The organism is Pseudomonas sp. NPDC096925, assembly GCF_044762545.1.
Taxonomy (GTDB): Bacteria; Pseudomonadota; Gammaproteobacteria; order Pseudomonadales; family Pseudomonadaceae; genus Aquipseudomonas.
Map to the genome: position 1 here is coordinate 931197 of NZ_JBIWEM010000001.1, position 55485 is coordinate 986681.

The following is a 55485-nucleotide window of genomic DNA, read 5'->3' on the forward strand; positions in this document are numbered from 1 at the left end:
AAGAGTTCACCCGAAGAGCCGAAAGTGGTCCAGCTGAAGGCTGATACGGCACCTTTGCCCAGAGAGCTGGGCTGGCCGGAAATCAGCCATACCACGGGAAGCGGGCAGCAGGTGGAACTGGACCCCAACAAGAAGCTGAACTACATGCGGGTGACTGTGCCAGCGGGGGCTGCGTTCCCTGGCGAGAAGGTCGAGGTGTCATGGGGAGCGCCGGGAGGGATCGGGAGCTACCTGGCGACAGAGGAGGCACCAGGCTTTCCCGGTCAGTACGATATCCCGCTGAACCTGATTGCACAGCACAGCGGTAAAGTGCTGACAGTAGCCTTTCATGTGACCGACAAAAATGGCAAGGTTCATCAGTCCGATGCCCGCCTGGTATCGTTTTTGCCGCTGACTCAAGGGTTTCCGACACCGGATATTCCCCCTCCTTCTGCCACCCATGGCACGGTCTATGTTTCCAATGTCCCGGCAGAGGGGATGGTCATTACCGTCAATGCCTGGCGCTATATCCATACGGACCACAGGGTAACGTTGGTCGTCGGCGGAGAGGATGCGCAGGGTAACGCCCAGAGCGAAGAAGTGCTGAAGGAGCATGCTGTGACCCCGGAGCAAGTAATGAGTGGCTTGGGTTTCGACGATATGGTCAAGGCGAGCAAGCCTTTTCTGTCACGGCTCAAGCGTGACAAGCTCTCTGTCCGGATCTCCATCAGCTTCGATCAAGGCCAGACATGGCCGTCATCGCCCGTCTTTCCACTGCTTGACATGTATCTGCGCGATTGAGCAGTTGGACTATATCGACGAAATGGGCAGTGGTTTTTCCATCAACCGGGTGCTGCCACCGTAGTCGTTGATCGTGGTGAAACGAACCTTCAGGCCGTCTGCAGCCCGGGTTGTCTTCAGTTCGAAGGACTGCTTTTGCATGGGCAATGCCATCAGAGCCGTGTCAATCTTTTCGCCGGTCCCTGTTTTGTAAACCTCCAGGCGGCTGAAGGTGAAGTGGTAAGGCGTGGGGTTGTGAACTTGCAGGTAGGTTTTGCCGTTTTTGCTCGCCAGTGACCACTGCAGACTATCCAGGTGCTGTTCGGGCACACCTTTCACCTGGCTGGGTCGATAGAACAGCTTGATGCGGGTGCGCAGGGCTATTTTCAGTACATTTTGCAGACCACTATCGACCTGGGGAATTTCCTGCACATTGAAGTAGAACAGCGATTCGCGATCGTTGGGCAGGTTGTTTGGCAGTGCGTTTATCTTGACCAGCTGCTCGCGTTTGGGGTCGAGCCGGAACAAGGTGGGGGATACGGCAAAAGGCACTGCGGTACTGGTGTCGTCGGCCTCGGTGTTTACCCAGGCCTGTACCGCGTAAGTGGCCTGGCTTGGGTTGGCGACAACCACCGAGCTGCTGTGTTTGTCGCTGGAGTGGACAACACGGGTGGCACTGATGGTCAAGGCCGCTTCACTGGTTGAGGAAAGCGTTGCCAGGCAGGCAAAGCTGAGTACGTACTTGCGCAGCGTGGTTATGGACATGGTGGGGCCGGCATGATAGGCGAAACGGATGAGTCCCCCTGGCAGCGCAGGGGGGGAGAATCAGCGGATGTCGACATTGAATGAGATGTTGCTGTCGATCTGCCCTTCGCTCACCTTCGCAGCGGTGGTGACAAGGCGTGCTGAAAAGACCATGTCGGTGTCGCCGGTGTCTTTCACCTCATAGGCCATCGATTCGGTATTGGGCTTGAGGCGTTTCGTGAGGTCGTTGATTGCCAGACCCAGGCCAGTGGTGTAGCCAAGGCCGTCCCTGAGGGCATAAAGATCGGCATTTGCCGGATCCGCACCGAGGCCCGCCTGGAAGGTGGCGTAGGCATTCTGGGTGCCAGTCACGCAGCTTGCCGGCACGCGCAACGCGAATTCTCTCTTGGTGGTTTCCTGGCCGATTGCATCGAAGTCGAACGTGTTGAAGTTACCCAGGAAGACCACTGGCAGGCTTGGACCGCCTGGGGTAACGACCTCGATAGGGCAGGTGCCAGGCGCACTGACAGAACCATCGAAGTTGATGATGGCTGCCATTGCCGCGCTGCTGCAAAGGCTCAGCGCAAGTACAGATAGTGTTTTTTTCATTGGATGATCCCTGTGTTGAATGGCTGCGAACTCATGTATCTCAGCGCGCAGACAGAGTACGCAGGGCAACACAGGTGGGCTGTAGGCGAAGGCTGCACAATGCGGGGGAAACAGGCTGATCGAAGGGGAGCCATGCCCCTTCGTCTGTGCAGCCCGGGATCAGTGGCGGGTATCGGCTGCCGTCGAAGCCAGCAACTGCTTTTGCTCAAGCCAGTCGAACGGTTCGCCACGCTGTTCGCATTCGTAGCGGCGCTCTTCCAGGGCCTGGTACAGGCTCAGCTCTTCATCCGGCATGAAGTGCAGGCAGTCGCCACCGAAGAACCACAGCAGGTCGCGTGGCACCAGGTGGGCGATTTGCGGGTAGCGCTGGATCACCTGGCAGATCAGGTCCTGGCCCAGGTACTGGCTTTGCAGGGGATCTTGCGGCAGCAGGGTCAGCAGTTCGTCGAAGCGTTCGAGAAACAGGACGTGGCTTTCCTCCGGTACCTGCTCGGCCTCACCCAGGGCTGCCAGGATGGTGCGCAGGTGATTCAGCAGTTGCAGGTGGTATTCCAGATGGGGGTTGGCCATGGGGTGGTCCTCGGGGTGGTTGAAACGGGGGCGGAGTATACGCCGGTTGGGGGCGGGTTGGGGAAGGTGGTGGCCGTACCGCCCCCTCAGGCTCCGTCCACCCGGCAGACGGGGCAACGGATCAGCGCACCTTGCCCTGTTCGGGCAGCAACTGCGCTTTGTCGAAGGCATCCACATCGATCACTGCCCGGCGTGCCTGTTCCGCGGCCTGCAGCCGTTGCCCTTCACCCGGCTGCAGTACACCACCCTCTACAGCCGCAGCAATCACCGACTGGCCGGGGGCTGGCCGTACCTTGCCCTCCTTTATCGCCTGATGAAGCGCCTTGTGCAGTGGCGCTGCGTCATCCAGCAACGCGCAAGCCCGTTGCAGTGCTGCCACCGGGTCGCCCTCGGCCTGCGGCCTGAAGCAACCCGCAAGCAACTCTTCCAGAGCCGGGTCGCCCTTGCTGCGGCCGATCAGCGCCGCGACTTCGGCATCCAGTTCATCGCTGGGCCCGGTATGGCGGCGGCCGAAGGGGAACACCAGGGCCCGTAGTGCGCAGCCGACAAAGCGGTTGGGGAAGTTCTCGAGCAGCCGGTCCAGGGCTGTTTCCGCCTGGCCCAGGCTCTCTTCCATCGCCCAGCGCAGCAAAGGCTGCATGTGTTCCGGTGAGCCCAGATCGTGATAGCGCTTGAGCGCGGCACTGGACAGGTACAGGTAACTCAGCACATCCCCGAGCCTTGCGCTCAGGCGTTCGCGGCGTTTCAGCGCGCCGCCCAGCAGCATCATCGACAGGTCTGCCAGCATGGCGAAGGCCGCCGCCTGACGGTTGAGGGCGCGGAAGTAGCCTTGGCTGAGGGCATCGCCCGGCACGTTTTCCAGGCGGCCCAGCCCCAGGTTGAACACTAGCGTGCTGGCCGCGTTACCGGCGGCGAACATGATGTGTTTCATCAGCAGATCGTCGAATTCCCGTAGCGCCTGCTCGCGGTCCTCGCGGCCAGCCAGGGCCATTTCCTTGAGCACGAACGGGTGGCAGCGGATGGCGCCCTGGCCGAAGATCATCAGGTTGCGCGAGAGGATGTTGGCGCCTTCGACGGTGATGAAGATCGGCGCGCCTTGCCAGTTGCGCCCCAGGTAATTGTTCGGGCCCATGATGATGGCCTTGCCACCGTGCACGTCCATGGCGTGCTGGATGCACTCGCGGCCGCGTTCGGTGAGGTGGTACTTGAGAATTGCCGACAGCACCGAAGGCTTCTCGCCCAGGTCCACGGCCCTGGCGGTCAGCAGGCGGGCGCTGTCCATCAGCCAGGCATTGCCACCGATGCGGGCCAGGGATTCCTGGATGCCTTCGAAAGCTGCCAAGGGCACATTGAACTGCTCACGGATATTGGCATATTGGCCAGTGACCAGGCTGGTGTACTTGGCGGCCCCGGTACCCACGGCCGGCAGGGAGATCGAGCGACCGACCGACAGGCAGTTCATCAGCATCATCCAGCCCTTGCCGAGCATGGCCTGGCCGCCGATGAGACAGTCCAGCGGCACGAACACGTTCTTGCCGCTGTTGGGGCCGTTCATGAAGGCGGCGCCCAGCGGCAGGTGGCGTTTGCCGATTTCCACGCCCGGGGTGTCGGTGGGGATCAGCGCCAGGCTGATGCCCAACTCTTCTTCCTCGCCCAGCAGGTGGTCCGGATCGTAGGCCTTGAACGCCAGGCCCAGCAGGGTAGCGACCGGGCCGAGGGTGATGTAGCGCTTTTCCCAGTTCAGGCGCAGGCCGATGACTTCCTCGCCTTGCCATTGTCCTTTGCAGACGACGCCAGTGTCCGGCATCGCGCCCGCGTCGGAGCCTGCCAGCGGGCCAGTGAGGGCGAAGCAGGGGATTTCCTCGCCGCGGGCCAGGCGTGGCAAGTAATGTCTGCGTTGTTTATCGGTGCCGTAGTGCAGCAATAGTTCGGCCGGGCCGAGGGAGTTGGGCACCATTACCGTGGAGGCCAGGTCGCCGCTGCGGGTGGCCAGCTTCATTGCCACCTGGGAGTGGGCGTAGGCCGAGAAGCCTTTGCCGCCGTATTCCTTGGGAATTATCAGGGCGAAGAAGCCATTCTGCTTGATATGTGCCCAGGCTTCGGGCGGCAGGTCCATGTCCTGGCCGATCTGCCAGTCACTGACCATGGCGCAGAGTGCTTCTGTCGGGCCATCGATGAAGGCCTGTTCTTCCTCGGTCAGCTTCGGCGCCGGGTAATCGAGCAGGATGCGCCAGTCGGGGCGGCCGCTGAACAGTTCGCCGTCCCACCACACGGTGCCAGCATCGATCGCCTCGCGTTCGGTTTGCGACATCGGCGGCAGAGTGCGCTGAAACCAATGGAACACCGGGCCGGTGAATACCTTGCGGCGCCAATCGGGCAAGGCCACCAGGGCGATTTTCAGCGCCAGCACGGCCCAGATCAGCGTCAGCAGCCAGCCGGGTGCATGGCTGAATATACCCATCAGCAGCACATAGGCCGCCATGATGCCCAGTATCTGCAAGGGTGCCAGGCGCCTGTGCGTGAGGTACGCCGCGCCGATCACCAACCCCGCCAACCACAACAGCCACATAGCCCTTCCTCCATGGAAACGGTGTTCGAAGCCTATGCCAAGAGCTTAGACGGCCGCTTGGCAAAGGCTTTACCTGAACAGTGACAAGGTGTGGCTGGAAGCGTTCGCTGCAAGGTATCGAGGGGCAGGCAATCAGGTCTTGTTCCATCTGGCCACGAAGGTCTCGGCCGTCATCAAGGGGACGGGCACGATGATGTAGGCCCAGTACCAGTTCGTCAGGTCCTCCATTACGCTCTGGATTACGGTGAAGCGGCTGGTCAGGCCGGGCGTAAAGATACCGGACTTATCAAGTTTTCCGTCACCTGCCATTACTTTCCATTTGGTCAGGTGGGCAGGGGCTTCGGTTTCCTTGCCATTGTTGCTGTAGAACAAGCGCAGCTTCAGACGGCCTTGATCAAGCTCGGCCTTGATGAAGAAATTAGGGGCGATGTTCAGAACCACGAAGGTCGATACAAGGGGAAGCAAGCCAAAACCTGTAAGTACCCGGTCTATTCGCAGCGGCTCTTCGAATGACGTCCTGGTTGCTGTTGGTGCCTCGGTCAGGCTGTTGTCAGCCAGGCGAATTTCCGGCTTGGCTGGTGCCGAGTAATCGCATTTATAGCCATTGGGCTTCAATGAGCCGTGGCCGCGTCCGTCCAATTCCCAGCGGGGTATAGCCGTACCTTGCGGCTGCAGTTCAATCGTGTGTGCAGTGCTGCCGGCGCTGACCGCTGCGACCAGAGGGTCGGCGTGGAAGCTCAGCGGTGCCTGGGGTTGTGCCTGCTCCGCATTGGCGCGCAGGAACCTGTAAGACATCTTGTGAACATGGTTTTGAACTACCTCAATTTTGTCACACAGCACATGGGACGGCGGTAGCAAGAGGAGGGCAAGGTCGGTGAAGTCATTGTAGTAGATCGGGTCTGGCATTTGGGCATGGGGCATATAGACGGCCAGTTGATCCACGGGGGTGTCGTCTTGCGTGGGGTACGTTCCTGTGTCGCTCTTCCCGTTCACGATATAGAGAACGTGAGCCCCTGAACTCGGGTGCTTGCGCAGGTAAAATCGCAATTCATCCAGCAGCCATCGACTTTGTGTGCTGGCTTCGACCTTGTAAGGCTGGAGGATGCGCTGCTCGTCCGGGAGGGCATTGAAACGTTGGCGAAAGATGTCTGCCAGCTCTACGTCAGGCTTAGCCGAGCCAGTGGCCTGTATATAGAAGCTTGAGTCGTTTTTAACTTTCAGCGTCAACGCAGCGCCAGGCCCTGCACAATGCCCGACAAACCCATCCAGGGGGAACTCCTGATAAAGGTATTGCGGTTCGTTCCTGGTAAATGCAACCACTCTTTCAAGGCTTGCCCTGGGTTTGCCACCGAATACCGGTGCGGACCAGATTAAGTTGGCAAAGGACATCATGCGTGAGCAGACCCGCACACGGTCCTGGAGATATTCCACGAAGGGTGTCGCAAGTTCGCAGATCACATGCTCGCTGGTTACACTCCTGAGCCGTTCGTAGTTAATCGTTTCGTGGAGCACGGGTGGCTTCGATCCGATCAATCGCTCGCGCGCGGCATTGATTTTGGCCGCATCGAAAACCACGTGCATGCGCCAGCCGCGCATATCGTGATCGGGTTGAATGGGGGGCATGAGTTTCCTGTTCCATGGTGTGGCCTCGCTGCGCTGGCAAGTGCACTGATTGCAACATCGGCACTGCATTCCAGCTACTGGCAGATTTAGCAGGTAGGCGCTGCCCGGTTGCGCAAGCGTGGTTTCGGCTGCAACCTGAAGGTTGTAGGGTTAGACTCTCCCTTCGTGTTCATTCAGGGATGTCGACATGCTGAAGATCTGGGGCCGCAAGAATTCGAGCAACGTACGCAAGGCGCTGTGGATCGCCCATGAACTGGGCCTGGACTTCGAGTCCATCGACGCTGGCGGCGCCTTCGGCGTGGTCAACGAGCCGCACTACCGCGCCCGCAATCCCAATGGCCTGGTACCGATGCTGGAAGACGGCGACCTGACCCTGTGGGAATCCAATACTATCGTCCGCTACTTGTGCGCCGAGTACGGCACCGAGCAGGGCTGGTACCTCGAAGACCCACGCCAGCGCGCCCTGGCCGACAAGTGGATGGACTGGACCACCTCGTCCTTCGCCGCTCCGTTCCGTCCGCTGTTCTGGGGCCTGTTGCGCACCCCGGAAGACCAGCGCGACTGGGTGGCGATCAACGCTGCGCACAAGCAATGCGCCCAGCTGCTGGCCATTGCCGACGAAGCCCTGGCCAAACAACCGTATCTTTCCGGTGACCAGATCGGCATGGGCGACATCCCACTGGGTAGCTTCATCTATGCCTGGTTCGAAATGCCCATCGAGCGCCCGGCCATGCGTCACCTGGAGGCCTGGTACGAACGCCTCAAGGCCCGTCCGGCCTATCAGGCCGCGGTGATGACCGCGCTGACCTGATCGAACACCACGGCTGTTTCGATAGTCACTATCAATACACATGACTGTACTTGTGCGGCCAGGCCAAGCACCATTGGCCGCACTCACTGCGCCAGTGACTTCGCCTGGCGTGTCCTGCACCTTTTTCTTCGGTAAGTGACCCGCTATGAGTTCCGCCCTGTCCATTCGACAGCTGACCAAGACCTACAGCAATGGCTTTCAGGCCCTCAAAGGCATCGACCTCGATGTTGCCGAAGGCGACTTCTTCGCCTTGCTCGGCCCCAACGGTGCCGGCAAGTCCACCACCATCGGTATTCTCTCCACGCTGGTGAACAAGACCAGCGGCACGGTCAACGTGTTTGGCCACGATCTGGATCGCGAGCCCTCGGCGCTCAAGCGCTGCCTGGGCGTGGTGCCGCAGGAATTCAACTTCAACCAGTTCGAGAAAACCTTCGACATCGTCGTGACCCAGGCCGGCTACTACGGCATTCCGCCCAAGGTGGCGAAGGAGCGCGCCGAGCAGTACCTGACCCAGCTCGGCCTGTGGGACAAGCGCGACGTGCAGTCGCGTTCGCTGTCCGGCGGCATGAAGCGCCGCCTGATGATTGCCCGCGCGCTGATCCACGAGCCGCGCCTGCTGATTCTCGACGAGCCTACCGCGGGTGTGGACATCGAGCTGCGCCGCTCGATGTGGAGCTTTCTCACCGAGCTGAACCAGAAAGGCATCACCATCATCCTCACCACCCACTACCTGGAAGAGGCCGAGCAGCTGTGCCGTAACATCGGCATCATCGACCACGGCACCATCGTCGAGAACACCAGCATGCGCCAGTTGCTGGGCAAGCTGCATGTCGAAACCTTTGTCCTCGACATCAAGCAGGACCTGGCCACTGCACCGACGTTGCAGGGCTACCCGTGCCGGCTGCTGACCCCGCACACCCTGGAAGTGCAGGTGGACAAGGACATCGGCATCACCGCGCTGTTCGGCCAGCTGGCGCTGCAGAACATCGAGGTGCAGAGCCTGCGCAACAAGACCAACCGACTCGAGGAGCTGTTCGTGTCCCTGGTGGAAAAAAACCTGTCGAAGGTGGCCGTATGAGTGTGGAACTGCGCACCAACTGGGTCGCCCTGAACACCATCGTCTACCGCGAAGTGCGGCGCTTCCTGCGCATCTGGCCGCAGACCCTGCTACCGCCGGCAATCACCATGGTCCTGTACTTCGTCATCTTCGGTAACCTCATCGGCCGGCAGATCGGCGACATGGGTGGCTTCACCTACATGGAGTACATCGTGCCAGGGCTGATCATGATGTCGGTGATCACCAACTCCTACGGCAATGTGGTGTCGAGCTTCTTCGGCAGCAAGTTCCAGCGCTCGATCGAGGAGCTGATGGTGTCGCCGGTATCGCCGCACACCATTCTCGTCGGCTATGTGCTGGGTGGCGTGTTGCGCGGCCTGGCGGTGGGCGTGATCGTGACCTTCCTGTCACTGTTCTTCACTCACCTGCAGGTGCACCACCTGGGCGTGACCGTAGCCGTGGTGCTGCTGACCGCTACCATCTTCTCGCTGCTGGGGTTCGTCAACGCGGTGTTCGCGCGCAACTTCGACGACATCTCGATCATCCCGACCTTCGTGCTGACGCCGCTGACCTACCTGGGCGGGGTGTTCTACTCGATCAATCTGCTGCCGCCGTTCTGGCAGACCGTGTCGCTGGCCAACCCGGTGCTGCACATGGTCAACTCGTTCCGCTACGGCATCCTAGGGGTGTCGGATATCAGCATTGGCACGGCGATTACCTTCATGCTGGTCGCCACCGCGGTGCTCTACCTGGTGTGCGTGCGCCTGCTGGTCAGCGGCCGCGGCATGCGTGCCTGAGGCCTTGCACCGGCATTGGCGGCGACGCCACTGCCGGCCTACCCACCAGCGCCAGTAGAACATGGTGGTGAAGTAGCCAAGTATGCCCAGCACCACGCCGCACACCACCGAGCCGAGCAGGAAGGGCTGCCACAACGTCGACAGCTGGTCGGTGATCCACTGGAACGTCAACTCGTCGGGCAGGGTGCGCGGCGGTACCTGCATCAGCCAGGCGCCGGTCATGTAGGTGACGAAGAACACCGGTGGCATGGTCAGCGGGTTGGTCAGCCATACCAGGCTGACCGCGATCGGCAGGTTGCCGCGCAGCGGAATGGCCAGCGCGGCGGCCAGCAGCATCTGCGCCGGCATCGGGATAAGCGCCGCGAACAGGCCGACGCCCATGGCCCTCGCCACCGAATGGCGATTCAGATGCCAGAGGTTCGGGTCGTGCAGCAACTTGCCGAAAAAGCGTAAGGACTTGTGTTCCCGAATACTGGTCGGGTCCGGCATGTAGCGTTTGAAAAGTCGGCGCGGCATGTAGGCTCCCGGAGCGTTTATCCCGGCAGTATGCCCTGATTCCCGCTCAGCCTCGTTTAGAGTTTGTGACAATTGTTGAGCAAGCATTGCCGCCAGTTGGGCTATGCCTCAGAAGGTGATTTCGCTTCTGGAGCTCTACTTCATGCGCACAGGGATGTTTGCGCTCGCGCTCGGGTTATTGTGCCTGGGCTTTCTCCCCGCATTGCCATCGGTCGGATGGCTGATATCGCTGGCTGTCTGCGCTGCCGTCAGCCTGTTTACCCGCGTTTGGCCGTTGGGCTGCTTGCTGCTGGGCTTGTGTTGGGCTTGCTGGTCTGCCCAGCAGGCAATTGATAATCGCCTGGCTGCTGGCCTGGATGGTCGCACCTTGTGGCTGGAGGGGCGGGTGGTCGGCTTGCCGACCAGCACTGCGCAAGGCGTGCGCTTCGAGTTGGAGGCGCCACGTTCACGGCGGGCCGAACTGCCGCAACGTCTGCAACTGAGCTGGTTTGACGGGCCACCACTGCGGGCGGGCGAGCAGTGGCGGCTGGCCGTGACCTTGCAGCGCCCGGCCGGGCTGCTCAACCCGCATGGGCCGGATCGTGAGGCGCAATTGCTGGCGCGGCGGGTCGGTGCCACCGGTACGGTCAAGGCCGGGCAGTTGCTGGCGCCGGTTGCCGGTGGTTGGCGCGACACGCTGCGCCAGCGTCTGCTGGCCGTCGAGGCCAATGACCGGCAGGCAGCGTTGGTGGCACTGGTGCTTGGTGACGGGGCGGGGTTGGCGCGGGAGGACTGGCAAACGTTGCAGGCCACCGGCACGGTGCACTTGCTGGTGATTTCTGGCCAGCACATCGGCCTGGTTGCCGGCTTGCTGTATGGCCTGGTCGCCGGGCTGGCGCGCTGGGGCCTGTGGCCGGCACGGTTGCCGTGGTTACCTTGGGCTTGCAGTCTGGCCATGGCCGCAGCGTTGGCCTACGGCTGGCTGGCCGGTGCAGGCGTGCCGGTGCAGCGGGCCTGCCTGATGCTGGCCGTGGTGTTGCTCTGGCGCCTGCGTTATCGCCACCTTGGTGCAACACTGCCGCTTTTGCTGGCGCTGATCGCGGTGCTGCTGGTCGAACCGTTGGCGGCGCTGTTGCCCGGGTTCTGGTTGTCGTTTACTGCAGTGGCCACGCTTGTCTATTGCTTCAGCGCCCGCTTGGGCGGCTGGCGGCCATGGCAGGCCTGGACGCGGGCGCAATGGGTGATGGCCATCGGTTTGCTGCCTGTGCTGTTGGCCACGGGCTTGCCAGTGAGCCTGAGTGCGCCGCTGGCCAACCTTGTGGCGGTGCCGTGGATCAGCCTGGCGGTGTTGCCTTTGGCGTTGCTGGGTACGTTACTGCTGCCGTTGGGTGGGTTAGGGGAGGCGGTGCTCTGGTTGGCAGGTGGCCTGCTGGATCTACTGTTCCAGCTGCTGGCGCTGGTGGCGCAGCAACGGCCTGCATGGGTACCGCCGGCCTTGCCATTGTGGGCCTGGCTGCTGGTCTGCCTGGGTGCGCTGCTGGTTTTGATGCCCCATGGCGTACCCCTGCGCGGGTTGGGGGGCGTGATGCTACTGGCGCTGTGGGTGCCCCGGGAGACGGTACCGTTCGGCCAGGTCGAGGTCTGGCAGCTGGACGTCGGCCAAGGCTTGGCGGTGCTGTTGCGTACCCGCCATCGCAACATGCTGTACGACGCCGGGCCGGCCAGAGGCGAGAGCGACCTGGGCGAGCGGGTGGTGTTGCCGACCTTGCGCAAGCTGGGCGTGGGTAGCCTGGATTTGATGCTGGTCAGTCATGCCCATGCCGATCATGCCGGTGGTGCTGGCGCAATCCAGCGTGGTCTGCCGGTCAACCGGGTGGTCGGTGGCGAAGTGCTGGAAGACATCCAACTGCAACCTTGTGCCAGTGGCGAGCAATGGACGTGGGATGGCGTGCGCTTTTCGCTGTGGCGCTGGGCTGATGGGCGCAGCAGCAATGACCGCTCTTGTGTGCTGTTGGTCGAGGCGCGGGGTGAGCGGTTGTTGCTGGCGGGGGATATGGAAGCCGGTGCCGAGCGGGCCTGGCTGGCGGCCCACGAAGTACCGCGTATCGACTGGTTGCAGTCGCCGCACCATGGCAGCCGCAGTTCGTCCAGCGAGGCCTTCATCCGCGCCACGGCACCGCGCGGGGTGCTGATTTCGCGGGGGCGCAACAATAGCTTCGGGCACCCGCATGCGCAGGTGGTCGAGCGTTATCGGCGGCATGGGATGGTGATACATGACACGGCCGAGCAAGGGGCGTTGCGGTTGGTGCTGGGGAGGCAGGGGGAAGTTGAGGGGGTGAGGGAGCAGCGGCGGTTTTGGCGGGTTCGGGCACCGTGAGGTGCATTGGCTTGCAGGTGCTTGCCATTACATTTCCAGCGCCTGTCGTGGCGAGCACCTGCCGGCCCTGATGCCAACCCAAGGCATACCCATCTGGCCTCCACCAATTCCCTGACCTCCGGCAGATGAGCCCCCGGCGCGCCTATGGTAGAGTGGCGGCCTTTTTCCGAAGGGGCGTTTACTGTGTGGGAATTGGTCAAGTCCGGTGGTTGGATGATGCTGCCGATCATTCTGAGCTCCATCGCTGCCATGGCTATCGTCGTCGAGCGCCTGTGGACCCTGCGCGTCAGCCGCGTCACCCCGCCGCACCTGCTCGGCCAGGTGTGGATATGGATCAAGGACAAGCAACTGACCAGTGACAAGCTCAAGGCGCTGCGCGCCGATTCGCCACTGGGCGAAATCCTCGCCGCCGGCCTGGCCAACTCACGCCATGGCCGCGAAATCATGAAGGAATGCATCGAGGAGGCCGCCTCGCGCGTCATCCACGAACTCGAACGCTACATCAGCACTCTCGGCACCATCGCCGCCATGGCCCCGCTGCTGGGCCTGCTGGGTACCGTGCTGGGCATGATCGACATCTTCAGCGCCTTCATGGGCTCGCAGATGACTGCCAACGCCGCCGTGCTGGCCGGTGGTATCTCCAAGGCCCTGGTCACCACCGCGGCCGGCCTGATGGTCGGTATCCCGGCGGTGTTCTTCCACCGTTTCCTGCTGCGCCGCATCGACGAGCTGGTGGTGGGCATGGAGCAGGAGGCGATCAAGCTGGTGGAAGTGATCCAGGGTGACCGTGAAGTGGAAGTGGCCGGAGGCAAGGCGTGAAGTTCCGGCGCAATCGCCAGCGGGAAAACGTCGACATCAACCTGGCGTCGCTGATTGACGTGGTGTTCGTCCTGCTGCTGTTCTTCGTGGTCACTACCACCTTCACCCGCGAGACCCAACTGCGCGTCGAGCTGCCCGAAGCCGCCAGCGCCGAGCAGGCGCCACCCGACCAGGGCAAGCTGGTGGAGATCACCATCAGCGCCGAAGGCGTGTACTCGGTGAACAACCACCTGCTGCCCAAGAGCGACCTGGCTACCCTGAGCGAAGCGATCGAGCGTGAGTCGGGCGGCGACAACAAGCTGCCGCTGGCCATCAGTGCCGACGGCAAGACCCCGCACCAGGCGGTGGTCACCGCGATGGATGCCGCCGGCAAGCTCGGTTTCAGCCAGTTGCGCATGACCACCGTCGAGGCGGCCCAGGGCACGCCTTGATGGCCTTCGCCGACCGTCTGCTCGCCGCCTGGTACGCCGGGCACCCGGCCTTGGCGCTGCTGCGCCCGCTGGAGGCGCTGTATCGCCGTGTGGTCACGCGCAAGCGGGCGCGTTTTCTCAGTGGCGAAAGTGCCAGCTACCGGGCCCCGGTGCCGGTCATCGTGGTGGGTAACATCACCGTGGGTGGTACCGGCAAGACGCCGATGATCCTTTGGCTGATCGAGCACTGCCGGCAGCAGGGGCTGAAGGTGGGCGTGGTCAGCCGTGGCTATGGCGCCAGGCCGCCGCAGCTACCCTGGCGCGTGCGGGCCGATCAGGCGGCCGGGCAGGCCGGCGACGAACCACTGCTGATCGTGCAGCGCACCGGCGTGCCGCTGATGATCGACCCCGACCGCTCCCGCGCCGTGCAGGCACTGCTGGCCAGCGAACCCCTCGACCTGATCCTGTGTGACGACGGCATGCAGCACTACCGCCTGGCACGCGACCTGGAGCTGGTGCTGATCGATGCCGCCCGTGGCCTGGGCAATGGCCGCTGCCTGCCGGCGGGGCCGTTGCGTGAGCCGGCCGAGCGCCTGCACGAGGCTGATGCGGTGCTGTTCAACGGCGCCAGCGCAGACCGCGCCGATGGCTTCGGCTTCCGCCTGCAGCCGTCCGCCCTGGTCAACCTGCGCAGTGGCGAGCGGCGCGCGCTTGACCACTTCCCCGCAGGCCAACGCCTGCACGCGGTGGCCGGTATCGGCAACCCGCAACGTTTCTTCAATACCCTGCTGGGGCTAAACTGGCAGCCGGTGCCGCATCCCTTTGCCGACCACGCGCAGTTCAGTGCCCAGAGCCTGGCCTTCAACCCGCCGCTGCCGTTGGTCATGACCGAGAAGGATGCGGTGAAATGCCGGGCCTTCGCCGCTGACGACTGGTGGTACCTGGCCGTCGAGGCGCAGCCTACGCCGGCTTTCAGCGCCTGGTTCGACAACCAGTTGCAACGCTTGCTGCGCAAGCCCTGAGCCCGTTTTCAATTTCCGGCCACCTGGCCTAAAGGAAGTCTCCAATGGACACCAAACTGCTCGATATCCTGGCCTGCCCGATCACCAAGGGCCCGCTCAAGCTCAGTGCCGACAAGACCGAGCTGATCAGCAAGGGCGCGGGCCTGGCCTACCCGATCCGCGATGGCATCCCGGTCATGCTGGAAAGCGAGGCACGTACCCTGACCGACGAAGAGCGTCTGGACAAATGAGCCTGGATTTCACCGTGGTGATCCCCGCCCGGCTGCGCTCCACGCGCCTGCCGGGCAAGCCATTGCTGCCGATCGCCGGCAAGCCGATGGTGCAGCATGTGTGGGAACAGGCGCGCAAGAGCGGTGCCAGCCGTGTGGTCATCGCCACCGACGATGCCAGCATCCTCGAAGCCTGCCAGGCCTTCGGCGCCGAAGTGCTGATGACCCGTGCCGACCATGAGTCCGGCACCGACCGTCTGGCCGAAGTGGCCGCACATCTGGGCCTGCCGGCCGATGCCATCGTGGTCAACGTGCAGGGCGACGAGCCGTTGATCCCGCCGGTGATCATCGACCAGGTGGCGGCCAATCTGGCGGCCCACCCGGAAGCCGGCATCGCCACCCTGGCCGAACCGGTCCATGAGCCGGAAACCGTATTCAACCCCAACGCGGTCAAGGTAGTCAGCGACAAGAACGGCCTGGCCCTGACTTTCAGCCGCGCGCCGCTGCCCTGGGCCCGCGATGCGTTTGCCAAGGACCGCAACGCGCTGCCAGAAGGCGTGCCGTATCGTCGGCACATCGGCATGTACGCTTACCGCGTCGGCTTCCTGCAGGACTTCGTCAGCTGGGGCCCGTGCTGGCTCGAACAGACCGAAGCGCTGGAGCAGCTGCGTGCCCTGTGGCATGGCGTGCGCATCCACGTCGAAGACGCCATCGAGGCGCCTGCCGTGGGTGTGGATACCCCTGAAGACCTGGAGCGCGTGCGGCGCTTGCTGGAGGCCTGATGCGCGTCCTGTTCGTCTGCCTTGGCAATATCTGCCGTTCGCCCACCGCCGAAGGCGTGCTGCGCCATCAATTGCAGGCTGCCGGGCTTGCCGACCGGGTACATGTGGCCTCGGCCGGCACCGGCGACTGGCACGTTGGCAAGGCGCCTGACAGCCGCACCTGCAAGGCGGCGCTGGCGCGCGGGTACGACCTGTCGCAGCAGCGCGCCCAGCAGGTCAAGGCGGCGCATTTTGCCGAGTACGACCTGATTCTGGCCATGGACGAGAGCAACCTCGGCCACTTGCGTGCGATGCGCCCGCACACGGCAGTGGCGGAGCTCGACCTGTTCCTGCGCCGCTATGGCGCAGCGCTGGATGAAGTACCAGACCCGTACTACGGCGGGGCCGACGGCTTCGAGCAGGTGCTCGACCTGGTTGAAGCGGCGTGCCAGGCGCTGGTGCTGGAAATCAAGGGGCGGCTATGACAGTGCAGTGGCAGGAGCAGGTATCGCTCAAGCCGTACAACACCTTTGGCATCGATGTGAAGGCGCGCTATTTCAGCCCGGCACACGATGACCAGGAGGTGCGCCAGGCATTGAGCCAGGCGCAGCAACGCGGCTTGCCGGTGCTGGTGATTGGCGGCGGTAGCAATTTGCTGCTGACCGGTGATATCGATGCGTTGGTGCTGCACATGGCCAGCCGTGGCCGGCGTGTGCTCAGCGACGATGGCGAACGTATCGTGGTCGAGGCCGAGGCTGGTGAGCCGTGGCACCCATTCGTGCAGTGGACTCTGGCGCAGGGATATTGCGGGCTGGAGAACCTCAGCCTGATCCCTGGCACCGTGGGCGCCGCGCCGATGCAGAACGTGGGCGCCTATGGGGTGGAAATCAAGGACGTGTTCGTCGGCCTGACCGCCCTGCACCGCGAGACCGGCGAGTTGCGTGACTTCGGCCTGGCGGAATGTGCCTTCGGGTATCGCGACAGCCTGTTCAAGCGCAACCCCGGGCGTTGGTTGATCCTGCGTGTGCGCTTTGCCTTGCATCGCACGTTGCAGGCCCGCCTGGACTACGGCCCGGTGCGCCAGCGCCTGGCAGAGCAAGGCGTGACCGAGCCGACCGCACAGGCGATCAGCGAGGCGATCTGCAGCATTCGCCGCGAGAAGCTGCCAGACCCGGCTGAGCTGGGTAATGCCGGGAGCTTCTTCAAGAACCCGGTGGTATCGGCTGAACAGGTCGAGCGTATTCGTGCGCAATACCCGGGGGTGGTGGCTTATCCCCAGGCCGATGGCCAGGTGAAGCTGGCGGCGGGCTGGTTGATCGAACAGGCTGGCTGGAAGGGCCATCGCGAGGGGGATGCCGGAGTGCATCGTTTGCAGTCGCTGGTGCTGGTCAACTATGGCCAGGCGAGCGGGGCGCAGATGCATGCGCTGGCACGGCGGATCCAGGCCGATATCCTCGAGCGATTCGGGGTCGAGCTGGAGATGGAGCCTAACCTCTACTGATTCATTGCCTGGGCTGGCCCTTTCGCGGCTAAAGCCGCTCCCACAGGGACCTCACAGGGCCTGAGGGTAGTGAGGTCCCTGTGGGAGCGGGTTTACCCGCGAAGAGGTCGGTACAGGCAAAACGCCTAGCCAAGAAAAAGCCCCGCCAGTTTGCACTGGCGGGGCTTTTTCATTCAGCCTTGGCTATCAACCGTGATGAGGCTTGTGCTCATCGGCGGCTTCCAGGGCTGGCTCCTCGGCGGCTGCAGCAGCTTCCTGCGCGGCTTTGGCGGCAGCCTCGGCCTCGCGCTTGCGGCGACGCACTTCACGCGGGTCGTTCGGCGCGCGGCCGTTGGCCAGCATGACAGTGGCAGGCTCCACCGCCGCAGGGGCTTCGACCGGTGCAGGCTCGACGACCACTGGGGCAGGCTCGGCCACCACTTCTGGCTGGGCTTCGACAACCGGGGCAGGTTGCTCGGCAACCGGAGCAGCTTCGACCACGGCCGGGGCCTGTTCGATTTCACCGGCCTCGACGGCAGGTGCTTCTACCGGTGCTTCGGCAACCACCGCCGGCTCGGCAGCAGGTGCCGCCTCAACCACCGGCTGTGGAACGACTTCGACCACCGGCTCGGCAGTTGCCTCGATCACGGCCACGGGCTCGCTGACCGGCTGCTCGACCACCGGGGCCACGGCCACTTCTTCAGCCTTGGCGGCAGCTTCGACCTGCTCGACCTTCTCAGCCTGCTCGACCGGCTGGGCGACTTCGGCGGTGGCAAGCTCGGCCTGCTGGTTGGCCTGGGCTTCGGCGTCGGCGCTGATGTTGCTGCTGGCGACAGCGGCAGTCACGGCCAGGCCTGCGGCCAGTTCTGCACCCAGCTCGGTGGCCTGGTGCGGTTGTGGCTGCTCTTCGCCGCCTTCTTCTTCGCTGCCGTCGATCAGTTCGCCATTGGCGTTGCGCTGACGCTCACGACGGTTGCTGCGACGACGCTGGCCACGGGAGCGGCGGCGCGGGCGCTCGCCATCGGTGCCCTCCTGTTCGTCCTGCAGCAGTTCTTCGTTCGGCAGTTGCTCTTCGGCCAGTTCGGCAGCCTGCTCGGCGGCTTCTTCGGCTACGCGTGGCTGACGCTCCTCGCGTGGTGGGCGTGGGGCGCGTTCTTCGCGTGGAGCACGCTCTTCACGAGGTGCACGTTCCTCACGAGGTGCGCGCTCTTCACGTGGGGCACGTTCTTCACGTGGAGCACGTTCTTCGCGAGGTGCGCGTTCTTCACGCGGTGCACGTTCTTCACGCGGTGCACGTTCTTCACGTGGTGCGCGTTCTTCGCGTGGAGCACGTTCTTCACGGGCTACACGTTCCTCGCGCGGCTGACGTTCTTCACGTTCGGCAGGGGTGGCGTCCAGTGGCTCGCGCAGTTCGCGCACGCGCTCTTCGCCACGGTTGCCGCGGCGGTCTTCGCGTGGCTGGCGTGGTGCACGCTCTTCGCGTGGCGCACGCTCTTCGCGCGGGGCACGTTCCTCACGTGGTTGGCGCTCTTCGCGCGGCGTGCGCTCGGCACGTTCTTCACGTGGCTTGCGCTCTTCGTCGCGGCGGCCGTTGCGGTTGCGGGTCTGTTGGCGGCCGTTGCGGCGTTCTTCGTTGCGTGGGCTGCGCTCGGTGGCCGGTTTCTCGGCGGCGGTGACAACCGGCGCGGCAGCAGGCTCTTCCTTGGCGGCGAACAGGCTTACCAGCGACTTCACCAGGCCCTTGAACAGGCTTGGCTCCGGAGCGGCCGGGGCAGGTGCGACCGGGGCAGGCTGCGGCTCTTCAACAGCGGCTGGTACCGGCGCGTTGGCGCGGGCCGGGGCGGTCTTGACCGCAGCTTCCTGGCGTACCAGCGTGCGGGTGGCGGTCGGCTGCGGCGCTTCTTCGGTTTCGGCGGCGGCGATCTCGTAGCTGGACTGGTTGCTCAGCACTTCCGGGTTGTCGTCGCGCAGGCGCTGGACTTCGAAGTGCGGGGTTTCCAGGTGATCGTTCGGCAGGATGATGATGCGCGCACGGGTACGCAGTTCGATCTTGGTGATCGAGTTGCGCTTCTCGTTGAGCAGGAAGGCAGCCACCGGGATTGGCACCTGGGCGCGAACTTCGGCGGTGCGGTCCTTCAGGGCTTCTTCTTCGATCAGGCGCAGGATGGCCAGCGACAGCGATTCGACGTCACGGATAATGCCGGTGCCGGAGCAGCGTGGGCAGACGATGCCGCTGCTTTCGCCCAGCGACGGGCGCAGGCGCTGGCGGGACATTTCCAGCAGGCCGAAGCGCGAGATGCGGCCGACCTGGACGCGGGCGCGGTCGGCTTCCAGGCACTCGCGAACACGTTCTTCAACGGCGCGCTGGTTTTTCGCCGGGGTCATGTCGATGAAGTCGATGACGATCAGGCCGCCGATGTCACGCAGGCGCAGTTGGCGGGCGATTTCCTCGGCCGCTTCCAGGTTGGTCTGCAGGGCGGTTTCTTCGATGTCGCTGCCTTTGGTGGCGCGCGCCGAGTTGATGTCGATGGACACCAGGGCTTCGGTCGGGTCGATCACGATCGAGCCGCCGGACGGCAGGTCGACCACGCGCTGGAAGGCGGTTTCGATCTGGCTTTCGATCTGGAAGCGGTTGAACAGCGGCACGCTGTCTTCGTACAGCTTGACCTTGCTGGCGTACTGCGGCATCACCTGGCGGATGAAGGTCAGGGCTTCTTCCTGGGCATCGATGCTGTCGATCAGCACTTCACCGATGTCCTGGCGCAGGTAGTCGCGGATGGCGCGGATGATGACGTTGCTTTCCTGGTAGATCAGGAATGGCGCGGCGCGGTCCTGGGACGCTTCCTTGATGGCGGTCCACAGTTGCAGCAGGTAGTCGAGGTCCCACTGCATTTCTTCGCTGCTGCGGCCAAGGCCGGCAGTGCGCACGATCAGGCCCATGTCGCCCGGTACGGTCAGGCCGTTCAGGGCTTCACGCAGTTCGTTGCGCTCTTCGCCTTCGATGCGGCGGGAGATGCCACCGGCGCGCGGATTGTTCGGCATCAGCACCAGGTAGCGGCCGGCCAGGCTGATGAACGTAGTGAGGGCGGCGCCTTTGTTGCCACGCTCTTCCTTCTCGACCTGGACGATGACTTCCTGGCCTTCGCTCAGTACTTCCTTGATGTTGACCCGCCCTTCGGGGGTTTTCTTGAAGTATTCGCGGGAGATTTCTTTCAGCGGCAGGAAGCCGTGACGTTCGGAGCCGAAGTCGACGAAGGCGGCTTCGAGGCTGGGTTCGATGCGGGTGATCTTGCCTTTGTAGATGTTGGCCTTTTTCTGCTCGCGCGCGCCGGACTCGATGTCCAGGTCGTAGAGACGTTGGCCGTCCACCAGGGCTACACGCAACTCTTCGGGTTGAGTCGCGTTAATCAGCATTCTTTTCATGTTGTACCGTCGGTTTCCGGGCTGCCGGAAACGGCGTTCGGCACACACGACGTCTCATGGTCGGTGCCAAGGTGCGCAAAGGGTGGCCGGGCCACCCCCGTGTCGAGCAACGTTCGGCACCAGCCGGTTGCCCAGCCTGCCGTTGTCGCGACGACGCGTCCTGTTTGCTGCGGTGCCAACAAGGCCCCGGTGGCTTCGAATTGGAATCCGAATCAACCAAGCGGGCCTTGTGCACTCAGTCAGGAGGAGGAATCAACCGTCAGCCGTGGACGCCCGGGGGCATCTGTTCAGGACCTTATCCGCTCGCCAGCCGTTCAGTGGGCTGGTGGGCCGGACGCGGTGCTACACGGTCCGAGGGCTGTGCATCTCCACCCTGCACGTATCCCTGATAATTCGGGTGCTGCCGCGCGCTGAATCCGCAACGGGTTGCATTTTTCGCCAGCGCAGGTTCTGCGCTGGCGCCATTCATGTCCAAGGCAGGTATTTCCGAAGCATTCGCCGGGCGTTGCGTGGAAGCGACGGGGCGGGCAGAGGTGCAGCGAAAAGAATCGGGTAAGCAGGTGAAACACCGCACTTGTCGTTTTTTTCGGTCTTCTCTACACAGCGCTGGTGGCGATTCCAGGCAATTCGGTAAACTGGCGAAAACCCCGTAGGACGGCCTCGCGTCCTGGAGAATTGCGTTGGTCAGGGGCCGGCTGGAAGCCTGGTGCCGCTGGCCTGCCGCTTTTGGCGGCGTTCGCGACTATAGCAGCAATGATTAAGTGCTTCAATTCCATAAAAAATTGTTATGATCCCGCCATGACGACCAATACCCCTCCGACTTCCGGCGTTCAGCTGATCGAAGTCGCGCCGGAACTTGCCGGCCAACGCATCGACAATTTCCTCATCACGGCCCTCAAGGGCGTGCCCAAGACCTTGGTCTACCGCATCCTGCGCAAGGGTGAAGTACGGGTCAACAAGGGGCGCGTCAAGCCAGAGTACAAGATCCAGGCCGGCGATATCGTGCGGGTACCGCCCGTCCGCCTGCCGGAACGTGACGAACCGGCACCGGTGGCCCAGGGCCTGCTGCAGCGCCTGGAGGCGGCCATCGTCTACGAAGACAAGGCGCTGATCGTGATGAACAAGCCGGCCGGCATCGCCGTGCATGGCGGCAGCGGCCTGAGTTTCGGCGTGATCGAGGCGCTGCGCCAGTTGCGCCCGGACGCCAAGGAGCTGGAGCTGGTGCATCGCCTGGACCGCGATACCTCCGGCCTGCTGATGATCGCCAAGAAGCGCAGCATGCTGCGCCACTTGCACGCCGCGCTGCGCGGTGATGGTGTCGACAAGCGCTACATGGCGCTGGTGCGCGGCCATTGGCCGACCTCGAAGAAGCAGGTCAGTGCGCCGTTGCTCAAGAGCAACCTGCGTTCCGGCGAGCGCATGGTCGAGGTGAACGACGAGGGCAAAGAGGCGCTGACCCTGTTCCGCGTGCTGCGCCGCTTCGGCGAGTTCGCCACCATTGTCGAGGCGCGCCCGATCACCGGTCGTACTCACCAGATCCGCGTGCACACCCTGCATGCCGGGCATATGATCGCTGGCGACAGCAAGTATGGCGACGAAGACTTCAGCCGCGAGATTCGCGACCTGGGCGGCAAGCGCCTGTTCCTGCATGCCTACGCGTTGACCGTGCCGCTGCCGGACGGTGGTGAGCTGAAGCTCGAAGCGCCGGTGGATGAAGTCTGGGCGAAAACCGTTGAGCGTCTGAGTGCGTCCTGACCTATGAAAAAAGGCTATGAGCTACTGATCTTCGACTGGGACGGCACCTTGGCCGACTCTATCGGGCGTATCGTCGAGGCCATGAACGCCGCCGCCGAGCGTGCCGGTGAGGCGCAAAGCAGCGAGGCTGCGGTCAAGGGCATCATCGGCCTGGCCCTGGGCGAGGCGATCCACACCCTGTACCCGCACCTGGCGCCGGCGCAGGTCGAAAGCTTCCGTCAGCACTATGCCGATATCTACATGGCTCTGGACCAGCAGCCGTCGCCGCTGTTCGAGGGTGTGGTCGAGTCGCTGGATGCCTTCCGTGCCGAGGGTTACCGCCTGGCGGTGGCCACCGGCAAGGCGCGTCGTGGGCTGGACCGGGTGCTCAAGGCCAATGGCTGGGAGCAGTTCTTCGACATCACCCGCGCTGCCGACGAGACCCGCGGCAAGCCGCATCCGCGGATGCTCGAGGAAATCCTCGGCCATTGCGCTGTCGAACCGGGGCGCGCGCTGATGGTTGGCGATTCGGCATTCGACCTGCAGATGGCCAGCAATGCCGGCATGCATTCGGTGGCCGTGGGCTATGGTGCCATGTCGTTGCAGGCGCTGGCCGAGTTTGGTCCGCAGGTGTGCATTGATCATTTCTCCCAGTTGCGTGAGTGGCTGGGTGGTTCCGCAATTCCATTTCCAAGGTAGGTAAGCATGGCAGACGAATGGAAAGCCCCCGAGGCCGAACCCGAGGAGCGCGAAGAGCGCAAGAGCTGGAAGCTGCTGGAAAAGACCCTGCTGGCAGGTGTTCAGGAGCAGCGACGGGCGCGACGCTGGGGGATCTTCTTCAAGTTGCTGACCTTCGTCTACCTGTTCGGCATCCTGGCCTTGTTCACGCCGCTGATGGACATGGACAAGACCGCGTCGCGCAGTGTCAGCCATACCGCGCTGGTCGAGGTGCGCGGGGTGATTGCCGACCAGGAGCCTGCCAGTGCCGACAATATCGTCAAGAGCCTGCGCGAGGCCTTCAAGGACAGCAAGACCAAGGCTGTGGTGATGCGTATCAACAGCCCGGGCGGCAGCCCGGTGCAGTCGGGTTACGTGTATGACGAAATCCGCCGCCTGCGTGCCGAATACCCGGCTATCAAGCTGTATGCGGTCATCACCGACCTTGGCGCTTCCGGCGCCTACTACATCGCCAGTGCGGCGGACGAGATCTATGCCGACAAGGCCAGTCTGGTGGGCTCGATTGGTGTGACAGCGGCTGGTTATGGCTTTGTCGGCACCATGGAGAAGCTAGGTGTGGAGCGGCGTACCTACACTGCGGGCGAGCACAAGGCCTTCCTCGATCCGTTCTCGCCGCAGAAGCCGGAAGAGACCGAGTTCTGGCAGGGCGTGCTGAACACCACGCACCAGCAGTTCATTGCCATGGTCAAGCAGGGGAGGGGTGATCGGCTCAAGGACAAGGAGCACCCGGAGCTGTTCAGTGGCCTGGTCTGGTCGGGTGAGCAGGCCAAGGAGCTGGGCCTGGTGGATGGGCTGGGCAGTGCCAGCTATGTGGCGCGTGAGATCGTGGGTGAGAAGGAGCTGGTGGACTTCACTGTGCAGGAATCGGCGCTCGATCGCTTCTCCAAGCGCGTGGGGGCCAGCGTGGCTGAGCGCCTGGCGATGTGGATGGGGTTCCAGGGGCCGCAGTTGCGCTGAGGGTTCGTCGCCCGTTTTGCTGTGTTTGTGAGATCGGGCGCCGCCCGCGCGGCGCATCGCGAGCGAAGCTCGCTCCTACATCTGTTTCGGGCCAATTATTCCTGAGGGTGCAGGCGTGCGGCCCCTTGGCTTCCGTCTCGATATCGTGTCGGGCAAACAGGGCGGTCGCGCGCGCTGGCGCAGGCGTTACTGGCCCGAAACAAATGTAGGAGCGAGCTTCGCTCGCGATGCGCCGCGCGGGCGGCGCTCGATCTCGCAGGCGCTAAAAATCTCAAGGCGGGTTACGGAATCACCACCCCTTCCTTGGTCAACATATCCACTAGCCGAATCAACGGCAGCCCAATCAGGCTGGTCGCATCGCACCCGTGTGTGCTCTGGAACAAACTCACCCCCAGCCCCTCCGCCTTGAAACTCCCGGCGCAGTCCAGCGGCTGTTCTGCCGCCACGTAGCGCTCCACCCGCTCCCGGTCCAGTTCGCGCAGGGTCACGGTAAACGGCACGCAGTCCACCTGGCAGTGCCCGGTGGCGCTGTTCAGCAATGCCAACCCGGTCAGGAAGCTCACCTGCTGCCCGCTGCACTCCAGCAGCTGCTCGCAGGCCCGCTCGAACGTATGTGGTTTGCCCAGTACCTGTTCGCCCAGTACCGCAACCTGGTCCGAGCCGATGATCAGGTGCTCGGGGTGGCTGCCCGCCAGGGCTTCGGCTTTTTGCCTGGCCAGCCGGCGCACCAGCTCCACCGCGGGTTCGTCATCCAGGCGCCGCTCGTCTATGTCGGGGCTTGCCCAGGTGAAGGGCAGGCGCAGGCGCGCGAGCAGTTCGCGGCGATAGGCAGAGCTGGAAGCCAGTAACAGAGGAAGCATGGTAGACTCCTGAATCAGTTGAACAAATTCTATCACGCACGATGCCGCCGAATTTCCTTTGACAGGGGCGGGGGGCATCCCTAGAATGCTGCGCCTATGTTGAATGACCCGATTCCACCTCACGTTGACCCGCGCAAATTAGCCGATCGTGGCGTAACCATTAACGGTTCGCTGCAACTCGCTGATTTGGAAAGACTCTGCGACCCGCTTTCCGACAATGTCGGTACGGTGCAGGCGAAGTTCGATTTTGAACGAGATGAACAGCACGTGGTGGTTATCCACAGCGAGCTGGACGTCGAAGTCAAGATGGTTTGCCAGCGTTGTCTTGAGCTGGTCACCCTGCCGATCCACAGCGAATGTACGTACGCCGTGGTGAAGGAGGGTGCGAATACCCAGTCGTTGCCGAAAGGCTATGACGTGCTGGAACTGGGCGAAGATCCTTTGGATCTGCAGGCATTGGTCGAGGAAGAGCTTTTGCTTGCCTTGCCAATCGTGCCTGCTCACCATCCGGAAGAATGCCAGCAGCCGGCGGGCGCAGACGAGCCCGAATCGAGCAAGGACGAGGTATCGCGGTCCAACCCGTTCAGTGTTTTGGCGCAGTTAAAGCGTGACCCAAACGTTTAGGAGTTAATCAATTATGGCTGTTCAGCAGAACAAAAAATCCCGCTCTGCCCGTGACATGCGCCGTTCGCACGACGCTCTGTCGGAAAACGCGCTGTCGGTAGAGAAAACCACCGGTGAAGTTCACCTGCGTCACCACGTTTCGCCAGAAGGCGTATACCGTGGTCGCAAAGTGGTCGACAAGGGCGCTGACGAGTAATCCTTGTCCGCTCAGATCATCGCGATCGACGCAATGGGCGGGGACTTCGGTCCCCGCAGCATTGTCCAGGCTAGCATTGCCTGCCTTTCGGCTACCCCCTCGCTGCACCTGACCCTCGTCGGTCAACCCTCCCTCCTAGAAGATCTTGTCAGCGGCCTTGCGGCTGCGGATCGCGCGCGCCTGCAGATCGTGGCCGCAAGCGAGGTGGTCGGCATGGACGAACGGCCATCCCAGGCGCTGCGCGGCAAGCCGGACTCGTCGATGCGCATCGCCCTCGAACTGGTGCGCGACGGCAAGGCCCAGGCCTGCGTCAGTGCCGGCAACACCGGGGCGCTGATGGCGCTGTCGCGTTTCGTGCTCAAGACGCTGCCGGGTATCGACCGGCCGGCGATGGTGGCGGCGATCCCGACCCAGACCGGCTACTGCCAGTTGCTCGACCTGGGCGCCAATGTCGACTGCAGCGCTGAAAACCTCTACCAGTTCGCCGTGATGGGCTCGGTGGCCGCCCAGGCCCTGGGTGTGCAGCGGCCGCGCGTGGCGCTATTGAACATCGGTACTGAAGACATCAAGGGCAACCAGCAGGTCAAGCTGGCGGCCAGCCTGTTGCAGAACGCCCGCGGGCTCAACTACATAGGCTTCGTCGAAGGTGACGGGTTGTATCGCGGCGAAGCCGATGTGGTGGTTTGCGACGGGTTCGTCGGCAACATCCTGCTCAAGTCCAGTGAAGGGCTGGCGACGATGATTGGTGCGCGCATCGAGCAGTTGTTCAAGGGCGGCGTGTTGTCGCGGGCAGCCGGGGCCGTGGCCATGCCACTGCTCAAGCGCCTGCAGGCCGACCTGGCGCCGGCGCGGCACAATGGTGCGAGCTTCCTGGGGTTGCAGGGCATCGTCATCAAGAGCCATGGCTCGGCGGGGGTGCAGGGCTTCCAGAGTGCCATCCAGCGGGCGTTGATCGAGATCCAGGAAAACCTGCCGCAGCGCTTGCATGGGCGGCTGGAGGATTTGCTGTTGTAGCCTGTGCCGACACCTTCGCGGGTAAACTCGCTCCCACAGGTGCCCCACGACCTTCAGGCCTGGGGTAACCCTGTGGGAGCGGGTTCACCCGCGAAAGGGCCGTCACTGAAGGAACAAAGACCTTAGGTATATCGCTGATGAAGTGCTTAAATGTGACCGCTTGGTCTGCGTATCCATCCAAGCTTTCAGATTCCGCGCCTGGCCCAGGGCCTGGCGCACCCTATCCGACGACAAGATCATAAGGGCTTGTTCAATGTCTGCATCTCTCGCATTCGTCTTTCCCGGTCAAGGTTCCCAGTCGCTGGGCATGCTCGCCGAGCTCGGCGCCGAGAAGCCAGTGATCATCGAAACCTTCAAGGAAGCGTCCGAGGCACTCGGTTACGACCTGTGGAAGCTGGTCCAGGAAGGCCCGGAAGAGCAACTCAACCAGACCGACAAGACCCAGCCGGCCATCCTCACCGCGTCCATCGCGCTGTGGCGCCTGTGGCTGGAAGAGGGCGGTGCCAGGCCGGCCTTCGTCTCTGGTCACAGCCTGGGTGAATACAGCGCCCTGGTTGCCGCTGGCAGCCTGAGCCTGAAGGATGCCGTGCGCCTGGTCGAGCGCCGTGGTCAGCTGATGCAGGAAGCCGTGCCGGCCGGCCATGGCGCCATGGCCGCCATTCTCGGCCTGGATGACGCCGTGGTCGTGGAAATCTGCGCCGAAGCGGCCGAGGACCAAGTGGTCAGCGCGGTCAACTTCAACTCGCCAGGCCAGGTGGTCATCGCCGGCAACAAGGCCGCCGTCGATCGCGCCATCGAGCTGTGCAAGGCCAAGGGTGCCAAGCGCGCCCTGCCGCTGGCGGTCAGCGTGCCGTCGCACTGCGCGCTGATGAAACCGGCTGCCGAGCGCTTTGCCGAGGCGGTCAACGCCATCGAATGGCAGGCTCCGCAAATTCCTGTGGTGCAGAACGTCACCGCTGCCGTTGCCGCTGATCTCGGCGCCCTCAAGCACGACCTGCTGGCACAGCTGTACCAGCCGGTGCGCTGGGTCGAATGCGTGCAGACCCTGGCCGCGAACGGTGCGGTCAACCTGGTCGAGTGCGGCCCGGGCAAGGTTCTGGCGGGCTTGAACAAGCGTTGCGCCGACGGCGTGACCACCTACAACCTCAATACCCCTGACGCCGTTGCCGCCACCCGCGCGGCACTGGCCTGATTTGGAGAAGCTTGCATGAGCCTGCAAGGTAAAGTTGCACTGGTCACCGGCGCCAGCCGTGGCATTGGCCAGGCCATCGCCCTCGAACTGGGTCGCCAGGGCGCGACCGTGATCGGCACCGCCACTTCGGCTTCCGGCGCCGAGCGCATTGCTGCCACCCTGAAAGAGCACGGCATCGCCGGTACTGGCATGGAACTGAACGTGACCAGCGCCGAATCGGTTGAGGCTGTACTGGCCGCCATCGGTGAGCAGTTCGGCGCACCGGCCATCCTGGTCAACAACGCCGGTATCACCCGCGACAACCTCATGCTGCGCATGAAGGACGACGAGTGGTTCGACGTGATCGATACCAATCTGAACAGCCTCTACCGTCTGTCCAAGGGTGTGCTGCGCGGCATGACCAAGGCGCGTTGGGGTCGTATCATCAGCATCGGCTCGGTCGTCGGTGCCATGGGCAACGCCGGCCAGGCCAACTACGCGGCCGCCAAGGCCGGCCTGGAAGGCTTCAGTCGCGCCCTGGCGCGTGAAGTGGGCTCGCGTGGCATCACCGTCAACTCGGTGACTCCGGGCTTCATCGACACCGACATGACCCGCGAGCTGCCAGAAGCGCAGCGCGAAGCCCTGCAGACCCAGATCCCGCTGGGCCGCCTGGGCCAGGCCGACGAAATTGCCAAGGTGGTTTCGTTCCTGGCATCCGACGGCGCAGCCTACGTTACCGGCGCCACCGTGCCGGTCAACGGCGGGATGTACATGTAACACTGCAACTCAATGTGACGGATTTCGTAAAAAAAGAGTCATACTGCGAGCCTAAAATCCGTTATAAAGCTGCAACCAGATTCCAGGCAGCGGGTGTGGTGACTGGTGTGAAAGTGCGTTTAGCTTGAAAAGCGAACGTCTTTCTATAAAATTAGCCACCGGCCAGCTGCCTGACATATGTCCATTAGGAGTGAAAACTAGGTATGAGCACCATCGAAGAACGCGTCAAGAAAATCGTCGCCGAGCAACTGGGCGTCAAGGAAGAGGAAGTGACTCTCGAGAAGTCCTTCGTCGATGACCTGGGTGCCGATTCGCTTGACACCGTTGAGCTGGTGATGGCTCTGGAAGAGGAATTCGAGACCGAAATCCCTGACGAAGAAGCCGAGAAGATCACTACCGTTCAAGCTGCTGTAGACTACGTCAAAAGCCACCAGGCCTAAGACGCTGTAGTCGACGCTTCTTGTCGGGAAAAACCGCACTGCCTTTGCCGGCGTGCGGTTTTTTCTTTGCGAGCGCCCTGCATTTTGCAGGTCGGCCTCGTTCACCGAGCACCTAGAGCTTGTTGCCATTTCATTCCATTGCTTGTAATGCAATGGCAAGAAACTCTGTGATTAGAAAAAGGAGAGTACTGTGTCGCGTAGACGCGTCGTGGTCACCGGTATGGGTATGCTGTCGCCACTGGGTACCGATGTACCGAGCACCTGGCAGGGCATTCTGGCTGGCCGCAGTGGCATCGGTCCGATCGAACACACGGACCTGTCTGCCTACTCCACCCGTTTTGGCGGCTCGGTGAAAGGCTTCGAGGTCGAGCAATACCTGTCGGCCAAAGAGGCCCGCAAGCTCGATCTGTTCATCCAGTACGGCCTGGCGGCAGGGTTCCAGGCGGTGCGTAATGCCGGCCTGGAAGTCACCGACGCCAACCGCCAGCGTATTGGTGTGGCCATGGGCTCGGGTATCGGTGGCCTGACCAACATCGAAGAAACCAGCCGCACCCTGCACGATTCGGGGCCGCGTCGTATTTCGCCGTTCTTCGTGCCAGGCTCGATCATCAACATGATCTCCGGCTTCCTGTCGATCCACCTGGGGTTGCAAGGGCCGAACTACGCCATTGCCACTGCCTGCACCACGGGCACCCATTGCATCGGCATGGCTGCGCGCAACATCGCTTACGGTGAAGCCGACGTGATGATCGCCGGCGGCGCCGAAATGGCCGCCTGCGGCCTCGGCATGGGCGGTTTCGGTGCCTCGCGTGCACTGTCCACCCGCAACGACGAGCCAAGCCGGGCAAGCCGCCCATGGGACAAGGGCCGTGACGGCTTCGTGCTGTCCGACGGTGCCGGTGCCCTGGTGCTCGAAGAGCTGGAGCATGCCCAGGCACGCGGCGCGACCATCTATGCCGAGCTGGTCGGCTTTGGCATGAGCGGCGACGCCTACCACATGACTTCGCCACCCGACACCGGTGAAGGCGCTGCCCGCTGCATGGCCAACGCCCTGCGCGATGCCGGCATCCAGCCGGAAGAGGTCAGCTACATCAACGCCCACGGCACCTCGACCCCGGCGGGCGACGTGGCCGAAGTGGCGGCGATCAAGCGCGTGTTCGGTGAGCATGCCTACAAGCTGGCGGTCAGCTCGACCAAGTCGATGACTGGCCACCTGCTGGGCGCCGCCGGTGCCGTGGAAGCGATCTTCAGCGTGCTGGCGATCAACAGCCAGATGGCTCCGCCCACCATCAACCTGGACGAGCCGGACGAAGGCTGCGACCTCGACTTCGTGCCGCACCAGGCGCGCAGCATGCCGATCGATGTGGTGCTGTCCAACTCGTTCGGCTTTGGCGGCACCAACGGTTCGCTGGTATTCCGCCGGTTCGCCGGTTGATGCACAGCTGGATCGATGGCCAGCCGGCGGCTGCAGTCAACCTGCAGAACCGCGGCCTGGCCTACGGCGATGGCCTGTTCGAGACCATCGCCGTGCGCGGCGGCCGGCCCAGCCTGCTGGACGGCCATCTTGCACGCCTGGCGCTGGGTTGCCAGCGCCTGGCGATCAGCGCCGACCTGGCGCTGGTGCGCGACGAACTCCTGCGCTATGCCAGCCAGCTCGGTGATGGTGTGGCCAAACTCATCATTACCCGTGGCGACAGCCAGCGCGGTTACGCCCCGGTTGCCGGTGTCGCGCCGCGACGTATCCTGCAGGGCAGCCCGTTGCCCAGCTATCCTGTCGAACATGCCGAACGCGGCGTGCGCTTGTTCCCGTGCCAGACCCGGCTTGGGGAACAACCGCTGCTGGCTGGCCTCAAACATCTCAACCGCCTGGAGCAGGTACTGGCCCGTGCCGAATGGCAGGACAGCGAACATGCCGAAGGCCTGATGCGTGACGGGCAGGGCAGGGTGATCGAAGGGGTGTACAGCAATCTGTTCCTGGTGCGCGATGGCGTACTGCTCACGGCCGACCTCAGCCGCTGTGGCGTCGCTGGCGTGATGCGGGCTGCGTTGCTGGAACAGGCAGCGCTGCAGGGCATCCCGGTGCAGGTCTGCGACTTGCCGTTCGACGCGCTGGAGCAGGCAGATGAAGTATTTGTTTGCAATAGCGTCTACGGTGTCTGGCCTGTGCGTGGCGTTGCCGCGCTAAACTGGTCGCCGGGCCCGCTCACCCGTAAACTGCAGGCCGTTGCCCGTACGTTACTGGAAACCTGAATTCGTGAGACGTAAATTCCTGCTGCTGCTGGAAATGGGCTTGATCCTCGCCGGCCTGGCTGTGGGCTGGTCGGCCTGGAAGGTCAACTCGGTCCTGGAGCAGCCCCTGCACGTCACGCAGGAGCGCCTGCTCGACGTGCCCAATGGCACCACCCCCAACCGCATGTTCTATCGCATGCAGAACGAAGGGTTGCTCGACGACGCCGTCTGGTTGCGCCTGTACTGGCGCTTCAACATGGCCGGCACGCCCCTGCACACCGGCGAGTACCGCCTGACCCCCGGCATGACCGTGGAGCAGCTGTTCGATGCCTGGCGTCGGGCTGATGTGGTGCAGTACAACCTGACCCTGGTCGAAGGCTGGACCTTCCGCCAGGTGCGCTCGGCTGTGGCCAAGCATGAAAAGATCAAGCACACCCTGGACGGCCTGTCCGACGCGGAAGTCATGGACAAGCTCGGCCATACCGGCGTGTTCCCCGAGGGGCGCTTCTTCCCGGACACCTACCGCTTCGTGCGCGGCATGAGCGATGTCGAGTTGCTGCAGCAGGCCTATATGCGCCTGGATGAAGTGCTCGCCAAGGAGTGGGCCGAGCGCACCACCGACCTGCCATACCGTGACCCGTACCAGGCGCTGATCATGGCCTCGCTGGTGGAAAAGGAAACCGGCATTCCCCAGGAGCGCGGGCAGATCGCCGGGGTTTTCGTACGGCGCCTGCGCCTGGGCATGATGCTGCAGACCGACCCGACGGTGATCTACGGCATGGGTGAGCGCTACAATGGCAAGATCACCCGCGCCGACCTGCGCGAGCCGACGCCGTACAACACCTACACCATCACCGGCCTGCCGCCGACCCCGATTGCCATGGTCGGCCGCGAGGCGATTCACGCGGCGCTCAACCCGTCCGATGGCACCAGCCTGTACTTCGTCGCCCGTGGCGATGGCAGCCATGTGTTTTCCGACGACCTCGACGACCACAACTCGGCGGTGCGCGAGTTCCAGCTCAAGCGCCGTGCGGACTACCGCTCCAGCCCTGCGCCGCAATCGCAGCCAGAGCCACAGCCGGGTGCCGGCGAGGCCGAACAGCCCGAGGCGCCTGAGGACGATTCTACTGCGCAGCCAGCGCCCGATCAGCCGCCTGTGCAGGACGCCCCTGCCGGCGGCGCGCAAGCGGCCGAACGGCCGATGCCTGACGAACAACATTAAGGACTGCCCGTGAGCGGCTTGTTTATTACTTTGGAAGGCCCCGAAGGCGCGGGCAAGAGCACCAACCGCGACTACCTGGCTGCACGCCTGCGTGAGCAGGGGCTGGACGTGGTGCTCACCCGTGAACCCGGCGGTACGCCGCTGGCCGAAAAGGTGCGTGAGCTGCTGTTGGCGCCCAGCGACGAAAGCATGGCGGCCGACACCGAGTTGCTGCTGGTGTTTGCTGCGCGTGCACAGCACCTGGCCCAGGTGATTCGTCCGGCGCTGGCCCGTGGGGCTGTCGTTTTGTGTGACAGATTTACCGATGCCACATACGCCTATCAGGGAGGCGGGCGCGGTTTGCCAGTGGAGCGTATCGCTACTCTGGAGCAATTCGTCCAGGGCGACCTGCGCCCGGACCTGACCCTGGTCTTCGACCTGCCGGTCGAGGTGGGCCTGGCCCGTGCCGCCGCCCGTGGCCGCCTGGACCGTTTCGAGCAGGAAGGCCAGGGGTTCTTCGAAGCGGTGCGCCAGGCCTACCTGCAACGCGCCGGGCGGGAACCGCAGCGCTATAGCCTGCTCGATGCCGCCCAGCCTCTGGAAGCCGTGCAGCGTGCCATCGATGCGCTGCTGCCAGGCATCGTGGAGCGTTGCCGTGGCTGAGGCCTATCCTTGGCAGGAGGCCCTCTGGCAGCAACTGGCCGGCCGTAGCCAGCACGCTCACGCCTACCTGCTGCATGGGTCGCAGGGGATTGGCAAGCGCGCCCTGGCCGAGCGCCTGATGGCCCGCCTGCTGTGCCAGCACCCACAAGGCCTGGAGGCCTGTGGCGAGTGCAAGTCCTGCTTGCTGCTCAAGGCCGGCAGCCACCCGGACAACTTTGTCCTCGAGCCCGAAGAAGCCGACAAGCCGATCAAGGTCGACCAGGTGCGCGAGCTGGTGGCCTTCGTGGTGCAGACTGCGCAGCTGGGTGGGCGCAAGGTGGTGCTGATCGAGCCGGTGGAGGCGATGAACGTCAACGCCTCCAACGCCCTGCTCAAGAGCCTCGAGGAGCCCTCTGGCGATACCGTGTTGCTGCTGGTCACCCACCAGCCCAGCCGCCTGTTGCCGACCATCAAGAGCCGTTGCCAGCAGGTGGCCTGCCCGCAGCCCAGCCTGGCCCAGAGCCAGGCCTGGCTGGCCGGCGCGCTGCCCGACAGTGACGAGGCCGAGCGCGACGAGTTGCTGACCCTGGCGGCCGGTTCGCCGCTGATGGCCGTCAGCCTGCAGGCGCAAGGCGTGCGCGAGCAGCGCGCGCTGGTCACCGACGGGGTGAAGAAGCTGCTCAAGCAGCAGCAATCGCCCAGCCAGCTCGCCGATGCCTGGAGCGGTGTGCCGCTGTTGCTGCTGTTCGACTGGTTCTGCGATTGGGCGCACCTGATCCTGCGCTACCAATTGACCCAGGACGAGGAGGGGCTAGGCTTGGCCGATATGCGCAAGGTGGTGCAGTACCTGGCGCAGAAGAGCCGCCAGGCCAAGGTGCTGGAGGTGCAGGCGTGGATACTGGAACAGCGCCAGAAGGTGCTGGGCAAGGCCAACCTCAACCGTGCGTTGTTGCTTGAATCGTTGCTGGCCCATTGGCTGCAACTGCCGGGCGCCCGCTGATTTCCCATTTTTCATGTGTGTTGTTATCCCATGCTCGTAGATTCCCATTGCCACCTCGACCGTCTTGACCTGAGCGCCCATCAGGGCTCCCTTGATGCTGCCCTGCAGGCGGCGCGTGAGCGCGGGGTCGGGCATTTTCTGTGTATTGGCGTCAGTGCCGAGAATGCTGGCGCGGTGAAGGCGCTGAGCGAGCGGTACGCCGATGTCGATTGCTCGGTGGGCGTACACCCGCTGGACCTGGCGCCGGGCGAAACGCCGGCGCTGGAATGGCTGCTGCGCGAACTGGCTCACCCACATGTGGTGGCCATTGGTGAAACCGGGCTGGATTACCACTACGAGCCGGAGGCTGCAGAGCTGCAGCAGGCGTCGTTCCGCCTGCATCTGGAGGCCTCGCGACAGACCGGCAAGCCTGTGATCGTGCACACCCGTGCGGCGCGTGCCGATACCTTGGCGCTGCTGCGCGAGGCCAACCTGCCGCAGGCTGGCGTGCTGCACTGCTTCACCGAAGACTGGGACATGGCCAAGGCGGCGCTTGACCTGGGGTATTACATTTCGTTGTCTGGCATCGTTACCTTCCGCAATGCCGATGCCCTGCGTGAAGTGGCGCGGCAGGTACCGGTAGATCGGTTGCTGGTGGAGACGGATTCGCCGTATCTGGCGCCGATTCCGCACCGGGGCAAGCCGAATTTGCCACAGTACGTGCGTGAGGTGGCGGAGTACGTCGCTTCGTTGCGCGGGGCCAGTTATGAGCAGTTGGCTGAGCAGACAACGGCGAATTTCAAGCGCTTGTTCCCGTTGGCGCGGGTGGGCTGATTCGCAGGGTTGGTATTGCGTGAGGGCCACCTGGGGCTCGCCATAGCAGTTTTAGCGCCTGTGAGATCGAGCGCCGCCCGCGCGGCGCATCGCGAGCGAAGCTCGCTCCTACATTTTTTCGGGCCAATTATTCCTGTGGGATTTGCGCGCGAACGCCTTGGCGCATGGCTCGATATCGCGTCGTACAAACAAGGCGGTCGCGCGCGCTGGCACAGGCGATGCTGGCCCGAAACAGATGTAGGAGCGAGCTTCGCTCGCGATGCGCCGCGCGGGCGGCGCTCGATTTCACAGGCGCTGCAAAACTTGAGGCAGGCACCTGGTAGCCCGCCTGCAATCCTCCTCGAAACACCCAAAAAAAACCCGGGTTCTGGGGGGGGAATCCGGGTTAAGACCATTAGGAGTAAAACAAAGGTACGCGGTCCCTGAGCACCTTTATCGGCGCGCCACTTGGGGGGGATGCGCCGCGCCAACACTTCAAGTATTGGTCAGGTTTGGCGCAGTGCCAGTGCATATTGGTCGTTTTTTAAACAGATTTGGAATACGCCGACGTTTCATTCCTCCCGCAGCGCATGGCCGTATGCATCGTGAAACACAGACATGCGTGGATGATCCGTGCAATTTCCCGCAAGTTAGGCATAATAAACCGCTTCGATTGTCATCCAGTCCTTCCTATGCAGAAAGAACCTCGTAAGGTCCGTGAGTTTCGCCGCCGCGAACAGGAAATCCTCGACACCGCGCTCAAGCTGTTTCTCGAACAGGGTGAAGACAGCGTCACCGTCGAGATGATCGCTGACGCCGTGGGCATCGGCAAAGGCACGATCTACAAGCACTTCAAGTCCAAGGCGGAGATCTACCTGCGCCTGATGCTCGACTACGAGCGTGACCTGAACGCGCTGTTGCATTCGGCCGACGTCGACCGCGACAAGGAAGCCCTGTCGCGAGCCTACTTCGAGTTCCGCATGCGCGACCCGCAGCGTTACCGGCTGTTCGACCGCCTGGAAGAAAAGGTGGTCAAGGGCAACCAGGTGCCGGAAATGGTCGAGCAGTTGCACAGCATTCGTGCCTCCAACTTCGACCGCCTGACCCAGTTGATCAAGGGCCGTATCAGCGAAGGCAAGCTCGAAGACGTGCCGCCGTACTTCCACTATTGCGCCGCCTGGGCGCTGGTGCACGGTGCCGTGGCGCTGTACCACTCGCCGTTCTGGAGCAATGTGCTGGAGGATCAGGAAGGCTTCTTCCAGTTCCTGATGGACATTGGCGTGCGCATGGGCAACAAGCGCAAGCGCGATCCCGAACCTTCCAACTGAGATAGTGCAGGCTCTCCCTGAAGCCTGCCAGTCAGCGTTATTGGGGCTGTGCAGCAGCCCCATGACTGACAAGCCTGCTCCCGTGACGGCACGGCGACACCGACAGCGGCAAAAAGGATAGGGGCTTGCAAAAACCTGATTTATGAGTCAGGTTTTGCCAGCCCTCATCATCCATGCCGGAGTCATTCATGATCGTCGATCGTCAAGGCAGGCGTTTTCGCAACCTGCGCGTCAGCCTGACGGCTGCCTGTAATTATGCCTGCACCTACTGCGTACCAGACGGCAAGCGCCTGGTGGCAGCGCAGGACGAGCTGCCGGCGGATGCCCTGGCCCGTGGCGTGGCCTACCTGATCGAAGCCGCCGGCATCGAGCGCTTGCGCATCACCGGCGGTGAGCCATTGGTCAGCCCGCGCCTGGATGCCTTCCTGGCTGCCGTGGCCAAGCTCGACCTTGAGGATATCTCGCTGACCACCAATGGCCAGCTGCTGGCGCGCAAGCTGCCCCAGTTGCAGGCGGCCGGTATCCGCCGGCTGAACGTTTCCCTCGATACCCTCGACCCGCAGGCCTTCCGCCGCATTGCCCGGGGTGGCGATCTGGCCAGTGTGCTGGCGGGTATGGAGCAGGCCAGTGCCCTGGGCATGCAAATCAAGGTGAACATGGTGCCGATGCGCGGGCACAACCTCGAGCAGGTGCTGCCACTGCTGGATTACTGCCTTGAGCGCGGCTTCGAACTGCGCTTCATCGAACTCATGCGCATGGGCCACCTGGCCCGTGACCACAACGCCTTCCTGCAACAGTTCGTCGGCCTCGACCAGTTGCTCGCACTGATCGCTGGCAAGCATGCCTATGCCCAGGTCGACGCGCCGCTGGACGCCACCGCCTTGCGTTATCAGATCCCTGGCAAAGGCCACTTCGGCGTGATCGCCAACGAAAGCGTACCGTTCTGCCGCACCTGCTCGCGGCTGCGCCTGTCCTCCACGGGCTGGCTGCATGGCTGCCTGTCGTCGGGCAATCGCCATTTCGTCGGCGACCTGCTGGAAAAGCCGCGTCATCAGGCGCTACCGGCCCTGCAGCGCTTGCTGGTGAAGGCCTTGGCAGACAAGCAGGACCTGGCGTTTTCCGGTGGTGTGATGGTGATGAAGGTGATCGGTGGCTGAAGCTGGCGCAAAAGCTGCATCCGCCGGCTATTCGCCGGTTTTTCGTCGCCGGCCACTGGAGGAAAGATGCGTAGCCTGGTTTTGCTGCTGGCGCTGATGGCGCTGGGCGGTTGCATGAATGTCAGCGACATGGGCGAGGGCGTTCGTTATCACATGAGCGATGCCGGTCTGCTGGACCACAGCGATACCCGTCGCACCCTGTCGATCCGCCTGCAGCCCGATTCGTTCATCTTCATCGGCCAGGGTGCGTTCGTGCCACCGGGCAAGGGGCCGGTGCCACGGCAGAACGTGGTGGCCGAGCAAGCCTTCAAGAGTTTTGTCGAGTATTTCCCGCTGGTGCGTCGCGCCCAGGGCCCGCTGGGTCTGGAAGAGGCCATCGCCCAGGCGCGTTCGGTGGGGGCCGACTACGTGCTGTACACCCGCTTTGCCCGTACCGACGACCGAATCGGCAATGGCGACGAGTGGTATGACGAACAGGCGGTCGACCGCCTGGGCTGGGACACCGGTGTGGTGCAGATGATGCTGATCGAAACCAGCACCCGCTACCTGATCGACACAGCGCGTATCAAGAGCCGTGGCGGTTTGTTGACGTTCCACGATAACACCCCGGAGGATTTGCTTGGCGCGCCGATGCGCGAGTACGCTCGTAGCCTTCTGGGTGTGAGTGAATGAGGCAAGCGTGATGAGCGATTCCGGCAAGGCCAATGATCTTCTGGCGCAGATCCCCAAGGCCAAGGGCCTGCCGCCGGTGCATCTGTGGAACCCGGACTTCTGCGGTGACATCGATATGCGCATCGCCCGTGATGGCACCTGGTACTACCTGGGTACGCCGATTGGCCGCAAGCCGATGGTGCGGCTGTTTTCCACCATCATCCGCCGCGATGGCGATGACTACTTCCTGATTACTCCGGTGGAGAAGGTGGGCATCCGCGTTGATGATGCGCCGTTCGTAGCGGTGGCGCTGGACGTGGTGGGGGAGGGGGAGCAGCAGGTGCTGCGCTTCACCAGCAATGTCGAGGACCAGGTCGAGGCCGGGCCGGCCAATCCCCTGCGCGTGGTGATCGACCCGGTGACGCAGGAGCCATCGCCGTATGTGCTGATGCGCAGCAACCTTGAAGCGCTGATTCATCGCAATGTGTTCTACCAGTTGGTGGAACTGGCGGTGCCGCGTGAGATCGAGGGTGAGCAGTGGCTTGGGGTGTGGAGCCAGGGTGAGTTTTACCCGATCGGGCGTAGCAGCTGAGTTCCCTGTTGCCTGTGCCGGCCTCTTCGCGGGCACAGGCAACGATCGGCCTCTTGGTTTTTCCCCGAATTGGCCATTTGTCTCTCTGCCCCACAGGCCTAACCTGCAGGCAATTGCCATCCAGGAGAAGCCCACCATGAAACCCCTGAGCATCATCCTCTTTGCCCTGCTCGCCGCCCAATCCCCTGTCTGGGCCCATGGCGACGCTGCCGACCAGGTCAAGGTCCTGCAGCAGCAACAACCCTCGAACGCCCCCGGCAAGAACGCCGTGATGCTCACCGTCAGCTACGCCCCCGGCCAGGCGTCACCCGCGCATCAACATCCTGGCGCGGTGATGGCCTACGTGCTGGAAGGGGCAGTGCTATCGAAGCTCAACGGCGAGTCGGAGAAAACCTACAAGGCCGGCGAATACTGGTACGAGGCGCCAGGCACCGTACACAGCGTGTCACGCAACGCCAGCCAGACCCGGCCAGCCAAGCTGCTGGTATGGAGCCTGGTGGAGGAAGGCAAGCCCGTGACCGAGCCACTGAAGAACTGATTGTGAACATAACGAAAAAGCCCCCGGTTGCTTGCGCACCCGGGGGCTTTTTCAATGTTTGGCTCCGCGACCTGGACTCGAACCAGGGACCCAATGATTAACAGTCATTTGCTCTACCGACTGAGCTATCGCGGAATCTGTGCGTATCTTACTGATTGTCAGGGGGAAGTCAAGCCACCCCCTGACAAATCAAGCAGTTACAGTACTTCGACGATGGCCTTGGTGACCACGTGGATGTTGCTCTGGTTCAGCGCGGCAACGGCGATGCGGCCGGTGTCCAGGGCATAGATGCCGAAGTCGTTCTTCAGGCGGGCGACCTGCTCAACGGTCAGGCCCGAGTACGAGAACATGCCGACCTGGCGGCCAACGAAGCTGAAGTCGCGGTTGGCGCCATATTCGGCCAGCAGCGAAACCATCTGCTTGCGCATGCCGTGGATGCGCTCGCGCATTTCGGCCAGTTCGCTTTCCCACATCTGGCGCAGTTCGGCGCTGTTCAGCACGGTGGCAACGATGGTTGCACCGTGGGTCGGCGGGTTGGAGTAGGTGGTGCGGATCACGCGCTTGACCTGCGACAGCACACGGGTGCTCTCGTCTTTGGAGGCGGTGACGATCGACAGCGCACCGACGCGTTCGCCGTACAGCGAGAACGACTTGGAGAACGAGCTGGATACGAAGAATTCCAGGCCCGACTCGGCAAACAGGCGCACGGCGAAGGCGTCTTCGGCGATACCGTCACCGAAGCCCTGGTAGGCCATGTCGAGGAACGGCACATGGCCCTTGGCCTTGACCACTTCCAGGACGTTTTTCCAGTCATCCAGGCTCAGGTCGACGCCGGTCGGGTTGTGGCAGCAGGCGTGCAGCACCACGATCGAGCCGGACGGCAGGTTGTTCAGGTCTTCGAGCATGCCGGCGCGGTTGACGTCGTTGGTCGGCGCGTCGTAGTAGCGGTAGTTCTGCACCGGGAAGCCGGCCGACTCGAACAGCGCGCGGTGGTTTTCCCAGCTAGGGTCGCTGATGGCAACCACGGCATTCGGCGACACACGCTTGAGGAAGTCGGCACCAATCTTCAGCGCACCGGTACCGCCGACGGCCTGCACGGTAACCACGCGGCCAGCGGCCAGCAGCGGCGACTCGGCACCGAACAGCAGCTTTTGCACAGCCTGGTCGTAGGTGGCGATGCCGTCGATCGGCAAGTAGCCGCGCGAGGCGTGCTGGGCAGCACGCTGGGTCTCGGCTTCGATCACGGCGCGCAGCAGCGGAATGCGGCCTTCCTCATTGCAGTACACGCCCACGCCCAGGTTGACCTTGTCGGTACGTGGGTCGGCGTTGAATGCTTCGTTGAGGCCCAGGATAGGGTCGCGGGGTGCCAGCTCGACAGCGGAAAACAGGCTCATTGTTACTTTGGCTCTGATTGGAGTGTGATAGGACGTACCCGCTCCAGCCCGAATGCACTGAAGCGGTGCACAAACGGGGAGTCAGTATAGTGATACCGACCGGTCACCGCGACAGTCTGGCGCACCTTTTCCGGTCATTTGCGCAAATATTTTTCTACCATTGGTCTAAATGCCGGGTCCACCGTAACAAGCGCTCACGGCTGTGCCTTGAAAGCGCCCCCCGACAGGCGCATTTGGGTATAGACTACTGGCTAAATTTACAGTTACTGCAGCACCGCGAGGTCCGTCATGTCCGAGTTCCAGCTCGTCACCCGTTTCCAGCCGGCCGGCGACCAGCCCGAGGCCATCCGGCAGATGGTCGAAGGCATCGAGGCGGGGCTGTCGCACCAGACACTGCTCGGAGTGACCGGCTCGGGCAAGACCTTCAGCATCGCCAACGTCATCCAGCAGGTGCAGCGCCCGACCCTGGTGCTGGCGCCGAACAAGACCCTGGCCGCGCAGCTGTATGGCGAATTCAAGGCGTTCTTCCCCAACAATGCGGTGGAGTACTTCGTTTCCTACTACGACTACTACCAGCCTGAAGCCTACGTACCGTCGTCCGACACCTTTATCGAGAAGGACGCGTCGATCAACGATCACATCGAGCAGATGCGCCTGTCGGCGACCAAGGCGCTGCTGGAGCGGCGCGACGCAATCATCGTCACCACCGTGTCGTGCATCTACGGCCTGGGTAGCCCGGAGACCTACCTGAAAATGGTCCTGCACGTGGATCGCGGCGACAAGCTCGACCAGCGTGCGCTACTGCGCCGCCTGGCCGACCTGCAATACACCCGCAACGAGATGGACTTCGCCCGCGCCACCTTCCGCGTGCGCGGCGATGTGATCGACATATTCCCGGCAGAATCGGACCTTGAGGCCATCCGCATTGAACTGTTCGATGACGAAGTGGAGAACATCGCTGCCTTCGACCCGCTGACCGGCGAGGTCTTCCGCAAGCTGCCGCGTTTCACCTTCTACCCCAAAAGCCACTATGTCACCCCGCGGGAAACCCTGCTGGAGGCGGTGGAAGGCATCAAGGAGGAACTCAAGGACCGCCTGGAATACCTGCAGAAGGCCAACAAGCTGGTCGAAGCCCAGCGCCTGGAGCAACGCACCCGCTTCGATCTGGAAATGATCCTGGAACTGGGTTACTGCAACGGCATCGAGAACTACTCGCGCTACCTGTCCGGGCGCCCGGCCGGGGCACCGCCACCCACCCTGTACGACTACCTGCCGCCGGATGCGCTGCTGGTGATCGATGAATCCCACGTCAGCGTTCCGCAGGTCGGCGCCATGTACAAGGGCGACCGCTCGCGCAAGGAAACCCTGGTCGAATACGGCTTCCGCCTGCCTTCGGCGCTGGACAACCGGCCGATGCGTTTTGACGAGTGGGAAGATGTCAGCCCGCAGACCATCTTCGTGTCCGCCACCCCGGGCCCCTATGAGGCTGAGCACGCCGGGCGCGTGGTGGAGCAGGTGGTGCGCCCCACCGGCCTGGTCGACCCACAGGTGGAGGTGCGCCCGGCGCTTACCCAGGTGGATGACCTGCTGTCGGAAATCCGCAAGCGCGTGGCGCAGGGCGAACGGGTGCTGGCGACCACGCTGACCAAGCGCATGGCCGAGGACCTGACCGATTACCTGGCCGACCATGACGTGCGGGTGCGTTACCTGCATTCGGACATCGACACCGTCGAGCGGGTGGAGATCATCCGCGACCTGCGCCTGGGTACTTTCGACGTGCTGGTGGGTATCAACCTGCTACGTGAAGGCCTGGACATGCCCGAGGTGTCGCTGGTGGCGATCCTCGATGCCGACAAGGAAGGTTTCCTGCGCTCCGAGCGCTCGCTGATCCAGACCATCGGTCGTGCGGCGCGTAACCTCAATGGCCGGGCCATCCTGTATGCCGACAACATCACCGGTTCCATGCAGCGCGCCATCGACGAGACCGAGCGCCGTCGCGAGAAGCAGATCGCCTTCAACCAGGCCAATGGCATCGTGCCCAAGGGCGTGGTCAAGGACATCACCGACATCATGGAAGGCGCCACTGTGCCTGGCGCACGCAGCAAGAAGCGCAAGGGCATGGCCAAGGCGGCGGAGGAGAGCGCCCGCTACGAGGCCGAGCTGCGCACGCCGGGTGAAATCACCAAGCGCATCAAGCAGTTGGAAGAGAAGATGATGCAGTTTGCCCGCGACCTGGAGTTCGAGGCCGCGGCGCAATTGCGCGACGAAATTGCCCAGCTGCGCGAGCGGTTGATTTCCAGCTGAAGGCTGACGCGGGCCCTGTGGGAGCGGGCGTGCCCGCGAAGAAATCAACGCGGTGGCTGGCACCGGCTGCGCCGGTGTTCGCGGGCGCGCCCGCTCCCACAGGGACCGCATAAAATCTGAAATGGCCTCAATGTGCTTCTTCCGCTTTCAGTCCCTCTGGCAACTTCCGCGTCAATAACACCGCCACCATGCTCAGCGCCTGCTGGTGAGTAATCTCGCTCAACTTGCCCAGCGCCGCATTGTCATTACCCAGCCGCTCCGCCACCTGCGAGTTGCTCGGCACCTGGCACGGATGATCTGGATACAGGTGACGTTCGCGCCATCGCTGGAGCCCGGTGCCTGCCTCCTGCTAACATCCCGCCTTTGTTTCATCTTTCGTTCGAGACCCTCCATGACCACCGTACGCACGCGTATCGCGCCATCGCCTACCGGCGACCCCCATGTCGGCACCGCCTACATCGCCCTGTTCAACTACTGCTTTGCCAAGCAGCACGGCGGTGAGTTCATCCTGCGCATCGAAGACACCGACCAGCTGCGCTCCACGCGCGAGTCGGAACAGCAGATCTTCGATGCCCTGCGTTGGCTCGGCATCGAATGGAACGAAGGCCCGGACGTCGGCGGCCCGCACGGCCCGTACCGGCAGAGCGAACGTGGCGAAATCTACGCCAGGTACGCCAAGGAACTGGTTGACGCCGGCCATGCCTTCTACTGCTTCTGCACCGCCGAAGAGCTGGAGCAGATGCGCGCCGAACAGCAAGCCCGTGGTGAAACCCCGCGCTACGACGGCCGCGCACTGCTGCTGAGCGCCGAGGAAGTGCAGCGCCGTCTGGACGCTGGCGAGCCGCACGTGATCCGCATGAAAGTGCCGAGCGAAGGCGTGTGCGTGGTGCCGGACATGCTGCGTGGTGATGTCGAGATCCCGTGGGACCGCATGGACATGCAGGTGCTGATGAAGAACGACGGCCTGCCGACGTACTTCCTGGCCAACGTGGTCGACGACCATCTGATGGGTATCACCCACGTGCTGCGCGGCGAAGAGTGGCTGCCATCGGCACCCAAGCTGATCAAGCTGTACGAATACTTCGGCTGGGAGCAGCCCAAGCTGTGCTACATGCCGCTGCTGCGTAACCCGGACAAGTCCAAGCTGTCCAAGCGCAAGAACCCGACCTCGGTGACGTTCTACGAGCGCATGGGCTTCATGCCCGAGGCGATGCTCAACTACCTGGGCCGCATGGGCTGGTCGATGCCGGACGAGCGCGAGAAGTTCTCGCTGGCCGAGATGGTCGAGCACTTCGACCTGTCGCGTATCTCGCTGGGCGGCCCGATCTTCGACATCGAGAAGCTGTCCTGGCTGAACGGCCAGTGGCTGCGTGAACTGCCGGTCGAGGAGTTCGCCGCGCGCCTGCAGAAGTGGGCGTTCAACAGCGACTACATGATGAAGATTGCCCCACACGTGCAGGGCCGGGTGGAAACCTTCAGCCAGGTTGCTCCGCTGGGCGGGTTCTTCTTCGAAGGCGCGCTGAAGCTGGATGCCAAGCTGTTCGAAAGCAAGAAACTGTCGGCCGACCAGGTGCGCCAGGTGATCCAGTTGATCCTTTGGAAGCTCGAAAGCCTGCGTCAGTGGGAAAAGGAGCGCATCACCGGTTGCATCCAGGCGGTAGTCGAGGCGCTGGAACTGAAGCTGCGTGACGCCATGCCGCTGATGTTTGCCGCCATTACCGGCCAGGCCAGTTCGGTTTCGGTACTGGACGCGATGGAAATCCTTGGCCCGGACCTGACCCGCTACCGCCTGCGCCAGGCCCTGGACCTGCTGGGTGGTGTGTCGAAGAAAGAAAACAAAGAGTGGGAAAAGCTGCTGGCTTCGATCGCCTGACAGTGGTCCTGGGGCTATAAGCCGAACTTGTGGGAGCGGGTTCACCCGCGAATACGATGGTGCGTGTAACGGCGCATTCGCGGGTAAACCCGCTCCCACATGGCCCACTGTTCAGTTTTGGTAAGGGCAGGGCAGTAAGTGATTGTTATCTGTGAAAATTTTTTTGAATATTTTGAAAAATTCGTTTGACAGCCCTGCAATCCGATCTTAATATGCGCCCCGTCCACAGCGATGAACGAAAACGAAACGCCAGGCACCCAGCCAGCGCTTCGGTTCAAAGCGACATTGTGGGGCTATAGCTCAGCTGGGAGAGCGCCTGCATGGCATGCAGGAGGTCAGCGGTTCGATCCCGCTTAGCTCCACCAAATTCCGCTTGGCAGCCAAGGCTGTCGGGCAAGGCCGGGTCCAGCAACCGGGTCTTGAAGGTAAGAAGGTTCGTCCCCTTCGTCTAGTGGCCTAGGACACCGCCCTTTCACGGCGGTAACAGGGGTTCGAGTCCCCTAGGGGACGCCAGTTTTGCACAAGCGATGTTTCAGGATGTCGCTGGGCCGAGAGGCTATAAATCCGGGGCTATAGCTCAGCTGGGAGAGCGCCTGCATGGCATGCAGGAGGTCAGCGGTTCGATCCCGCTTAGCTCCACCATTTCTGCCGCGGTTCGCGTAAGTGGATCGGCACGAAGGTTTCGTCCCCTTCGTCTAGTGGCCTAGGACACCGCCCTTTCACGGCGGTAACAGGGGTTCGAGTCCCCTAGGGGACGCCACTTTTCCTGCGTTTTGCAGGGCTTTAAAGGCTCGTCGATTACTGGTGAGCCTTTTGTTTCGGGGCTATAGCTCAGCTGGGAGAGCGCCTGCATGGCATGCAGGAGGTCAGCGGTTCGATCCCGCTTAGCTCCACCATTTCTGCCGCGGTTCGCACAAGCGGATCGGCACGAAGGTTACGTCCCCTTCGTCTAGTGGCCTAGGACACCGCCCTTTCACGGCGGTAACAGGGGTTCGAGTCCCCTAGGGGACGCCACGTTTACCCGCGTTTTGCGGGACTTTTAAGGCTCATTCGATTATTGAATGGGCCTTTTGTTTTTCTCCCCTCCGCAAAATTCAGCGACCGACAGGCGGCTGCAGATTCCGCTTGCCAAAAAATATTATGCGAATAATATTTCGATCATCATATTTTGATCGGCGAGTGGCCTGATGAGCGACAAGAAGAGCAGAACCCGCGAACGCATTCTCGAGGCGGCGCGAAGTGCGCTGATCCAGCACGGCCCGGCCGAGCCTAGCGTCAGTCAGGTCATGGGTGCGGCTGGTCTGACCGTTGGCGGTTTCTATGCCCACTTCGACAGCAAGGACGAGTTGATGCTCGAAGCATTCCGCCAGTTGCTGAGCGAGCGCCGCGCCTTGCTCGCCCAGATCGACCCGAGCCTCGATGGCGCAGGGCGGCGGGCGCTGGCCAGTGCCTTCTACCTGTCGCGCAAGCACCGTGATGCCGAAGTGCACGCCTGCCCGCTGCCTAACTCGCTGGGCGAGATGCAGCGCCTGCCGGAGGCCTTCCGCGAGGTGTTGGCCGAGCACATCGAGCTGATGGCTGCCGCCATGGTCGACCGCCCCGAGGACGCCGACAAGGCCTTGGCCGACCTGGCGCTGATGGTTGGCGGCCTGGCGCTGGCCCGTGCCCTGGGCAGCAGCGAGCTGTCTGATCGTATTCTGCGCGCCGCCAAATCGGCGGTGCTTTAACCCTGGAGCATGGCGATGACTACCCTGAGCTGGATTCGTGGTGTCAATGGCACCCTGGGCCACCTGGTCCCCGAGCACGTCGCGGGCAAGATGCGCCGTGCCTTCATGACCCCGCGCAACCTGCCGCCGCGGGATTGGGAGTTGCCCGTGCTGGCCAGCGCCGAGCGCATTACCCTGCGCTTCGGCTTGTCGGCGCTGCGCTGGGGCAAGGGGCCGACCGTGCTGCTGATGCATGGCTGGGAAGGGCGCCCGACCCAGTTTGCCGCGTTGATCGAAACCTTGGTCCAGGCCGGGCACACGGTGGTGTCGCTGGAAGGGCCGGGGCATGGGCGTTCGCCCGGCGAGCAGGCAAATGTGGTGCTGTTTGCCCGGGCGCTGCTGGAGGCTGCCGCAGAGCTGCCGCCGCTGCGTGCGGTGATTGGCCATTCCATGGGCGGTGCCAGTGTATTGCTGGCCCTGCAGATGGGTTTGCGCACGGAAGCGGCGGTGAGCATTGCAGCCCCGGCGCGCCTGCTGGGCGTACTGCGGGGCTTTGCCCATCGCCTGGGGCTGCCAGCGCGGGCGCGGGCAGCGTTCATTCGTCAGGTGGAGCGGGATGTGGGCATGCCGATTGCGCGGCTGGATGTAGCCGGTTACCAGCTGGAGTTGCCAGGGCTGGTAGTGCATGCCGCCGATGATGCCTTGGTGGCAGCCGATGAGGCCCAGTTGATCCACAAGGCCTGGTTCGATAGCCGCCTGATGCTGCTGGAGGCGGGTGGCCACCAGCGGGTGCTGTCCGATCCACGCCTGAGTGAAGCGGTGCTGGAGCTGCTGGCCCGGGCTGGTGCACCAGCCCGGCAAAGTGCCTGACTTACGCAGAAGGGCTGGACTTTCCCCCGGCGGTCCCTGCTAAATCCACTTTTGCTCCAAGGAAGCGAACATGAGTTGGGACCTGGCAACACCCTTCGTCATCGACCTGCGCGTTGGAACCGAGGATATCGACGGCCTTGGCCACGCCAACAACGCGGTCTACGTCACCTGGCTGGAGCGCTGCGCCTGGCGCCACTCCCAGCGCCTGGGCCTGGATCTGGCCGAATATCGCCGGTTGGACCGGGCCATGGCCGTGGTGCGCCACGAAATCGACTACCTGGCCGCTGCCTATGAGGATGATGAGCTGCAACTGGCCACCTGGATCATCGACTGGGACCAGCGCCTGCGCATGACCCGGCGCTTCCAGCTCAAGCGCCCGCGCGACGGCGTGACCTTGCTGCGCGCCCAGACCACCTTTGCCTGTATCGAGCTGTCCAGCGGCAAGCCCAGGCGCATGCCGGCGGAGTTCCTCGATGGTTATGGCCCGGCGCTGATCGGCGCCTGAAACACCGGCAATTTTTGTTAGACTGCCGGCTTTTCCGCCGAGACCCCGACATGCAAATTGCCCTGGCCCCCATGGAGGGGCTGGTCGACAACATCCTGCGCGACGTGCTGACCCGCGTCGGCGGTATCGACTGGTGCGTCACCGAGTTCATTCGCGTGTGCGACCGCCTGCTGCCGCCTTCCTCGTTCGACAAGCTGGCGCCCGAGTTGCGCAATGGCGCACGCACCGCCGCCGGGGTGCCCATGCGTGTGCAACTGTTGGGCTCGGACCCCGTGTGCCTGGCGGAAAACGCCGCGCTGGCCTGCGAGCTGGGGGCGCCGGTGATCGACCTGAATTTCGGTTGCCCGGCCAAGACCGTGAACAAGTCCCGTGGTGGCGCAGTGCTGCTCAAGGAGCCGGAGCTGCTGCATGCCATTGTGCGTGAGGTGCGCCGTGCCGTACCGGCGGATATCCCGGTCACCTCGAAGATGCGCCTGGGCTTCGACAGCCCCGATGGCGCCCTGGAGTGCGCCACGGCGCTGGCCGAAGGCGGCTCGGCACACCTGGTGGTGCATGCCCGGACCAAGGTCGAGGGCTACAAGCCGCCGGCCCACTGGGAGTGGGTGGCGCGGGTGCAGGATGTGGTCAAGGTACCTGTGTTCGCCAATGGTGAGATCTGGACCGTGGACGACTGGCGGCGCTGTCGTGAGGTCAGCGGCGCCGAAGACATCATGCTGGGCCGTGGGCTGGTCTCGCGCCCCGACCTGGGACTGCAGATTGCCGCGGCGCGTGATGGGCGGGAGTACCAGCCGATGAGCTGGGACGATCTGCTGCCGTTGCTGCGTGAGTTCTGGCGTCAGGCCCAGGCCAAGTTGTCGCCGCGCTATGCGCCGGGGCGGATGAAGCAGTGGCTGGCGATGCTGACCCGCAGTTATCCCGAAGCGGTGGTGCTGTTTGCCGAGTTGCGGCGCGAGGATGACTGTGCGCGGATCAGCCGGTTGCTGGGGGTTGAGGTGGCTTCCTTCGAAGCTTGTGTTGCCTGATCCGGCCCTTTCGCGGGTGAACCCGCTCCCACAGGTTCGGTGCAGGTTTTGGAATGTGTGAGCTCCCTGTGGGAGCGGGTTTGCCCGCGAAGAGGCCAACAAGCCCAATGCAGAAATCCAGATTTTTTCTGCTCGCCCCTTGAAAGCATTTCCCTCGGCCATATCTCTTGAGTACGCGATGCCGAAGTCGGGTCGCGTAATGACTTACTTGCTGAATCTCAGGAGTTCATGACCATGACTACCGCTTTCTCTCTCGCTCCACTGTTCCGCCATTCCGTTGGTTTCGACCGTTTCAACGACCTGTTCGAGTCCGCGGCACGTAACGAGGCCGGTAGCAGCTACCCGCCCTACAACGTTGAAAAGCATGGCGATGACCACTACCGCATCGTGGTTGCCGCAGCCGGTTTCCAGGAAGACGACCTCGACCTGCAGGTTGAAAAAGGCGTCCTGACCGTGACGGGTGGCAAGCGCGACAATAGCGCTGCTGAAGTGACCTACCTGCATCAGGGGATCGCGCAACGCGCCTTCAAACTGTCGTTCCGCCTGGCCGACCATATCGAGGTCAAGGCCGCCGGCCTGGCCAATGGCCTGCTCAGCATCGACCTGCTGCGCATCGTGCCTGAAGAAGCCAAGGCCAAGCGCATTCCGATCAACGGCGACAAGCCAGCGCTGAACTGATCGTGCAGATGTGAAAAAGGGCACCCTTCGGGGTGCCCTTTTTTGTGCTCATCGCCTGAGGGTGCCCCTCCCTTGTGGGAGCGCATCCGCATCGGTTTCAGTAATCCGCCGGCGCCTCCAGCAACATCTGCCGAAACTCCGTCAGCGGCAGCGGCCGGCTGTGCAAGTACCCCTGGTAAAGGTGGCACCCCAGCCGCTCCAGGAACTCCAGTTGTTCGGTCAGCTCCACCCCTTCGGCAATCACCGTCAGGTCCAGGCTGCGGGCCATGGCGACGATGGCGCGGACGATTTCGGCGTCGTTGGGGTCCACCGGCGCATCGCGCACGAAGGTCTGGTCGATCTTCAGCGTATCCACCGGCAGGCGCTTGAGGTAGGTAAGCGAGGAGTAGCCGGTGCCGAAATCATCCATGGCAAAGCTCACCCCGTAGCGCTTCAGCTCGCGCATCTTGCTGATGGTGTCTTCCAGGTTCTGGATGACGATCCCTTCGGTAATTTCCAGCTTCAGCATCTGCCGTGGCAGGCGGTAATCGTCCAGGCTGCGCAGCACCCGCCCGACAAAGTCGTTCTGGCGGAACTGCCGTGGACTGATGTTCACGCACAGGCTGAAATCGTCGGCGTCGATCAGCCCGTCGCCGAGCATGCGCGCGCAGGCATCGCAAGCTTCGTCAAGGATCCAGCTGCCAACTTCAAGGATCAGGCCGCTTTCTTCCAGTACCTGAATGAATTGCGCAGGCGGCTGCTGACCCAGTTGCGGGTGATGCCAGCGCAGCAGCACCTCGGCGCCGACGATGCGGTTGTCGCGGGCATCCACCTGTGGCTGGAAGTGCAGCGCCAGTTCGCCACGGGCCAGGGCCAGGCGCAGGTCGTTTTCCATGCGCAGGCGCTCGCTGGCGGCCTTCTGCATGGTGGTGTGGAACAACTGAGTGGTATTGCGCCCGGAATCCTTGGCCCGATACAGGGCGATATCGGCACGCTTGAGCAGGTCGGCCGGGGTGGCGCCGTGGTCAGGGATCAGCGCGACGCCAATGCTGGGGGTTACCTGCAGGCGCTGGCCGTCCAGCGACATCGGTTCGGCCAGCAGTTCGCGCAGGGTGTCGGCCAGCCCGCGGACTTTTTCTTCGACCAGCTCGCGGCTGCCTTCCAGGCTGCTGAGCAATACCACGAACTCGTCGCCACCCAGGCGCGCCACGGTGTCTTCCAGGCGCACGCTGGCTTCCAGGCGCGCAGTGATGATCTTCAGCACCGTGTCGCCCACCGGGTGGCCCAGCGAGTCGTTGATGTGCTTGAAATGGTCGAGGTCGAGGAACAGCAGGGCGCCGCGCAGGTTGTGGCGCTTGAGCAGGGCGATCTGCTGGCTCAGGCGGTCCATCAGCAGGGCACGGTTGGGCAGGTTGGTCAGCGGGTCGTGGTAGGCCAGGTGGCGAATCTGCGCCTGGGCATTTTTCAGCTGGCTGACATCGCGGGCGGTCAGCAGCAGGCAGTCCACCTCGTTGAGGGTGATCGGCTCCACCGAGACCTCTACGGTGAGGATATCGCCACGCTTGTTGCGCCCGAGCATCTCGCGGTGGTGCACCCGGCCACGCTCGCGCAATTCGGCCAGCAGGGCGGCGCGCTGCTTGTCGTCGGCCCAGATGCCGATCTCGTACACCGTGTGGCCGACCACTTCGGTGGCGTCGTAGCCGGTCAGGCGGCAGAAGCCGTCGTTGATTTCCAGGTAACGACCGCTGTGGCGTTCGGTGATGGTGATGGCGTCGGGGCTGGAGTGGAAGGCCTTGGCAAACTTCTCCTCGCTGGACTTGAGCGCCGCCTCGGCGCGCTGCTGCTGGGTGATGTCGCGCAGGGTGGTGACGCTGCAGGGCTGGTCGTCGACGGTGATGAGGCGGCTGGAAATCACGCAGGTCAGCGGTGCGCCATTGCGGTGGTTGACCACCACGGCGACGTTGCTCAGGGCCTGCTCGCGGATTACCCGCTCGATGCGTTGTGCGCGCTCGATGGACTCCGCCCACAGGCCGATTTCCTCGGCGGTGCGGCCGATCACCTGGTCGGTGCTCCAGCCGAAGGTCTGGGTGAACGCCGGGTTGATCTCGATGAACTGGCCGGTGTCCTGGCGGGTGACGCAGATCGGGTCGGGGCTGACCTGGAACAGGCTGGCGAACTTCTCTTCCGAGGCGCTCAGGCGCTGTTCTCGCTCAACCTGGTCAGTGATGTCGAGCAAGGTGCCGGCCATGCGCAGCGGGTTGCCCTGCTCGTCGCGGTACAGTCGGGCGCGGCTTTCGATGTAGCGCGAGATGCCGTTTTCCAGTTGCACCCGGTAGGTGATCTGGTAGTTGCCGGCAGGCCCTTCGCGCAGGCTGCGGTAGGCCTGGCGCATCGAGTTGCGTTCTTGCTCCGGTACCCCTTCGAAAAATGCGTCGAACGATTCGTGAAAGGGGATGGGCGGCAGGCCGTGCAACTGCGCGGCGCGGGCCGAGCCGTAGAGCATGCCGCTGGGGATATGCCAGTCCCAGGTCCCCAGCTGTGCCGAGTCCAGGGCCAGGTCCAGGCGCTCCTGGCTGTCCTTCAGGGCCTGCTCGGCGCGTTTGCGATCGGTGGTGTCGATAAAGGTGCTGAGGAGGAAGGTCACACCCTCCAGCTCGATGCCCTGGGTGCAGAGAATGCCGTCGTGCACCTTGCCGCTGACGGCGCGGAACTGTACTTCCAGGATCAGCGGGCCACTATTGGCCCGGGTCGACTCCAGCAACTGGTGGCGCTGTTCGGGGTTGACCCACAGGCCCAGCTCCAGGCTGGTCTTGCCGATCACCTGGCTGCCGGGCCAGCCGAACATGTCTTCGAAGTGCTGGTTGACCTCGAAGATCATGCCGTCGTGGCGGCGGGTGAGCAAAATGGCATTAGGGCTGAGGTGGAACAGGGTGGCGAAGCGTTTTTCCGAATTGATCAGCGCCGTTTCCCGTTCGCGCTGACGGGTGATTTCGCGGATCACCCCGATCATCTGGGGCCGACCATTTGGGTCGTGGGTCAGGCTGCCATTGATTTCCAGCCAGTGCAGGCTACCGTCCGGCCAGCGGATGCGATGGCGCATGGCCTGTTCCACGGGTTCGCCGTTGAACACCGCCTGGAACACCTGGCGTGTGCGCGCGCGGTCTTCCTCGGGCAACAGGTCGAGGTAGTCGACATCGGCGGGTAGCGGGCGCTGCGGGTCGAAGCCGAACAGGGCCTGGGTGCCTCGCGACCAGCTGACCCGGCCGCTGTCGATATCCCATAGCCAGGCACCCAGCCGCGCGCCGTTGAGCGCGGCCAGCAGTTGCGGGGCGTTCTGCCAGGCCTGTTCCGACTCCTGGGGGTCGGCCGCTGGTATACGCGGCAGGCGCAAAAAGCGGTTAACTGATTTGGGCATCGGTACCAGACCTTTGGCGTATGACGCGTCCTTGGAGGTGGCAATACCGGGCTGACGACCGGTCAGGCGGGCCCCGCGTGGCTGTCGAGCAGGGCCATGAATGCCCTGGCTGCGTTCGATAGCGTACGCTCCGTGTGCAAAATGTAGCCTAGCTGGCGCGACAGCTGTATGCCCGGCAAGGCGATGGGTGCAACCTGTTCGTCGAGCATGGTGCGCGGCAGCACGCTCCAGGCCAGGCCGATCGACACCATCATCTTGATGGTTTCCAGATAATTGGTACTCATGGCGATGTTCGGCGTCAGGCCCTGGCTTTCGAACAGGCGCTGGACAATATGGTGGGTAAAGGTGTTGCCGCCGGGGAACACGGCCGGGTGACGGGCGACATCGGCCAGGCTGACCGCATGGTTGTTGGCCAGCGGGTGCTCGGGGGCGGCGACGAAGTCCAGCGCGTCGTCCCATACTGGCACGGCCTTGACCAGGTGGTGCGGCTCGGGCGCCAGGGTGATCACGGCAATCTCGGCGCGGCCATGCAGAATCTCGTCGTAGGCCTGTTCCGAATCCATGAACTGGATATCCAGTGCCACGGCCGGGTACTGACGGGTGAAGGTTCGCAGCAGCGGCGGCAGGCGGTGCAGGCCGATGTGGTGGCTGGTGGCCAGGGTCAGGCGACCGCTCACTTCCCCGGTCAGGTTGGTCAGCGCCCGGCGGGTATCATCGAGCACATTGAGAATCTGGTAGGCCCGTGGCAACAAGGCGCGCCCGGCTTCAGTCAGGGTTACCTCACGGCCCAGGCGGTCGAACAGGCGCACATCCAGCTGCTGCTCCAGGCCGGCGATGCGTTTGCTGATGGCCGGCTGGGTCAGGTGCAGCCGCTCGCCGGCGCCAGAGAAGCTGCCGGTTTCGGCGATGGCGATGAAAGCGCTGAGGTTGGCCAGGTCCATTGCTTGAATTCCTGATGGTTATGCAAAGCATGAAAATTATGAATTTGAGTTATTCAATCTATCGCCATAGCATCGTCCGTACAAGCCAAGGGGTCTTTGGCATAGAAAGACGCTGATGAGGAACAGTCTGATGGCTGGCAAAACGCTCTACGACAAACTCTGGGAAGCCCATGAGGTCAAGCGCCGTGATGACGGCTCGTCCTTGATCTACATCGACCGCCACATCATCCACGAAGTGACGTCGCCCCAGGCCTTCGAAGGCCTGCGCCTGGCCAACCGCAAACCCTGGCGCATCGACGCCAACATCGCCACGCCAGACCACAACGTACCGACCACGCCAGAGCGCAAGGGTGGTATCGAAGCCATCGTCGACCAGGTGTCGCGCCTGCAGGTGCAGACCCTCGACGAGAACTGTGACGAATATGGCATCGTCGAATTCAAGATGAACGACGAGCGTCAGGGTATCGTCCACGTCATCAGCCCGGAGCAGGGTGCCACCTTGCCTGGCATGACCGTGGTCTGCGGTGACTCGCACACCTCCACCCACGGCGCCTTCGGTGCCTTGGCCCATGGCATCGGCACCTCCGAGGTCGAGCATGTGCTCGCTACCCAGTGCCTGGTCGCCAAGAAGATGAAGAACATGCTGGTACGCGTGGAAGGCCAGTTGCCTGCCGGCGTTACCGCCAAGGACATCGTACTGGCCGTGATCGGCAAGATCGGTACCGCCGGTGGTAACGGCCACGCCATGGAATTTGCTGGCAGCGCCATCCGCGAATTGTCGATGGAAGGCCGCATGACCATCTGCAACATGTCCATCGAGGCTGGCGCCCGCGTTGGCCTGGTGGCGGTGGACGACACCACCGTTGCCTACGTCGAAGGCCGCCCGTACGCGCCGAAGGGCGAGCAGTGGAAGCAGGCGGTCGAAGCCTGGAAAGGCCTGGTTTCCGACGCTGACGCGGTGTTCGACACCGTGGTCGAGCTCGACGCTGCGCAAATCAAGCCGCAGGTCAGCTGGGGCACCTCGCCGGAGATGGTCCTCGCCGTCGACCAGCGCGTGCCGGACCCGGCTGCCGAGCCTGACCTGATCAAGCGTGGTTCGATCGAGCGTGCCCTCAAGTACATGGGGCTGGCCGCCAACCAGGCGATCACCGATATCAAGCTCGACCGCGTATTCATCGGCTCGTGCACCAACTCGCGCATCGAAGACCTGCGCGCTGCCGCCGAAATCGCCAAGGGCCGCAAGGTTGCTGCCAACGTCAAGCAGGCGCTGGTGGTACCGGGCTCGGGCCTGGTCAAGGCCCAGGCCGAGCGTGAAGGCCTGGACAAGATCTTCCTCGAAGCCGGTTTCGAATGGCGTGAACCAGGCTGCTCGATGTGCCTGGCGATGAACCCGGACCGCCTGGAGAGCGGCGAGCACTGCGCGTCCACCTCCAACCGCAACTTCGAAGGCCGTCAGGGCGCCGGTGGCCGTACCCACCTGGTCAGCCCGGCCATGGCCGCCGCCGCCGCGGTGACCGGCCACTTCATCGATGTCCGCGAGTTGATCCAAGGGAGCGCAGCATGAAAGCCTTTACCCAGCACACTGGCCTTGTCGCGCCGTTGGACCGTGCCAACGTCGACAC

Annotated in this window: 51 protein-coding genes, 7 tRNA genes and 2 pseudogenes (2 of these 60 running past the window's edge); 47 read left to right on the forward strand and 13 right to left on the reverse strand. The window is 63.3% G+C overall.

What is annotated here, in order from left to right; translation table 11 throughout:
• Window positions 1-780, forward strand: the 3' portion of a protein-coding gene (locus tag ACIQYU_RS04505) for a hypothetical protein (protein ID WP_207832235.1). The gene continues 687 nt to the left of window position 1, outside the view; 780 of the gene's 1467 nt are visible here — the last part of the coding sequence; the start codon falls outside the window, past its left edge; its stop codon occupies window positions 778-780.
• A 9-nt stretch (window positions 781-789) separates the two neighbouring features.
• On the opposite strand, the gene ACIQYU_RS04510 is transcribed toward ACIQYU_RS04505, so the two are convergent.
• The 5 genes from ACIQYU_RS04510 to ACIQYU_RS04530 form a co-directional block, all read right to left on the reverse strand.
• The gene (locus tag ACIQYU_RS04510) at window positions 790-1524 is read right to left on the reverse strand and encodes a molecular chaperone (protein WP_207832233.1); all 735 of its coding nucleotides are present in this window, start codon (window positions 1522-1524) and stop codon (window positions 790-792) included.
• Window positions 1525-1584: 60 nt separating this feature from the next.
• Window positions 1585-2112 carry a fimbrial protein gene (locus ACIQYU_RS04515; RefSeq protein ID WP_207832231.1) on the reverse strand — a complete coding sequence of 176 codons (528 nt, stop codon included), beginning with the start codon at window positions 2110-2112 and terminating at the stop codon, window positions 1585-1587.
• Between the two features lie 159 nt (window positions 2113-2271).
• Window positions 2272-2682: a PA2817 family protein gene (locus tag ACIQYU_RS04520; protein WP_207832229.1), complete on the reverse strand. Its 411-nt coding sequence runs from the start codon at window positions 2680-2682 to the stop codon at window positions 2272-2274.
• Window positions 2683-2803: 121 nt separating this feature from the next.
• On the reverse strand, window positions 2804-5251 hold the full coding sequence (locus tag ACIQYU_RS04525) for an acyl-CoA dehydrogenase (protein ID WP_233694404.1): 2448 nt from the start codon (window positions 5249-5251) through the stop codon (window positions 2804-2806).
• A gap of 132 nt (window positions 5252-5383) precedes the next feature.
• On the reverse strand, window positions 5384-6874 hold the full coding sequence (locus tag ACIQYU_RS04530) for a hypothetical protein (RefSeq protein ID WP_207832225.1): 1491 nt from the start codon (window positions 6872-6874) through the stop codon (window positions 5384-5386).
• Window positions 6875-7061: 187 nt separating this feature from the next.
• Here ACIQYU_RS04530 and ACIQYU_RS04535 point away from each other — a divergent pair, with 187 nt between their 5' ends.
• The 3 genes from ACIQYU_RS04535 (at window position 7062) to ACIQYU_RS04545 (ending at window position 9539) form a co-directional block, all read left to right on the forward strand.
• Complete coding sequence (locus ACIQYU_RS04535) at window positions 7062-7685, forward strand: glutathione S-transferase (RefSeq protein WP_207832223.1); 624 nt, start codon at window positions 7062-7064, stop codon at window positions 7683-7685.
• A 145-nt stretch (window positions 7686-7830) separates the two neighbouring features.
• Window positions 7831-8763 carry an ABC transporter ATP-binding protein gene (locus ACIQYU_RS04540; protein ID WP_207832221.1) on the forward strand — a complete coding sequence of 311 codons (933 nt, stop codon included), beginning with the start codon at window positions 7831-7833 and terminating at the stop codon, window positions 8761-8763.
• Window positions 8760-9539, forward strand: coding sequence for an ABC transporter permease (locus ACIQYU_RS04545; RefSeq protein ID WP_085625335.1), 780 nt, complete (start codon window positions 8760-8762; stop codon window positions 9537-9539). The genes ACIQYU_RS04540 and ACIQYU_RS04545 overlap by 4 nt, the downstream gene beginning before the upstream one ends.
• A gap of 9 nt (window positions 9540-9548) precedes the next feature.
• On the opposite strand, the pseudogene ACIQYU_RS04550 reads toward ACIQYU_RS04545, so the two are convergent.
• A pseudogene (locus ACIQYU_RS04550) lies at window positions 9549-10055 on the reverse strand (DUF2062 domain-containing protein); the annotation flags it as partial.
• Between the two features lie 142 nt (window positions 10056-10197).
• On the opposite strand from ACIQYU_RS04550, the gene ACIQYU_RS04555 reads away from it, so the two are divergent.
• The 8 genes from ACIQYU_RS04555 to murB all read left to right on the forward strand — a co-directional run bounded on the left by ACIQYU_RS04555 (window position 10198) and on the right by murB (window position 17133).
• Window positions 10198-12411 carry a DNA internalization-related competence protein ComEC/Rec2 gene (locus ACIQYU_RS04555; protein ID WP_333957241.1) on the forward strand — a complete coding sequence of 738 codons (2214 nt, stop codon included), beginning with the start codon at window positions 10198-10200 and terminating at the stop codon, window positions 12409-12411.
• A gap of 183 nt (window positions 12412-12594) precedes the next feature.
• The gene (locus ACIQYU_RS04560; RefSeq protein ID WP_003259970.1) at window positions 12595-13230 is read left to right on the forward strand and encodes a MotA/TolQ/ExbB proton channel family protein; all 636 of its coding nucleotides are present in this window, start codon (window positions 12595-12597) and stop codon (window positions 13228-13230) included.
• Complete coding sequence (locus ACIQYU_RS04565) at window positions 13227-13661, forward strand: biopolymer transporter ExbD (protein ID WP_046617071.1); 435 nt, start codon at window positions 13227-13229, stop codon at window positions 13659-13661. Before ACIQYU_RS04560 ends, ACIQYU_RS04565 begins: the two co-directional genes overlap by 4 nt.
• On the forward strand, window positions 13661-14662 hold the full coding sequence (lpxK, locus tag ACIQYU_RS04570; RefSeq protein WP_207832215.1) for a tetraacyldisaccharide 4'-kinase: 1002 nt from the start codon (window positions 13661-13663) through the stop codon (window positions 14660-14662). Before ACIQYU_RS04565 ends, lpxK begins: the two co-directional genes overlap by 1 nt.
• A 44-nt stretch (window positions 14663-14706) precedes the next feature.
• Window positions 14707-14892: a Trm112 family protein gene (locus ACIQYU_RS04575; RefSeq protein ID WP_011532874.1), complete on the forward strand. Its 186-nt coding sequence runs from the start codon at window positions 14707-14709 to the stop codon at window positions 14890-14892.
• Entirely contained in the window at window positions 14889-15653 is a 765-nt protein-coding gene (gene kdsB / locus ACIQYU_RS04580; protein WP_207832213.1) for a 3-deoxy-manno-octulosonate cytidylyltransferase, read from the forward strand. Before ACIQYU_RS04575 ends, kdsB begins: the two co-directional genes overlap by 4 nt.
• Window positions 15653-16117: a low molecular weight protein-tyrosine-phosphatase gene (locus ACIQYU_RS04585; RefSeq protein ID WP_063911712.1), complete on the forward strand. Its 465-nt coding sequence runs from the start codon at window positions 15653-15655 to the stop codon at window positions 16115-16117. The genes kdsB and ACIQYU_RS04585 overlap by 1 nt, the downstream gene beginning before the upstream one ends.
• Complete coding sequence (gene murB / locus ACIQYU_RS04590) at window positions 16114-17133, forward strand: UDP-N-acetylmuramate dehydrogenase (RefSeq protein WP_233694408.1); 1020 nt, start codon at window positions 16114-16116, stop codon at window positions 17131-17133. The genes ACIQYU_RS04585 and murB overlap by 4 nt, the downstream gene beginning before the upstream one ends.
• A 186-nt stretch (window positions 17134-17319) precedes the next feature.
• Here the strand turns inward: murB and rne are convergent, their stop codons facing one another.
• On the reverse strand, window positions 17320-20535 hold the full coding sequence (gene rne / locus ACIQYU_RS04595) for a ribonuclease E (RefSeq protein WP_207832209.1): 3216 nt from the start codon (window positions 20533-20535) through the stop codon (window positions 17320-17322).
• A gap of 798 nt (window positions 20536-21333) precedes the next feature.
• Here rne and rluC point away from each other — a divergent pair.
• The 3 genes from rluC to sppA are packed head-to-tail and all read left to right on the forward strand — an operon-like array spanning window position 21334 to window position 23964.
• Window positions 21334-22290 carry a 23S rRNA pseudouridine(955/2504/2580) synthase RluC gene (gene rluC, locus ACIQYU_RS04600; RefSeq protein ID WP_013971570.1) on the forward strand — a complete coding sequence of 319 codons (957 nt, stop codon included), beginning with the start codon at window positions 21334-21336 and terminating at the stop codon, window positions 22288-22290.
• A gap of 3 nt (window positions 22291-22293) precedes the next feature.
• Window positions 22294-22968 carry an HAD family hydrolase gene (locus ACIQYU_RS04605; protein WP_207832206.1) on the forward strand — a complete coding sequence of 225 codons (675 nt, stop codon included), beginning with the start codon at window positions 22294-22296 and terminating at the stop codon, window positions 22966-22968.
• Between the two features lie 6 nt (window positions 22969-22974).
• Entirely contained in the window at window positions 22975-23964 is a 990-nt protein-coding gene (sppA, locus tag ACIQYU_RS04610) for a signal peptide peptidase SppA (RefSeq protein WP_402798385.1), read from the forward strand.
• Between the two features lie 281 nt (window positions 23965-24245).
• Here the strand turns inward: sppA and ACIQYU_RS04615 are convergent, their stop codons facing one another.
• A complete protein-coding gene (locus ACIQYU_RS04615; protein WP_207832202.1) occupies window positions 24246-24824 on the reverse strand; it encodes a nucleoside triphosphate pyrophosphatase in 579 nt (192 codons plus the stop codon).
• Window positions 24825-24920: 96 nt separating this feature from the next.
• Between ACIQYU_RS04615 and ACIQYU_RS04620 the strand changes: the two genes are divergently transcribed.
• The 17 genes from ACIQYU_RS04620 to ACIQYU_RS04700 all read left to right on the forward strand — a co-directional run bounded on the left by ACIQYU_RS04620 (window position 24921) and on the right by ACIQYU_RS04700 (window position 39176).
• Entirely contained in the window at window positions 24921-25448 is a 528-nt protein-coding gene (locus tag ACIQYU_RS04620) for a YceD family protein (RefSeq protein WP_114170339.1), read from the forward strand.
• A 13-nt stretch (window positions 25449-25461) separates the two neighbouring features.
• Window positions 25462-25644 (forward strand): 50S ribosomal protein L32, encoded by a 183-nt coding sequence (gene rpmF, locus ACIQYU_RS04625; RefSeq protein ID WP_003247154.1) that lies wholly within the window; start codon window positions 25462-25464, stop codon window positions 25642-25644.
• Between the two features lie 3 nt (window positions 25645-25647).
• Window positions 25648-26658: a phosphate acyltransferase PlsX gene (gene plsX, locus ACIQYU_RS04630; protein WP_075044133.1), complete on the forward strand. Its 1011-nt coding sequence runs from the start codon at window positions 25648-25650 to the stop codon at window positions 26656-26658.
• Between the two features lie 253 nt (window positions 26659-26911).
• Entirely contained in the window at window positions 26912-27850 is a 939-nt protein-coding gene (gene fabD / locus ACIQYU_RS04635) for an ACP S-malonyltransferase (protein ID WP_082888261.1), read from the forward strand.
• A gap of 15 nt (window positions 27851-27865) precedes the next feature.
• Window positions 27866-28606 (forward strand): 3-oxoacyl-ACP reductase FabG, encoded by a 741-nt coding sequence (gene fabG / locus ACIQYU_RS04640; RefSeq protein ID WP_063911721.1) that lies wholly within the window; start codon window positions 27866-27868, stop codon window positions 28604-28606.
• Between the two features lie 203 nt (window positions 28607-28809).
• Window positions 28810-29046: an acyl carrier protein gene (gene acpP / locus ACIQYU_RS04645; RefSeq protein ID WP_063911722.1), complete on the forward strand. Its 237-nt coding sequence runs from the start codon at window positions 28810-28812 to the stop codon at window positions 29044-29046.
• Window positions 29047-29236: 190 nt separating this feature from the next.
• Window positions 29237-30481 carry a beta-ketoacyl-ACP synthase II gene (gene fabF, locus ACIQYU_RS04650; protein ID WP_063911723.1) on the forward strand — a complete coding sequence of 415 codons (1245 nt, stop codon included), beginning with the start codon at window positions 29237-29239 and terminating at the stop codon, window positions 30479-30481.
• Window positions 30481-31296 (forward strand): aminodeoxychorismate lyase, encoded by an 816-nt coding sequence (gene pabC / locus ACIQYU_RS04655; protein ID WP_207832200.1) that lies wholly within the window; start codon window positions 30481-30483, stop codon window positions 31294-31296. The genes fabF and pabC overlap by 1 nt, the downstream gene beginning before the upstream one ends.
• Window positions 31297-31300: 4 nt before the next feature.
• The gene (mltG, locus tag ACIQYU_RS04660; protein ID WP_063911725.1) at window positions 31301-32497 is read left to right on the forward strand and encodes an endolytic transglycosylase MltG; all 1197 of its coding nucleotides are present in this window, start codon (window positions 31301-31303) and stop codon (window positions 32495-32497) included.
• Between the two features lie 9 nt (window positions 32498-32506).
• The gene (gene tmk, locus ACIQYU_RS04665) at window positions 32507-33139 is read left to right on the forward strand and encodes a dTMP kinase (protein WP_063911726.1); all 633 of its coding nucleotides are present in this window, start codon (window positions 32507-32509) and stop codon (window positions 33137-33139) included.
• A complete protein-coding gene (locus ACIQYU_RS04670; protein ID WP_207832198.1) occupies window positions 33132-34118 on the forward strand; it encodes a DNA polymerase III subunit delta' in 987 nt (328 codons plus the stop codon). Before tmk ends, ACIQYU_RS04670 begins: the two co-directional genes overlap by 8 nt.
• 30 nt (window positions 34119-34148) lie before the next feature.
• Window positions 34149-34931 (forward strand): TatD family hydrolase, encoded by a 783-nt coding sequence (locus ACIQYU_RS04675; protein ID WP_207832196.1) that lies wholly within the window; start codon window positions 34149-34151, stop codon window positions 34929-34931.
• Window positions 34932-35602: 671 nt separating this feature from the next.
• A complete protein-coding gene (locus ACIQYU_RS04680; protein ID WP_003260720.1) occupies window positions 35603-36238 on the forward strand; it encodes a TetR/AcrR family transcriptional regulator in 636 nt (211 codons plus the stop codon).
• Between the two features lie 188 nt (window positions 36239-36426).
• Complete coding sequence (locus ACIQYU_RS04685) at window positions 36427-37395, forward strand: GTP 3',8-cyclase MoaA (protein WP_207832194.1); 969 nt, start codon at window positions 36427-36429, stop codon at window positions 37393-37395.
• Between the two features lie 66 nt (window positions 37396-37461).
• Window positions 37462-38067, forward strand: coding sequence for a DUF4823 domain-containing protein (locus ACIQYU_RS04690; RefSeq protein ID WP_063911729.1), 606 nt, complete (start codon window positions 37462-37464; stop codon window positions 38065-38067).
• 10 nt (window positions 38068-38077) lie between these two features.
• Window positions 38078-38638: a DUF1285 domain-containing protein gene (locus tag ACIQYU_RS04695; RefSeq protein ID WP_207832192.1), complete on the forward strand. Its 561-nt coding sequence runs from the start codon at window positions 38078-38080 to the stop codon at window positions 38636-38638.
• Between the two features lie 136 nt (window positions 38639-38774).
• Window positions 38775-39176: a cupin domain-containing protein gene (locus ACIQYU_RS04700; protein WP_207832190.1), complete on the forward strand. Its 402-nt coding sequence runs from the start codon at window positions 38775-38777 to the stop codon at window positions 39174-39176.
• Between the two features lie 59 nt (window positions 39177-39235).
• Here ACIQYU_RS04700 and ACIQYU_RS04705 read toward each other — a convergent pair.
• Together ACIQYU_RS04705 and ACIQYU_RS04710 are read right to left on the reverse strand one after the other, a co-directional pair.
• A tRNA-Asn gene (locus ACIQYU_RS04705) sits at window positions 39236-39311 on the reverse strand.
• 62 nt (window positions 39312-39373) lie between these two features.
• Complete coding sequence (locus tag ACIQYU_RS04710; protein WP_207832188.1) at window positions 39374-40570, reverse strand: amino acid aminotransferase; 1197 nt, start codon at window positions 40568-40570, stop codon at window positions 39374-39376.
• A 288-nt stretch (window positions 40571-40858) separates the two neighbouring features.
• On the opposite strand from ACIQYU_RS04710, the gene uvrB reads away from it, so the two are divergent.
• Window positions 40859-42874, forward strand: a complete 2016-nt coding sequence (gene uvrB / locus ACIQYU_RS04715) for an excinuclease ABC subunit UvrB (protein WP_207832186.1) — start codon at window positions 40859-40861, stop codon at window positions 42872-42874.
• Window positions 42875-43001: 127 nt separating this feature from the next.
• Here the strand turns inward: uvrB and ACIQYU_RS04720 are convergent.
• Window positions 43002-43157: pseudogene (locus tag ACIQYU_RS04720) on the reverse strand (EmrB/QacA family drug resistance transporter); the annotation flags it as partial.
• A gap of 108 nt (window positions 43158-43265) precedes the next feature.
• On the opposite strand from ACIQYU_RS04720, the gene gltX reads away from it, so the two are divergent.
• From gltX to ACIQYU_RS04780, 12 genes are all read left to right on the forward strand, one after another.
• The gene (gltX, locus tag ACIQYU_RS04725; protein ID WP_025338230.1) at window positions 43266-44747 is read left to right on the forward strand and encodes a glutamate--tRNA ligase; all 1482 of its coding nucleotides are present in this window, start codon (window positions 43266-43268) and stop codon (window positions 44745-44747) included.
• Window positions 44748-45036: 289 nt separating this feature from the next.
• Window positions 45037-45112, forward strand: a tRNA-Ala gene (locus tag ACIQYU_RS04730).
• Window positions 45113-45184: 72 nt separating this feature from the next.
• Window positions 45185-45260: transfer RNA gene (locus tag ACIQYU_RS04735), tRNA-Glu, on the forward strand.
• 53 nt (window positions 45261-45313) lie between these two features.
• Window positions 45314-45389: transfer RNA gene (locus ACIQYU_RS04740), tRNA-Ala, on the forward strand.
• Between the two features lie 42 nt (window positions 45390-45431).
• Window positions 45432-45507, forward strand: a tRNA-Glu gene (locus ACIQYU_RS04745).
• Between the two features lie 60 nt (window positions 45508-45567).
• Window positions 45568-45643, forward strand: a tRNA-Ala gene (locus tag ACIQYU_RS04750).
• A gap of 42 nt (window positions 45644-45685) precedes the next feature.
• A tRNA-Glu gene (locus tag ACIQYU_RS04755) sits at window positions 45686-45761 on the forward strand.
• A 173-nt stretch (window positions 45762-45934) separates the two neighbouring features.
• Window positions 45935-46474 (forward strand): TetR/AcrR family transcriptional regulator, encoded by a 540-nt coding sequence (locus ACIQYU_RS04760; RefSeq protein WP_207832184.1) that lies wholly within the window; start codon window positions 45935-45937, stop codon window positions 46472-46474.
• Window positions 46475-46489: 15 nt separating this feature from the next.
• The gene (locus ACIQYU_RS04765; RefSeq protein ID WP_207832182.1) at window positions 46490-47323 is read left to right on the forward strand and encodes an alpha/beta fold hydrolase; all 834 of its coding nucleotides are present in this window, start codon (window positions 46490-46492) and stop codon (window positions 47321-47323) included.
• A 70-nt stretch (window positions 47324-47393) separates the two neighbouring features.
• On the forward strand, window positions 47394-47828 hold the full coding sequence (locus tag ACIQYU_RS04770) for a thioesterase family protein (RefSeq protein ID WP_207832180.1): 435 nt from the start codon (window positions 47394-47396) through the stop codon (window positions 47826-47828).
• A 50-nt stretch (window positions 47829-47878) separates the two neighbouring features.
• Window positions 47879-48850: a tRNA-dihydrouridine synthase gene (locus ACIQYU_RS04775; protein WP_063913789.1), complete on the forward strand. Its 972-nt coding sequence runs from the start codon at window positions 47879-47881 to the stop codon at window positions 48848-48850.
• A 234-nt stretch (window positions 48851-49084) separates the two neighbouring features.
• Complete coding sequence (locus tag ACIQYU_RS04780) at window positions 49085-49528, forward strand: Hsp20 family protein (protein ID WP_085625304.1); 444 nt, start codon at window positions 49085-49087, stop codon at window positions 49526-49528.
• 97 nt (window positions 49529-49625) lie between these two features.
• On the opposite strand, the gene ACIQYU_RS04785 is transcribed toward ACIQYU_RS04780, so the two are convergent.
• Together ACIQYU_RS04785 and ACIQYU_RS04790 are read right to left on the reverse strand one after the other, a co-directional pair.
• Window positions 49626-52922 carry a PAS domain S-box protein gene (locus ACIQYU_RS04785; protein WP_402798397.1) on the reverse strand — a complete coding sequence of 1099 codons (3297 nt, stop codon included), beginning with the start codon at window positions 52920-52922 and terminating at the stop codon, window positions 49626-49628.
• Window positions 52923-52984: 62 nt separating this feature from the next.
• Window positions 52985-53863, reverse strand: coding sequence for a LysR family transcriptional regulator (locus tag ACIQYU_RS04790; protein WP_063913792.1), 879 nt, complete (start codon window positions 53861-53863; stop codon window positions 52985-52987).
• A gap of 130 nt (window positions 53864-53993) precedes the next feature.
• Between ACIQYU_RS04790 and leuC the strand changes: the two genes are divergently transcribed.
• Together leuC and leuD are read left to right on the forward strand one after the other, a co-directional pair.
• On the forward strand, window positions 53994-55427 hold the full coding sequence (leuC, locus tag ACIQYU_RS04795; protein WP_013971600.1) for a 3-isopropylmalate dehydratase large subunit: 1434 nt from the start codon (window positions 53994-53996) through the stop codon (window positions 55425-55427).
• Window positions 55424-55485 carry the beginning of a 3-isopropylmalate dehydratase small subunit gene (leuD, locus tag ACIQYU_RS04800; protein WP_054901139.1) on the forward strand. The gene runs 583 nt beyond the window's last position, so only the first 62 of its 645 coding nucleotides appear in the window; its start codon is at window positions 55424-55426; the stop codon falls past the right edge of the window. Before leuC ends, leuD begins: the two co-directional genes overlap by 4 nt.

Bases quoted from the DNA above. Each gene is read 5' to 3' on its own strand.
- ACIQYU_RS04525 (WP_233694404.1), bottom strand. From the start codon at position 5,251: ATGTGGCTGTTGTGGTTGGCGGGGTTGGTGATCGGCGCGGCGTACCTC.
- ACIQYU_RS04790 (WP_063913792.1), bottom strand. From the start codon at position 53,863: ATGGACCTGGCCAACCTCAGCGCTTTCATCGCCATCGCCGAAACCGGC.
- ACIQYU_RS04620 (WP_114170339.1), top strand. From the start codon at position 24,921: ATGTTGAATGACCCGATTCCACCTCACGTTGACCCGCGCAAATTAGCC.
- sppA (WP_402798385.1), top strand. From the start codon at position 22,975: ATGGCAGACGAATGGAAAGCCCCCGAGGCCGAACCCGAGGAGCGCGAA.
- acpP (WP_063911722.1), top strand. From the start codon at position 28,810: ATGAGCACCATCGAAGAACGCGTCAAGAAAATCGTCGCCGAGCAACTG.
- ACIQYU_RS04765 (WP_207832182.1), top strand. From the start codon at position 46,490: ATGACTACCCTGAGCTGGATTCGTGGTGTCAATGGCACCCTGGGCCAC.
- uvrB (WP_207832186.1), top strand. From the start codon at position 40,859: ATGTCCGAGTTCCAGCTCGTCACCCGTTTCCAGCCGGCCGGCGACCAG.
- ACIQYU_RS04535 (WP_207832223.1), top strand. From the start codon at position 7,062: ATGCTGAAGATCTGGGGCCGCAAGAATTCGAGCAACGTACGCAAGGCG.
- ACIQYU_RS04675 (WP_207832196.1), top strand. From the start codon at position 34,149: ATGCTCGTAGATTCCCATTGCCACCTCGACCGTCTTGACCTGAGCGCC.
- ACIQYU_RS04690 (WP_063911729.1), top strand. From the start codon at position 37,462: ATGCGTAGCCTGGTTTTGCTGCTGGCGCTGATGGCGCTGGGCGGTTGC.
- ACIQYU_RS04770 (WP_207832180.1), top strand. From the start codon at position 47,394: ATGAGTTGGGACCTGGCAACACCCTTCGTCATCGACCTGCGCGTTGGA.
- ACIQYU_RS04540 (WP_207832221.1), top strand. From the start codon at position 7,831: ATGAGTTCCGCCCTGTCCATTCGACAGCTGACCAAGACCTACAGCAAT.
- ACIQYU_RS04585 (WP_063911712.1), top strand. From the start codon at position 15,653: ATGCGCGTCCTGTTCGTCTGCCTTGGCAATATCTGCCGTTCGCCCACC.
- ACIQYU_RS04775 (WP_063913789.1), top strand. From the start codon at position 47,879: ATGCAAATTGCCCTGGCCCCCATGGAGGGGCTGGTCGACAACATCCTG.
- ACIQYU_RS04575 (WP_011532874.1), top strand. From the start codon at position 14,707: ATGGACACCAAACTGCTCGATATCCTGGCCTGCCCGATCACCAAGGGC.
- ACIQYU_RS04685 (WP_207832194.1), top strand. From the start codon at position 36,427: ATGATCGTCGATCGTCAAGGCAGGCGTTTTCGCAACCTGCGCGTCAGC.
- gltX (WP_025338230.1), top strand. From the start codon at position 43,266: ATGACCACCGTACGCACGCGTATCGCGCCATCGCCTACCGGCGACCCC.
- ACIQYU_RS04530 (WP_207832225.1), bottom strand. From the start codon at position 6,874: ATGCCCCCCATTCAACCCGATCACGATATGCGCGGCTGGCGCATGCAC.
- murB (WP_233694408.1), top strand. From the start codon at position 16,114: ATGACAGTGCAGTGGCAGGAGCAGGTATCGCTCAAGCCGTACAACACC.
- ACIQYU_RS04760 (WP_207832184.1), top strand. From the start codon at position 45,935: ATGAGCGACAAGAAGAGCAGAACCCGCGAACGCATTCTCGAGGCGGCG.
- ACIQYU_RS04695 (WP_207832192.1), top strand. From the start codon at position 38,078: ATGAGCGATTCCGGCAAGGCCAATGATCTTCTGGCGCAGATCCCCAAG.
- ACIQYU_RS04605 (WP_207832206.1), top strand. From the start codon at position 22,294: ATGAAAAAAGGCTATGAGCTACTGATCTTCGACTGGGACGGCACCTTG.
- ACIQYU_RS04710 (WP_207832188.1), bottom strand. From the start codon at position 40,570: ATGAGCCTGTTTTCCGCTGTCGAGCTGGCACCCCGCGACCCTATCCTG.
- ACIQYU_RS04785 (WP_402798397.1), bottom strand. From the start codon at position 52,922: ATGCCCAAATCAGTTAACCGCTTTTTGCGCCTGCCGCGTATACCAGCG.
- ACIQYU_RS04510 (WP_207832233.1), bottom strand. From the start codon at position 1,524: ATGTCCATAACCACGCTGCGCAAGTACGTACTCAGCTTTGCCTGCCTG.
- lpxK (WP_207832215.1), top strand. From the start codon at position 13,661: ATGGCCTTCGCCGACCGTCTGCTCGCCGCCTGGTACGCCGGGCACCCG.
- ACIQYU_RS04680 (WP_003260720.1), top strand. From the start codon at position 35,603: ATGCAGAAAGAACCTCGTAAGGTCCGTGAGTTTCGCCGCCGCGAACAG.
- rluC (WP_013971570.1), top strand. From the start codon at position 21,334: ATGACGACCAATACCCCTCCGACTTCCGGCGTTCAGCTGATCGAAGTC.
- fabD (WP_082888261.1), top strand. From the start codon at position 26,912: ATGTCTGCATCTCTCGCATTCGTCTTTCCCGGTCAAGGTTCCCAGTCG.
- ACIQYU_RS04700 (WP_207832190.1), top strand. From the start codon at position 38,775: ATGAAACCCCTGAGCATCATCCTCTTTGCCCTGCTCGCCGCCCAATCC.
- ACIQYU_RS04520 (WP_207832229.1), bottom strand. From the start codon at position 2,682: ATGGCCAACCCCCATCTGGAATACCACCTGCAACTGCTGAATCACCTG.
- ACIQYU_RS04780 (WP_085625304.1), top strand. From the start codon at position 49,085: ATGACTACCGCTTTCTCTCTCGCTCCACTGTTCCGCCATTCCGTTGGT.
- rne (WP_207832209.1), bottom strand. From the start codon at position 20,535: ATGAAAAGAATGCTGATTAACGCGACTCAACCCGAAGAGTTGCGTGTA.
- fabG (WP_063911721.1), top strand. From the start codon at position 27,866: ATGAGCCTGCAAGGTAAAGTTGCACTGGTCACCGGCGCCAGCCGTGGC.
- ACIQYU_RS04555 (WP_333957241.1), top strand. From the start codon at position 10,198: ATGCGCACAGGGATGTTTGCGCTCGCGCTCGGGTTATTGTGCCTGGGC.
- pabC (WP_207832200.1), top strand. From the start codon at position 30,481: ATGCACAGCTGGATCGATGGCCAGCCGGCGGCTGCAGTCAACCTGCAG.
- ACIQYU_RS04615 (WP_207832202.1), bottom strand. From the start codon at position 24,824: ATGCTTCCTCTGTTACTGGCTTCCAGCTCTGCCTATCGCCGCGAACTG.
- kdsB (WP_207832213.1), top strand. From the start codon at position 14,889: ATGAGCCTGGATTTCACCGTGGTGATCCCCGCCCGGCTGCGCTCCACG.
- leuC (WP_013971600.1), top strand. From the start codon at position 53,994: ATGGCTGGCAAAACGCTCTACGACAAACTCTGGGAAGCCCATGAGGTC.
- ACIQYU_RS04515 (WP_207832231.1), bottom strand. From the start codon at position 2,112: ATGAAAAAAACACTATCTGTACTTGCGCTGAGCCTTTGCAGCAGCGCG.
- ACIQYU_RS04545 (WP_085625335.1), top strand. From the start codon at position 8,760: ATGAGTGTGGAACTGCGCACCAACTGGGTCGCCCTGAACACCATCGTC.
- rpmF (WP_003247154.1), top strand. From the start codon at position 25,462: ATGGCTGTTCAGCAGAACAAAAAATCCCGCTCTGCCCGTGACATGCGC.